The organism is Fibrobacter sp. (assembly GCA_012523595.1).
GTDB lineage: Bacteria > Fibrobacterota > Chitinivibrionia > Chitinivibrionales > Chitinispirillaceae > JAAYIG01.
Genome location: JAAYIG010000198.1, coordinates 1 through 57,671, shown reverse-complemented (window position 1 = coordinate 57,671; position 57,671 = coordinate 1). Strand labels below are relative to the sequence as shown.

General features: G+C 44.1%; 51 protein-coding genes and 1 pseudogene. 27 read left to right on the top strand and 25 right to left on the bottom strand.

Features of this window, described 5'->3' with window-relative positions; all coding sequences use genetic code 11:
• Window positions 1-12 precede the first annotated feature (12 nt).
• Window positions 13-1,008 carry a hypothetical protein gene (locus GX089_13685; GenBank protein ID NLP03542.1) on the bottom strand — a complete coding sequence of 332 codons (996 nt, stop codon included), beginning with the start codon at window positions 1,006-1,008 and terminating at the stop codon, window positions 13-15.
• Between the two features lie 208 nt (window positions 1,009-1,216).
• Between GX089_13685 and GX089_13680 the strand changes: the two genes are divergently transcribed.
• Window positions 1,217-1,897 carry a PorT family protein gene (locus tag GX089_13680; protein ID NLP03541.1) on the top strand — a complete coding sequence of 227 codons (681 nt, stop codon included), beginning with the start codon at window positions 1,217-1,219 and terminating at the stop codon, window positions 1,895-1,897.
• An 84-nt stretch (window positions 1,898-1,981) separates the two neighbouring features.
• On the opposite strand, the gene GX089_13675 is transcribed toward GX089_13680, so the two are convergent.
• The gene (locus tag GX089_13675) at window positions 1,982-2,431 is read right to left on the bottom strand and encodes a helix-turn-helix domain-containing protein (GenBank protein ID NLP03540.1); all 450 of its coding nucleotides are present in this window, start codon (window positions 2,429-2,431) and stop codon (window positions 1,982-1,984) included.
• Window positions 2,432-2,663: 232 nt separating this feature from the next.
• Between GX089_13675 and GX089_13670 the strand changes: the two genes are divergently transcribed.
• Window positions 2,664-2,900 carry a DUF378 domain-containing protein gene (locus tag GX089_13670; protein NLP03539.1) on the top strand — a complete coding sequence of 79 codons (237 nt, stop codon included), beginning with the start codon at window positions 2,664-2,666 and terminating at the stop codon, window positions 2,898-2,900.
• A gap of 5 nt (window positions 2,901-2,905) precedes the next feature.
• The gene (locus tag GX089_13665; protein ID NLP03538.1) at window positions 2,906-3,904 is read left to right on the top strand and encodes a hypothetical protein; all 999 of its coding nucleotides are present in this window, start codon (window positions 2,906-2,908) and stop codon (window positions 3,902-3,904) included.
• Here GX089_13665 and GX089_13660 read toward each other — a convergent pair.
• The 5 genes from GX089_13660 to GX089_13640 form a co-directional block, all read right to left on the bottom strand.
• A complete protein-coding gene (locus GX089_13660; GenBank protein NLP03537.1) occupies window positions 3,884-4,789 on the bottom strand; it encodes a GTPase Era in 906 nt (301 codons plus the stop codon). The genes GX089_13665 and GX089_13660 overlap by 21 nt on opposite strands.
• Before the next feature lie 98 nt (window positions 4,790-4,887).
• On the bottom strand, window positions 4,888-5,448 hold the full coding sequence (gene efp / locus GX089_13655) for an elongation factor P (GenBank protein NLP03536.1): 561 nt from the start codon (window positions 5,446-5,448) through the stop codon (window positions 4,888-4,890).
• A gap of 126 nt (window positions 5,449-5,574) precedes the next feature.
• Complete coding sequence (locus GX089_13650; protein ID NLP03535.1) at window positions 5,575-6,759, bottom strand: elongation factor P maturation arginine rhamnosyltransferase EarP; 1,185 nt, start codon at window positions 6,757-6,759, stop codon at window positions 5,575-5,577.
• A gap of 93 nt (window positions 6,760-6,852) precedes the next feature.
• Window positions 6,853-8,277: a hypothetical protein gene (locus tag GX089_13645; protein ID NLP03534.1), complete on the bottom strand. Its 1,425-nt coding sequence runs from the start codon at window positions 8,275-8,277 to the stop codon at window positions 6,853-6,855.
• Window positions 8,278-8,375: 98 nt separating this feature from the next.
• Window positions 8,376-10,673, bottom strand: coding sequence for a hypothetical protein (locus GX089_13640; GenBank protein ID NLP03533.1), 2,298 nt, complete (start codon window positions 10,671-10,673; stop codon window positions 8,376-8,378).
• Between the two features lie 387 nt (window positions 10,674-11,060).
• Here GX089_13640 and GX089_13635 point away from each other — a divergent pair, with 387 nt between their 5' ends.
• Together GX089_13635 and GX089_13630 are read left to right on the top strand one after the other, a co-directional pair.
• Complete coding sequence (locus tag GX089_13635; protein NLP03532.1) at window positions 11,061-11,558, top strand: YbaK/EbsC family protein; 498 nt, start codon at window positions 11,061-11,063, stop codon at window positions 11,556-11,558.
• A gap of 6 nt (window positions 11,559-11,564) precedes the next feature.
• Window positions 11,565-13,220 carry a transglycosylase SLT domain-containing protein gene (locus GX089_13630; protein NLP03531.1) on the top strand — a complete coding sequence of 552 codons (1,656 nt, stop codon included), beginning with the start codon at window positions 11,565-11,567 and terminating at the stop codon, window positions 13,218-13,220.
• Between the two features lie 12 nt (window positions 13,221-13,232).
• Here the strand turns inward: GX089_13630 and GX089_13625 are convergent, their stop codons facing one another.
• Window positions 13,233-14,168 carry a radical SAM protein gene (locus GX089_13625; protein NLP03530.1) on the bottom strand — a complete coding sequence of 312 codons (936 nt, stop codon included), beginning with the start codon at window positions 14,166-14,168 and terminating at the stop codon, window positions 13,233-13,235.
• Window positions 14,169-14,292: 124 nt separating this feature from the next.
• Here GX089_13625 and GX089_13620 point away from each other — a divergent pair, with 124 nt between their 5' ends.
• Window positions 14,293-15,807 (top strand): lipopolysaccharide biosynthesis protein, encoded by a 1,515-nt coding sequence (locus GX089_13620; GenBank protein ID NLP03529.1) that lies wholly within the window; start codon window positions 14,293-14,295, stop codon window positions 15,805-15,807.
• 46 nt (window positions 15,808-15,853) lie between these two features.
• Here GX089_13620 and GX089_13615 read toward each other — a convergent pair whose 3' ends face one another.
• The gene (locus GX089_13615) at window positions 15,854-17,353 is read right to left on the bottom strand and encodes a hypothetical protein (GenBank protein NLP03528.1); all 1,500 of its coding nucleotides are present in this window, start codon (window positions 17,351-17,353) and stop codon (window positions 15,854-15,856) included.
• A 187-nt stretch (window positions 17,354-17,540) separates the two neighbouring features.
• Between GX089_13615 and GX089_13610 the strand changes: the two genes are divergently transcribed.
• Both GX089_13610 and GX089_13605 read left to right on the top strand, forming a co-directional pair.
• Window positions 17,541-19,286, top strand: a complete 1,746-nt coding sequence (locus GX089_13610; protein ID NLP03527.1) for a hypothetical protein — start codon at window positions 17,541-17,543, stop codon at window positions 19,284-19,286.
• 3 nt (window positions 19,287-19,289) lie between these two features.
• Window positions 19,290-20,147: a carbohydrate kinase gene (locus GX089_13605; protein NLP03526.1), complete on the top strand. Its 858-nt coding sequence runs from the start codon at window positions 19,290-19,292 to the stop codon at window positions 20,145-20,147.
• 152 nt (window positions 20,148-20,299) lie between these two features.
• Here GX089_13605 and GX089_13600 read toward each other — a convergent pair whose 3' ends face one another.
• On the bottom strand, window positions 20,300-21,838 hold the full coding sequence (locus tag GX089_13600) for a YifB family Mg chelatase-like AAA ATPase (GenBank protein ID NLP03525.1): 1,539 nt from the start codon (window positions 21,836-21,838) through the stop codon (window positions 20,300-20,302).
• 242 nt (window positions 21,839-22,080) lie between these two features.
• On the opposite strand from GX089_13600, the gene GX089_13595 reads away from it, so the two are divergent.
• The 6 genes from GX089_13595 (at window position 22,081) to GX089_13570 (ending at window position 28,504) form a co-directional block, all read left to right on the top strand.
• Window positions 22,081-23,295, top strand: coding sequence for a SpoIIE family protein phosphatase (locus GX089_13595; GenBank protein NLP03524.1), 1,215 nt, complete (start codon window positions 22,081-22,083; stop codon window positions 23,293-23,295).
• 5 nt (window positions 23,296-23,300) lie between these two features.
• Window positions 23,301-23,885 (top strand): dephospho-CoA kinase, encoded by a 585-nt coding sequence (coaE, locus tag GX089_13590; protein NLP03523.1) that lies wholly within the window; start codon window positions 23,301-23,303, stop codon window positions 23,883-23,885.
• On the top strand, window positions 23,886-24,884 hold the full coding sequence (locus GX089_13585; GenBank protein NLP03522.1) for an energy transducer TonB: 999 nt from the start codon (window positions 23,886-23,888) through the stop codon (window positions 24,882-24,884). It abuts the gene before it with no gap.
• A 2-nt stretch (window positions 24,885-24,886) separates the two neighbouring features.
• Window positions 24,887-26,263, top strand: coding sequence for a sugar transferase (locus tag GX089_13580; protein ID NLP03521.1), 1,377 nt, complete (start codon window positions 24,887-24,889; stop codon window positions 26,261-26,263).
• A gap of 1 nt (window position 26,264) precedes the next feature.
• Window positions 26,265-27,764, top strand: coding sequence for a hypothetical protein (locus GX089_13575; protein NLP03520.1), 1,500 nt, complete (start codon window positions 26,265-26,267; stop codon window positions 27,762-27,764).
• Between the two features lie 86 nt (window positions 27,765-27,850).
• Entirely contained in the window at window positions 27,851-28,504 is a 654-nt protein-coding gene (locus tag GX089_13570) for a hypothetical protein (GenBank protein ID NLP03519.1), read from the top strand.
• An 11-nt stretch (window positions 28,505-28,515) separates the two neighbouring features.
• Here GX089_13570 and GX089_13565 read toward each other — a convergent pair whose 3' ends face one another.
• Window positions 28,516-30,030 (bottom strand): helix-turn-helix domain-containing protein, encoded by a 1,515-nt coding sequence (locus GX089_13565; GenBank protein ID NLP03518.1) that lies wholly within the window; start codon window positions 30,028-30,030, stop codon window positions 28,516-28,518.
• Between the two features lie 166 nt (window positions 30,031-30,196).
• On the opposite strand from GX089_13565, the gene GX089_13560 reads away from it, so the two are divergent.
• Genes GX089_13560 through nadA form a run of 3 tightly spaced genes read left to right on the top strand, consistent with a single transcriptional unit; the run spans window position 30,197 to window position 32,507 of the window.
• On the top strand, window positions 30,197-30,421 hold the full coding sequence (locus tag GX089_13560) for a hypothetical protein (protein NLP03517.1): 225 nt from the start codon (window positions 30,197-30,199) through the stop codon (window positions 30,419-30,421).
• Window positions 30,422-30,436: 15 nt separating this feature from the next.
• A complete protein-coding gene (gene nifS, locus GX089_13555; GenBank protein NLP03516.1) occupies window positions 30,437-31,603 on the top strand; it encodes a cysteine desulfurase NifS in 1,167 nt (388 codons plus the stop codon).
• Window positions 31,596-32,507, top strand: a complete 912-nt coding sequence (nadA, locus tag GX089_13550; protein ID NLP03515.1) for a quinolinate synthase NadA — start codon at window positions 31,596-31,598, stop codon at window positions 32,505-32,507. Before nifS ends, nadA begins: the two co-directional genes overlap by 8 nt.
• Window positions 32,508-32,555: 48 nt before the next feature.
• Here the strand turns inward: nadA and GX089_13545 are convergent.
• From GX089_13545 to GX089_13535, 3 genes and pseudogenes are all read right to left on the bottom strand, one after another.
• A pseudogene (locus GX089_13545) lies at window positions 32,556-32,735 on the bottom strand (hypothetical protein).
• A gap of 262 nt (window positions 32,736-32,997) precedes the next feature.
• Window positions 32,998-33,741 (bottom strand): winged helix-turn-helix domain-containing protein, encoded by a 744-nt coding sequence (locus GX089_13540; GenBank protein NLP03514.1) that lies wholly within the window; start codon window positions 33,739-33,741, stop codon window positions 32,998-33,000.
• Between the two features lie 335 nt (window positions 33,742-34,076).
• A complete protein-coding gene (locus tag GX089_13535) occupies window positions 34,077-34,454 on the bottom strand; it encodes a hypothetical protein (protein ID NLP03513.1) in 378 nt (125 codons plus the stop codon).
• A 618-nt stretch (window positions 34,455-35,072) separates the two neighbouring features.
• On the opposite strand from GX089_13535, the gene GX089_13530 reads away from it, so the two are divergent.
• Window positions 35,073-38,837, top strand: a complete 3,765-nt coding sequence (locus tag GX089_13530) for a phosphoribosylformylglycinamidine synthase (GenBank protein NLP03512.1) — start codon at window positions 35,073-35,075, stop codon at window positions 38,835-38,837.
• A 224-nt stretch (window positions 38,838-39,061) separates the two neighbouring features.
• Window positions 39,062-40,399 carry a YihY/virulence factor BrkB family protein gene (locus GX089_13525; protein ID NLP03511.1) on the top strand — a complete coding sequence of 446 codons (1,338 nt, stop codon included), beginning with the start codon at window positions 39,062-39,064 and terminating at the stop codon, window positions 40,397-40,399.
• 165 nt (window positions 40,400-40,564) lie between these two features.
• Here the strand turns inward: GX089_13525 and GX089_13520 are convergent, their stop codons facing one another.
• Window positions 40,565-40,813: a hypothetical protein gene (locus GX089_13520; protein ID NLP03510.1), complete on the bottom strand. Its 249-nt coding sequence runs from the start codon at window positions 40,811-40,813 to the stop codon at window positions 40,565-40,567.
• 8 nt (window positions 40,814-40,821) lie between these two features.
• The gene (locus GX089_13515) at window positions 40,822-41,658 is read right to left on the bottom strand and encodes an RNA polymerase sigma factor RpoD/SigA (protein ID NLP03509.1); all 837 of its coding nucleotides are present in this window, start codon (window positions 41,656-41,658) and stop codon (window positions 40,822-40,824) included.
• A 220-nt stretch (window positions 41,659-41,878) separates the two neighbouring features.
• Here GX089_13515 and GX089_13510 point away from each other — a divergent pair, with 220 nt between their 5' ends.
• The 5 genes from GX089_13510 to GX089_13490 all read left to right on the top strand — a co-directional run bounded on the left by GX089_13510 (window position 41,879) and on the right by GX089_13490 (window position 46,219).
• Window positions 41,879-42,778 carry an endonuclease/exonuclease/phosphatase family protein gene (locus tag GX089_13510; protein NLP03508.1) on the top strand — a complete coding sequence of 300 codons (900 nt, stop codon included), beginning with the start codon at window positions 41,879-41,881 and terminating at the stop codon, window positions 42,776-42,778.
• Window positions 42,779-43,620: 842 nt separating this feature from the next.
• Window positions 43,621-44,445 (top strand): glycosyltransferase family 2 protein, encoded by an 825-nt coding sequence (locus GX089_13505; GenBank protein NLP03507.1) that lies wholly within the window; start codon window positions 43,621-43,623, stop codon window positions 44,443-44,445.
• Entirely contained in the window at window positions 44,405-45,421 is a 1,017-nt protein-coding gene (locus tag GX089_13500) for a hypothetical protein (GenBank protein NLP03506.1), read from the top strand. Before GX089_13505 ends, GX089_13500 begins: the two co-directional genes overlap by 41 nt.
• A 90-nt stretch (window positions 45,422-45,511) precedes the next feature.
• A complete protein-coding gene (locus tag GX089_13495; GenBank protein ID NLP03505.1) occupies window positions 45,512-45,742 on the top strand; it encodes a hypothetical protein in 231 nt (76 codons plus the stop codon).
• Between the two features lie 9 nt (window positions 45,743-45,751).
• On the top strand, window positions 45,752-46,219 hold the full coding sequence (locus GX089_13490; GenBank protein ID NLP03504.1) for a PTS sugar transporter subunit IIA: 468 nt from the start codon (window positions 45,752-45,754) through the stop codon (window positions 46,217-46,219).
• 762 nt (window positions 46,220-46,981) lie between these two features.
• On the opposite strand, the gene GX089_13485 is transcribed toward GX089_13490, so the two are convergent.
• Genes GX089_13485 through GX089_13470 form a run of 4 tightly spaced genes read right to left on the bottom strand, consistent with a single transcriptional unit; the run spans window position 46,982 to window position 51,002 of the window.
• The gene (locus GX089_13485) at window positions 46,982-48,181 is read right to left on the bottom strand and encodes an amidohydrolase (GenBank protein ID NLP03503.1); all 1,200 of its coding nucleotides are present in this window, start codon (window positions 48,179-48,181) and stop codon (window positions 46,982-46,984) included.
• Window positions 48,178-49,059, bottom strand: a complete 882-nt coding sequence (locus GX089_13480) for a DUF58 domain-containing protein (GenBank protein NLP03502.1) — start codon at window positions 49,057-49,059, stop codon at window positions 48,178-48,180. Before GX089_13480 ends, GX089_13485 begins: the two co-directional genes overlap by 4 nt.
• On the bottom strand, window positions 49,056-50,003 hold the full coding sequence (locus tag GX089_13475) for a tetratricopeptide repeat protein (GenBank protein ID NLP03501.1): 948 nt from the start codon (window positions 50,001-50,003) through the stop codon (window positions 49,056-49,058). Before GX089_13475 ends, GX089_13480 begins: the two co-directional genes overlap by 4 nt.
• Before the next feature lie 9 nt (window positions 50,004-50,012).
• Window positions 50,013-51,002, bottom strand: a complete 990-nt coding sequence (locus GX089_13470; GenBank protein ID NLP03500.1) for an AAA domain-containing protein — start codon at window positions 51,000-51,002, stop codon at window positions 50,013-50,015.
• 339 nt (window positions 51,003-51,341) lie between these two features.
• Between GX089_13470 and GX089_13465 the strand changes: the two genes are divergently transcribed.
• A complete protein-coding gene (locus GX089_13465) occupies window positions 51,342-51,701 on the top strand; it encodes an STAS domain-containing protein (GenBank protein ID NLP03499.1) in 360 nt (119 codons plus the stop codon).
• Window positions 51,702-51,775: 74 nt separating this feature from the next.
• Here GX089_13465 and GX089_13460 read toward each other — a convergent pair whose 3' ends face one another.
• Entirely contained in the window at window positions 51,776-51,979 is a 204-nt protein-coding gene (locus GX089_13460; GenBank protein NLP03498.1) for a DUF1059 domain-containing protein, read from the bottom strand.
• 147 nt (window positions 51,980-52,126) lie between these two features.
• On the opposite strand from GX089_13460, the gene GX089_13455 reads away from it, so the two are divergent.
• Window positions 52,127-52,336, top strand: a complete 210-nt coding sequence (locus GX089_13455) for a hypothetical protein (GenBank protein NLP03497.1) — start codon at window positions 52,127-52,129, stop codon at window positions 52,334-52,336.
• Between the two features lie 262 nt (window positions 52,337-52,598).
• Here GX089_13455 and GX089_13450 read toward each other — a convergent pair whose 3' ends face one another.
• A complete protein-coding gene (locus tag GX089_13450; GenBank protein ID NLP03496.1) occupies window positions 52,599-52,763 on the bottom strand; it encodes a hypothetical protein in 165 nt (54 codons plus the stop codon).
• Window positions 52,764-53,015: 252 nt separating this feature from the next.
• Here GX089_13450 and GX089_13445 point away from each other — a divergent pair, with 252 nt between their 5' ends.
• Window positions 53,016-54,860, top strand: a complete 1,845-nt coding sequence (locus GX089_13445) for an SUMF1/EgtB/PvdO family nonheme iron enzyme (GenBank protein NLP03495.1) — start codon at window positions 53,016-53,018, stop codon at window positions 54,858-54,860.
• Here GX089_13445 and GX089_13440 read toward each other — a convergent pair whose 3' ends face one another.
• The 3 genes from GX089_13440 to GX089_13430 all read right to left on the bottom strand — a co-directional run bounded on the left by GX089_13440 (window position 54,861) and on the right by GX089_13430 (window position 57,495).
• Window positions 54,861-55,049: a hypothetical protein gene (locus GX089_13440; protein NLP03494.1), complete on the bottom strand. Its 189-nt coding sequence runs from the start codon at window positions 55,047-55,049 to the stop codon at window positions 54,861-54,863.
• A 996-nt stretch (window positions 55,050-56,045) separates the two neighbouring features.
• Complete coding sequence (locus tag GX089_13435) at window positions 56,046-56,489, bottom strand: hypothetical protein (GenBank protein NLP03493.1); 444 nt, start codon at window positions 56,487-56,489, stop codon at window positions 56,046-56,048.
• A gap of 157 nt (window positions 56,490-56,646) precedes the next feature.
• Complete coding sequence (locus GX089_13430; protein ID NLP03492.1) at window positions 56,647-57,495, bottom strand: hypothetical protein; 849 nt, start codon at window positions 57,493-57,495, stop codon at window positions 56,647-56,649.
• Window positions 57,496-57,671: the final 176 nt, after the last annotated feature.

The window sequence follows — 57,671 nt, the reverse complement described above, 5'->3', positions numbered from 1 at the left end:
ACAGAACCGGCGCTATTGTATATCCACGATATCGACCAGTCCCTTTTCATCAAAATACAGCTCCTGTGAACTGTAGATCCAGCATTCTCTCTGGATTCCATTGTTTTCTTTCCGGCCTCTTGAAAGAGGTTCTCCCCAGCTCAGAAACACCTGCTTTCTGGTCATCTCTACCACTATTCTGTGGTTATTGATCAGTTCCCACATCTCGGGGGACCATGAGTGTTCGATCGATGGATCATTCTCCAGAATATCATCACCCCAGGCGTCTATGTTTCTGATCTGATCGTTCAATGTGTTTGTCCAACTGTAACGGACCGGAATAAAACCTTTTCTGTTTCCAGAGGCTTCTACTATCAACCATATAGGGTTGACAGGAAGCGGTGTTGTGCCCCATCGGACATCAATTACTTTAAGAGAATCCTGTATCCTTACTTTCATGCTGCTAAAACCATTTCCGTTTTCAAGAATAGTTGAGATGACTCCTTTTCTGGAAAAAACGTATTTCCCCATCCATCGTTTTCTGGCCAGCTCCAGATCGTCCTCCAGTGCGATCTCCTTTATAGCACCCTTACGGGTCCTGGCATAGATCACCATATCTGTCTTTTCATCAATGAAAGTAACCAGCCATTCATCTGAAACCTGTTCCACCTCGGTGACTCTCAGCACATGTCCCTTGAATTTATCATAGCGTAATCTGTGATTTGGGCCGGTCCACACTGTATCAGCCTGACTTGTACAACTGTCCAGTTGCCTGCATGTGTATAGTTCATACCCGTGCTGGGAGAAAAGCTTCTGCTTGTCGAGCAGGACAAAACGGTTTCCAGGCCAGTTCTGAACAGGAAGGGCATTGGGTGACTGGGGGAGAGGCTTCTCAACGGATACCAAAGTGTCTTTAATGAGTGTCAGAGTATCGGAAACTGCTCTGTTCTGAGGTTCCAGATAGTTTCTGACAGGGGCCGTGCAGTACATGCTTCCGGTCAGCAGCATAAGAACAGCAAGTTTTCTCATCGAGTCCTCCAGAAAAAAGCAAGTATACACAAATACCTTATGTGCAGAGGTGGTGTCAATGCTATAGGTGAAGAGTTGACAGGGAGGGGAAAGGGGAATTATTATGGCCGGTTCTCTTTGATAGAGTAATTCGGCATAAATATTGCAAATCTTCTAATTAAATTTATTTTACCTTTTTAACGGAAAAATTACACTCCAGGAGGTATTCATGAAGAAGTATCTGTTAGCTTTTCTTCTTTTGGGGCTTTATTTGCCGGCTTCTCCCCAGGACAGATTTTACGGGATCAAAGGAGGTCTGTCGCTTTCAAATTTCTGGGGCGTGGGTTCAGAGAATATAAACGATGAGTTCCGAAGTGAACTTGGTAGTCTGGATGAACAGAATCTTCCCCGGTTTACGGTTGGCCTCTTCAGTACCCGGGAACTGCTTACAGATCTGATTGCTGTTCAGACAGAGATACTATTTATTCGTCAGGGAAAGAAGTGGGAGAGCGATGGTGAGACTTTTCTGGTTTATGTCGATTATTTACAAATGCCATGGTTTATGAAGCTCACTCTTCCTGTGCTTCTCAAGCCTGGTATATATTTTGGACCTCAATTGTCGCTGATGCTTCAAGCCAGAGTGAAAGATATTCCAGGTGAACTGGAGACAGCGGATTTCTTTTCGGGTAAGAATGCCTCAGGGGAGCTCTTTGAGCGCTTTGTCAATGTCGTTGATGCGGGTATTGCTGCAGGAGTGGATTTTAAGATTGAAATGGGACCCGGCAATCTGGTTTTTGATTTCAGGTATACTATGGGAGCACTGAACGCATTTAACTTTGAATCGGCAGATAAGACAAGAAATTATGCTTTTATGTTTATGGCTGGTTACGCCCTGAACTTCGGGTACTGAAAATGTCTTTACAAGAGGTATGTCGGCCAGCCCTCAGAGCCTCTTATCATAAGAAGCTTGGCCGGCATCCCTGCGGCATTTTTATTATTCTTTTTCGACTGATTCTTCAAGCATGCGCTTTGCTTCTCTTCTTCCGATGTCCTTTATGGAGAGAAGCTTTTTAATTGTGTTCTGACGCAGCCTCAGTTTTCCCCCTTTGTTTTCCATCATATACACAGCCTGACTGCTCACTCCCAGAAGTTTTGCAAAATCACCCTGTGAGATTCCCAGTCTGGTGCGCAGGGCTTTGATGTTTCTGGATGAAAAGCTGGTTTTCTCCACGACTTCTGGAGACACGTTTGCTTTTTCCTGAGCAGGAAGGAGAGACTGGAACTTTTTAATCTGGGATTCAAGTGCCGCGATTCTTTTTTTTAGTTCGGCGATATTTTTCTTCAGGTCGGCATTGGAGTCTTTAACCGGCTTGACAGAAGCTTTTATCTCCTTACGGCTGATTCTGATTATTTCAGCCTTTAAAAGCGAAGAGAGATTAGGCATAATTTGTTTCCTTTCCGATCATCCTTTCTCATGGGACAAGAGAAAGCGATCATAAAACATAATGAATACCGCAGGTGATTATTGTTGCCGCTGTCTTCCGGCATCATGCAGGAATATTCCTGAGGTATAAAATGCTGTAAGTTAATGTAATAATATAATGAAAATAGAATGAAAAGTCCAATTGGCATGCTTTATGCACTGTGTAGCAATTGAACCTTAAATGGGGGGACTCATGAAAAATCTCTCTTTGTTTGATTGGACTTGTGTAGTCCTTCTGATAATTGGAGGAATAAACTGGGGATTGGTCGGATTTTTTGGCTTTGACCTGGTTGCCTTTATATTTGGTGGAGCATCGCGGGTAATATACGCGATAGTGGGATTGGCGGCACTATATGTAGCTGTAATCAGTCCGGCCTTTATGAGGAGAACTCAGCCGAGGCCGCACAGGACAGCTCAACAGCCAGTCTGAAGAGAATGGACAGTTTCGAAATAGTAAATCGGACTCTGGAATTTGAGTGTCCGGAGAGAATCGCCCACACTTTTTTTCCGTCCGATCTGGTCTGGGGAGGTGTGCATGCAGACGCACCTCTCGATGACTGGCACAGGGTAAGTGAGAGAGAGTGGCAGAGGGTTGATCAGTGGGGAAATCTATGGTCAAAAAGCAGCAATTACTCCAGAGGAAAGATTATCAAAGGAGGGCTTCAGGACCTCTCTCATGTAAAAGACTTTCCCTTCCCTGATTATGGACACCCATCCCGCTTTCTCCCCATCCGTAAGGCATTTGCCCTTACACCCGACAAATGGCATATAGGGATGCTTACCGGAAGTACTTTTGAAATCGCCAGTTCTCTTCTTGACCATTACACATTAGCCCTCTTTGACGATCCTTTATCGCTTAAAACTCTTCATGACCACATCGATTCACTCCTGAAAAAAGAGGTAGAAGGGTTTAAGGATGCAGGTGCCCAGGGAATAATGATAATTGAGGATCTCGCTGAGACTCTTCAGGTTCCGATGGGACCATCGATATGGAAAGAGGAATTCAAACCAAGACTCCAATCCCTTTGTTCATTTGCACACAAACTCGGCCTTAAGATGATTATGCACTCCGTTCAGGAAGCCTCAATGGTATCCGAACTGATCGATTCCGGGGTTGATTGCATACAGCTTGACTGTCCCAGGGCGTTAGGAATAGACTCGATGGAACTTCTGCGCGACAGATATCATGTCACCTTCTGGTGCCCCGTTGATATTTCCACTACTCTCAAAATGAGAAATGAGGATATTATCAGGGCTGAGGCGCGGGAACTGGTAGAAAAACTATGGAAAGGTGAAGGTGGTTTTATCGCCGGTTACTACTGGGATAACATCTCTCTGGGACTCGATCCTGAGTATCAGGAGTATGCTGTGGATGAGTTTAAAAAGTGGGGAAGACGAGATCAGTTGCACTCCTCATCGAGGCATTCCGACTGATTTTAAAAACAAGTCATTGTCACGCCATCCAGGACTCACTTTTACATGACAACTGATTTTCACTGGAACACCTGTAAGTTTTTCCATCTCTGATTCAGCGCCTCTCCTGATTTTTTTGATAACTGCCCCACCCTTTCCCACGATTATTCCCCTTTGCCCGGTTGTTTCCACATGGATAGTGGCTGAAATATCATGGCGGGAACTGCTCTCTCTGTAGGACTCAATCTCTACAAAAGATGCATGGGGGACTTCTTCACGGGTGTTAAGGATAATCTGTTTTCGAATGTACTCGGATGCGAAAAATCTCAGATTTGAATCCGTCAACTCATCCGACGGAAAATACATCGGCCCTTCAGGGATAAAAGGTGCTATTGATTGAAGAAAAATCTCTTTCGATTCCGGTCTGATTGCGGATAGTTTTACAAAAGAGGTTTCTTTGAAGCGTGGAAAACGGTCGAAAAAATTTCTGATGATTTTCTCAGGTGTATTAATGGTATCGGCTTTATTGAAGATTATAATGACCGGTGTATCTGCACTTTTAACAAGATCTCCAACGGTTGCTTCTTCTTCACCGAAACTTCGTGAAAGGTCGACGATATAGCAGATCAGATCGACACTTTCTTTGCTTATTGCTTCCACGGTCTCCTTTACCATTGAATCATTGAAAGTATAATCACCTTTATGTACCCCTGGGGTATCGACGAAGATAAGCTGCATATCATCCGTTGTAAGTATTCCCCGCAGGTTTTTGCGTGTTGTCTGGGGGAGTGGTGTGACTACAGAGAGTTGCTCTCCGAGTATTGTGTTCATCAAAGTGGACTTACCGCTGTTTGGTCTTCCCACAAGAGCGATAAACGCTGATTTGAAGTTACTTTTCTGTTCCATGGAACTAAAATAATTGCAAGTGTTCACATCGTGGAATCGAAAGAATAAAAAAGGAGAGTATACTCTCCTTTAAACTTTATTTGGCAATATTTGAATAATCAGTTTGCTCTGGAAACAAATTCGTTTGTCTGAGTGTTGATACGAATCTTGTCTCCGATAACGCAGTAAAGCGGAACCATTACCTCATATCCTGTGTCGATTGTTGCCGCTTTAAGCACTTTCCCGCTTGTGTCACCCTTCACAGCCGGTTCTGTGTAGGTTATAGTTGCATCGACCTGGGGTGGAAGTTCCACTCCGACAGCTTTTGTCCCATGCACTATCACATCAATTACTATCTCTTCTTTCAGATAATTCAAGGCATCACCGAGATCATCCTTGTTGAGATCCATCTGTTCGAATGTTTCCTGATCCATGAAGGTATAAAAGCCGTTTGTCTCATACAGAAACTGCATCTGTCTGCGCTCCAGAATAATCTGTTCAAACTTGTCTGTAGCTCTGTAAACGGTTTCGGAAACGCTGCCTGTAGAGAGGTTTTTCATCTTCATTTTTACAGATGATGCATTTCGGGCGCCTTTGTTGTAGATCGCTTTCAGGATAATAAAAAGATCATTGCCGATCTTGACGGTATTTCCTGATCTCAGGTCTTGTGCTTCTTTCATCGGGAACCCCTATATTATTTGTTAATGGTTTATTTCTTTCGTTGCGGGAAAACGCTGTGAGTTCGTAAGATAATCTGCGGATAAACAACTTCGCTGAAGGATGAATTGCCTGCAGAGAAAACCCTTTCAAGCCCTGAATTTATGAAGAAATTCACCGAAATTCTTTATCAGGTCACAATAACGATCTACAAAATAACTCATTTTTCTCATTGCGTGCTCAATTTTGTTCAGGTCCCGGAAAAAAGCATGATAGCGTTCTGATGTTACCTGCAGGGGACACTCCCTTTCTGCATCATTAAACTGGAGCATAAGATCACTGTAAGAATTCAGCACTTCATGATCCTCGAAAAAGCCGGAAAGTACCTTTAGAAGTGCCTCAACTTTGACATTCTGATACCGGTTATCCTGCAGATAGGCGTTCCAGATGAAAGGTTTTCCGGCACAGACCGCTCGTGCAAGGGAGTCCTCACCACGTACCAGATTGAAGTCGGTACAGCAGAGCAGACTGTCATAGAGATGCTGTTCTATCATGGGTATTAAGATCAGATGGATATTTTCGCAGGTGCAGGTGTTTTTATTAAAACCCTTTATCCCCATCCTTTTCAGGGTTGCATCCATTCCTGACCGGCTTTTATCTCCGAAGATAAAAAGGGTGGTCTCTTTTCCGGTCTCCTGAAGTTCCTTTATAAATGTATCGAATCCCCGCTCATAGGTAAAAACGGATCCCAGAAGCCTCCCTTCAATGTTGCATGGAGTCAGATTGTAAGAGCAAAGAAGTTTTTCCAGAAATGGAATCCGGTTTTTAATCAGCTCCTCTTTCTGAATTCCAAGTCTTGAGTTAAGGATGATCCCTCCGGTTTCGGGGGTGAAACCAGGCATGAAAAAGAACTTTCTTGCATTTCCCTCCGGAAGCAGAGATTCTTTAAGATGATAACCGGCAACCCAGTCCTCAGCCGAAAGATACTCAAGATTGATAATGAGCTTGCTTTGATACAATGCAGCCTTCATAAATGGCTCAGGGATCCGGCATGCAAATGCTTCGATTACGACTTCAGCAACTCCCAGAGTGCCTATGGATTCTGAATCTATTTCAGAAAGGCTGAAGAAAAGAACGGAGTCACACTCCTGGAGTGTTTTACAGGGGTCAATCCGGGGTTCAATTGAATTAAGAACTGTGAGATTATCCAGAAATACTCTTACCCTGCATTCGCTGAAGGCAATCTTAAACTCTCTGGCAAACCGGTATACAACTCCAGCATCACCGAAATTGTCAATTACATTGCAGAAAATATCTACACTGGAAAATTTCATAGATTTGAATTCGTTTATGTCTACCAGATAGTCTTTACCCTGATAATTCAGGTATAATATGGAAAATCTTTTTCAATGTTTAGAATCAAGAAATCATTGTTTGGTATCCAGTGAGCGGATATAGATCCTCATGATTTCAGCTGCGATATAGGCTGAGTGAACAGTCCAGTTTGGCCCATGCACAGTTACAACGCTGATTGCGATTTGCTGCTCCTTTTCCAGGGGGTTCCGTGCAAAGCCGATAAACCAGTCGACCCGCCCGATTCCATCTTTGTCAACTGAGCCGGTTTTCCCTCCGTATTCGATTTCACTGAATCTTCGGGATTGGTGGATGTAGCGGAATGATTTGCGGGCGGTTCCATGTCTTGAGACCCTGCTCATCATTTTCTTCAGTTCTTTTGAGGTGCTCTCCTTTATCGGAATTTTCCATGTTTCTTTAGCTGCTTTATAAATACAGGTATCACCCATGTAAATGCTGTCAATCAGTACCGGTTTCTGCATCCGGCCGTTTTCTGAAATCGCAGCAGCGATCATGGCTCCGTGTACCGGGGAGATGGTTGTCTGCTGGTTAAAGCCGGATGCAAGTTCCGCGAGTGCAAAAGCCGAGTCAGGAGAAATTACTCTGGATATTTCAGTCTCGATTTCAAACGGAATGGGACAGTTGAAGCCGAACCTGTTTCCGTACTCAAGCAGAGTTCCTTTGGAGAGAGAGTAAAGTCCTATACGTGCGAAAACCGGGTTGATTGACAGAGCAAAGGCATCCTCAAGCGGGATCTCGATGTAGTTTTTTAACTCCTTTTCCAGTTGGAATCTGTAAAGTGTGTGATTTCTTCCGGCATGGGGAAGAAGGCTCTCCGGAGAAAGGTTTGCTGTTTCGATAGCTGCCGCTGCTGTGATCGTTTTATAGAGAGAAGCGGCAGGGAAGAGGCTTTTGCAGTAAAGCACGCCCAGGTCCGGGACACTGTCGTTTTTATATGAGAGTAGAACAAGAACTCTTCCTGTTGCAGGATGAACAGCAGCTATGGCGCCGTAAAGCGGATGATACCTCTTCAGTAGTGATTGCCCGAGTTCCTGGAGCTGAGTGTTTACACTGTAATGGACTGTGAGGTCTTTTCCACGGTACTTTATGCTGTCTTTGTCTTTAAAAAGACCGGGCGGGTTTTTCTTTATCAGATCGGAAAGATCTCCAAATGTAAATGGAAGTACCAGACCGGACTGATTCCTTTTATTTTGTTCAACTGGTTTCTGACGCTTGATATTTTTTTTTGCTGCTCTACGTTTTGCTTTGCCGGCGGCGGATTTGTTTGTTTCCTTTTCTGCTTTTCTTTCGGTCAATTCTGAACCGGGTGTTTCCTTTCCCTGGCCTTTATTCTCATTTTTTTTCAGGTTTATGCCTGTGTGAATTGCTGCGGCCAGTATGATAATTGCCAGCAGGAACCGAATTCTGCCTTTTCTTGGTATTTTTGTTTTGAGAAAATCTGCACGCACCCTGCGCATCATGGGTGAATCGGAATTCATCTAAGCTCCACTACCGGTATTTTTTCGGAATTACTCCACGAAACAGAATAAGAGAGGAATGGATACGGTTCCTGAAGGAACCGTATCCGGAACGCAAGTTAAAAAGTAATAGCAGTCTGTACACTTATGAAGTTGTTGGAAACCAGTTTACCTTCTGCATCTCTTTTATACCCGTAACGGGAATCCCAGATCAGAGTGGCTCCCTGGCTGATTTCGAAGCCAGCACGGTAGCCCCAGTACATGAGCTCTGTTTTTTCAAAGAAAGCATCGTTGAAATTTCCGATATCGGTTTTGTAGTAGTAAGCTTCTGCTTTGTTAATCTTGGGAATTTTCTGCAGGATGATGTCACCCAGAGATGCTGTTGCCTCAAACCGCTGGTCTTTATCCCTGTTTCCGATCAGGTACTGGTAAGCACCATCGATGATAAGCACGTTGGCGATATTGAAACCCAGTCTCCCGTAGATTCCGTTCAGGGTATCAGATGGGATTCTTTCTGCTTTGGTGCTGATTTCAGGTGTTCTCAGTATCCTTTCATCGAGGTAATAGGTTCCGAAATAGCCAGGGGTGAACCTGCCCTGTACCCGCCGGTACTCGATATTTGCCCATAATTGCCAGACTTTAAGGGCAAGTCCCGGGGCTCCTATTCCCCACCCCTGCACATCATCGGTTCTGATTCCGGTCTGTCCATATAGATCCAGGTTTACAAGTGAACTCCTGATAAGCGGGATACCGATATCTGCACCGACCAGACTGAAAGGGACATTTTTCCTGGAAGCCCATTGGTCCCGATGCTCGATCAGGGTATCATACAAACTGTCTGCCTCAATGAGCTTTTGGCGGGCATCGTCTGTGAAAGTGTAACCGGCTGTTTCGATAACATGTCTTGTAAAGGAACTGTCCTGGATACCGTCAAGATCTCTGTCGTTACTGGGGCCGGTGAGTGTGAAATCCCAGTCCCGGGCAGGAGCGTACTGATTGATATCCATTGCGTAAGTTCCACCAATTGAGATTCCCTTTATAATAGGAATATTGGACATCTTCAGGGGGGTAAAGGCCAGACGGGCACCAAAAATACCACCATCGTTGCGGAAATCCTTGAAATCTGCCAGAACTGTCTGCAGGGTGACACCAATCGGACCAATGTCGTTAAGGTAGAACTGTAATCCAAGTAGTTTCTGGTCAGGGTAGTGGAGCATGTTTGTAAAGCGGTCAAACAGGAATCCGTATCCCAGAGTAACATTTGACAATCCGCCGAACTTGATAAAAAGCGGATCCTGTTCGTATCCGAAACGGATATAGCGAATTTTTCTGGTGAGTGCTTCTACCCAGTCATCCTTAAAATTCCACCCCTTATCCGAGAACTGCCCCTCATTGTCGATAAAGAGCTCCAGGTCAAAGAAGATTCCAAATTTCCAGATCGGAACATCTACACCCAGCGCAATTCTGGTCCACTGATCACCATCGACAGTTACAGTTCCGGCTCCTATTTCCCATTGTGGTTTCGAGGGGGCTGTGGCAGCGGGAGAAACCGATTTTTTATCTACCGGTTCTTCATTGCTTTTTTCTGCTGATTCAACAGGCTCTTTATCATCTGTGGATTCTTTCTGAGGTTGTTCAGTTTTTGCCTGCTGCTGAGGAGATGTCTCCTGCTTTTTGTCGCTGGTTGCCGGCTGGGGAGGAGGTTGTATCGGGGTGACAGGAGTGCTTTTTACAGTTTCAGTCTGGGGCTCCTTTTCAGGGGCTGGTGGTTCAGATTTCTGCTGAGCGGCTGGTTCACTCGTTGAAGCCTGGGGGGCAGGTTCAGGCTTCGGATCGGCAATTCCGGCCCATTTTTGAAGGTTTTCTACAGCTTTAGGGGACAGCTTGGCGGATGTCAATTTTCCGTCTCCATCAACACTGCCGAAGCTTCCCTCTTCTACTACCAGGGATTCACCACTGGGTGACTGCATCTTCATCTTTCCCTTAAGCACTGCAGTAGAGGGATTTGAAGTCCTGCTGCCCCTGACTGCTGCAGCAGTTCCAACTGGTTCAAAGGTAAATCCCTTATTTGTTATCTGAATGGAGCTGACCATCTGAGGATCATTGCGATCAAGAAAGATCTGACCCTCTTCCAGTGCTACCTTCAGAGAGAAACCATCGCCACCGAGAACAGCATTGAGAGGGCCTCTTAGAAGCAGTCTTGTGCCGGCTTCGATAAGCACTGTCGCTTCGATTTCCTGGCCAATTAAGATTGTATCTCCCAGGGCGATGTTTCCGGAATCCTTGATAGTGGTTTTTCCGGAAGCTTTTGCCAGCACGGCTTCACCGCTTTCCACCTTAATCTTGTAATCGTCTGCATAGATGAAATTCAGACTGACAAGCAAAGCGGCAAGGAAAACAAAAAATCTGCGGTGCATAACGTTAACCCCCTTTTTGTGTTTTTCAATTCTGAAAGGAAAATAATAGGCTCCGCATCGATGCGGTACCTATTATAATACAAAGCCAAAAAGACTTTCGAATCGTCTGGACCGGTTCTGAAAGAAATTTGATTATATCCATAAGTAATCGAATAGACAACCATTTAGTGCTGTATTTTTGAGATGGTTTTTCATTTCAATAACGCTGTATGTTCTCACTGTCTGAATCGGTATCGGTATCGGCATCGGAAAATTATTGTTGTCTGAAATCATTCTGATCATCTGAATCATTTCGATACCGACCTCTATCCGGAATTCTCCAAGGCATATTATTTGCGATCAATAATTAGAGCAGGGATAAAACTATGCTTTAATGGGGATAGATCTATGTATAAGAAGCTGAAGGAACTTTTAGATCAGAATAGAATAAAGTACCAGGTGATAATGCATTCAACTGCCTATACGGCACAGGAGATAGCTGCTCAGGCTCATGTACCGGGTTCAGAGATGGCCAAGGTGGTGATTGTGAAGACTGACAATGGAATGATTATGACCGTGTTGCCGGCCTCCCATATCGTTGACCTGTGCAGGGTAAAGGAGATAACCGGGGCCTCAACAGTGGCGCTTGCCGAAGAGGAAGAGTATGCGGGTATCATGGATGAATGTGAGCCGGGTGGTGAGCCGCCATTCGGGGAGTTTTTTGGAATGAAGGTTTATATGTCTACGGTTCTTTCCGAGAGTTCCCGGATTGTTTTCAATGCCGGTAACCACCGTGAGCTTGTCAGTATGGCAACTGAGGATTATCTGAGGCTTGTTAAGCCGGAAATTTCCTCTTTCAGTATAAAAGAGCAGATCGGTAAAAAGGATCGTCACTCGGAAATCTGAAGCTCTATGCTGAAGATGGTTTCTTTCTGGTGTCTCCTGCCCCCTTTTTTTCTTTTTTATGCATTTGCGTATGGCGACAGCACCCTTTTTCCTGTACCGGAAAACCTGAAAAGTAATGTCAAGTTCTGGATAAAGGTCTACACTGAGATTTCTCAGGATCAGGGATTGCTCCATGATAGTGAATTCCCTCAGATCGTTTACGAAGAGATAAATACCGGAGGACTCCATGGAAGAGAACCGGGACGAAATCTGGAGAGCCTCAGGAAGGAGATTATCTCCGCCATCATAAAAGTACGTACTGGAAAAAGAAGCACCTGGGGTGCAATTGAAAAGAGAATCGATTCTCTTTTCTACAGTAATCCCGGAAGCATGCTTGACAGTGCAGAGTACAGGGTTCGCTTTCAGCGGGGCCAGAAAGATCAGTTTTTAAGAGGCTTGTACCGGTCCGGCGCTTATATCGACACCATAAAAACAATACTGGCCAGATATGGTGTGCCATCAGAGCTGGCTTATCTTCCTCATGTGGAGTCCTCGTTTGATCCTTTTATCACTTCCAAAGTCGGCGCAGTGGGAATCTGGCAGTTCATGCCTGCGACTGCAAAGCAATTCCTGTTGAGGGTCGACAGATCAATTGATGAGCGGAGAGATCCGATATTGTCAACCGATGCTGCTGCAAGAGTACTTTCCAGAAATTACCGGCATCTGAAAAACTGGCCGCTTGCCATTACTGCTTACAATTACGGTTTACCGGGGATGCTCAGGGCTGTTGAGGCTACAGGTTCGAATGATCCCGGAGTGGTGATTGATAAACATAAAAGCCCCTCTTTCAGATTCGCATCCCGGAATTTTTACAGTTGTTTTCTTGCTGCTCTGGAAGTGGTGCAGAATTACCGGAAATATTTCGGAGAGATTGAATTTGAAGGGAGAATGAGTGTCAGGGATATATTTCTTTCTCAGGATCTGAGCCCGGTTCAGATTGCCCGAATCCTTGGTATCACCACAGATGAATTCTTTCTGCTCAACCCTGGAATGAGTAAGGATTTAAGGCAAGTATCAAGAGGTACCACAATAAGAGTATCCGATACTTTTACAACTGAAACCCTTGAACAGAGGGTAGCATACTATTACGATTCAGTTTCAGCAAGTCAGGCTGAACTTGAACCTGTTGCAGCCGTTAATCCTGTCACAGTGGAAACAATCCCGGTTTCCACACCTGTGTTCGATGCGGATATCTACGATTTTGCTTTGCGTCAGACCGGCAGTGAAGGGATTCATGAGATTACAGTCCTTCCCAATGAAACTGTCGGAGCTTATGCGGCATGGCTGGGTATTCCGGAGATAGCTGTGCTGCGCCTTAACAAAATGAATGAATCTATCAAGGTGGGTCAGGCACTGAAAATCCCGGTTCCTTTTGATAAAAAGGAGGGCTTTGTCAATGCACGCCGGGCTTTCCACCAGGGTCATGAGGAGAGATTTTTTGCCAGGTACAGGATTACTACAGTCAAACCCAAAATCATGAAACATGGAGAGAATATCTGGACTCTTTGCAGAGGAAAAACAGAAATTCCGATCTGGCTGCTGCGTAAATTTAACAGAGATCTTGATCTGGAAAAGCTGCGTCCCGGAACTGTGGTCATATTTCCTGTAATAACCCCTTTGTGAGTTTACAGGCCTTTATTTCCTCAGGAACTCTTTTACTACCCTTACATAGTAACCTGCATACCTTCTTAACAAAGGTTTGATTGCAATTTTATCGGCCAGCCCGTTTTTCACCAGCTCCTTTTTGTCTTTATCATCGATAAGGTCCCAGCCAAAACAGGAGCAGAACGGTGCATTACAGGGTGTACTCTCCTTCAAGAGAGTTAGTCCCGAATAGATATTGCCAAGGGGTGTGTGGTCGCTGACGCACCTTGTAACTGTGCCGTCAGAGGTGATCCGGACCAGAGATTTGCCTGCTTCACATTTGATGCCCCCGGGGTAGAACAGGGTGCGTCTGAATGCGTCAGGACTTGACTTTAATATGAGTTCGCGTTGTTTTCTGGTATAAGACTCAGGATAGGGTTTAAATCTGTAAATACCCTTGTAAGGTTTTGCCAGAAGAGTGATTCCTTTTGACCGGAAAAACTCGAAATCCTTCTCGAAGCGATGGAGAAGTCTGGGATCCAGAACGTAGTTCACCTGAAAAGGGAAAGACTTTTCCCGTAGGACATCGATCATTCTGATAAAGCTGTCAACCCCGTTGCGTCGTTCCCGCTCTTCTATATGAAGGGAGATGTACATATCTTCAACCATGGAGGAGGGAATTCTTTCCGCGAACTCCAGAACGTGTTTTTCTATACTGAGGTTGGTATCGATGTAAAGAGTGATATCATTATGTACAAACTTCTCACAGATGTTTACGAATTGGGGATAGGCAAATGGCTCTCCTCCTGTGATACCGATACACCATTTCTGATCAGTCTGGTTGAGAGTCTTTATCATTGCTTCTATATCCCATTTCTCATCCATTTTGCGTGATGAGCCACCGTAGCAGTAGGAACAATGATAGTTGCAGAAATTGGTTATCAGCCAGGAGGCAAAGACTCGGTTGGATTTGAGAAAAGTATTCATAAGATTTTAATCAAAGCTAAATGTAATGAACTAAAAATAACAGTTTATCAGCGAATTACCAATTTCCATGTGTTTTCCAGGCAGTAAGCAGGTAAATGTTGGCTTGAGTGTATATTTAGAGGGTATGATAGAAAACTTACCTGGCGATTCCTTTTCTCCTGAGTTCAAGAACATTACATCCAGAACTGCCAGATCGGGTGCAATGATGCTTATTGCGAAATGCACTCGCCATGGTTTTGCGTTTCTTGTTTACTTCCTTCTTCTCAATCTGCTGGTTCCTTCAGATTTTGGTCTGATGAAGTATATCACAATAGTTCTTGGCACTATCAATATGCTAGTTGAGCTTGGTTTCTCTATTGCAATTGTCCAGAAACCGGTTCTTGAGAATGATGAGGCATCTTCTGCATTCACAATTACTTTTTTGTCGGGATTGGTGATGTATGCTGGTGTATACTTCGGGGCACCTGTTATTTCCGATTGGTTTCATGCTCCTAAGCTTATAAATCTGATAAGGGTTGGATGTTTGTCATTACCGCTGGGAGGTCTGTCTGTTGTGCAGCGGGCAATCATCCAGAGAAAGATGCAGTTCAGGGTAATAGCCTCAATTGAGGTTGTAGCTGCTGTAATAGGATCGTCATTATCAGTTGTTCTGGCATTTCTTGGCTTTGGGGTGTGGTCGCTTGTGTCGAGTGTATTGTGCTTTAATGCGGTTTCTTCACTGCTGTATATCCTGTATGCAAGATTCCCGGATGGTAACTTTTTCAGATTATCTGCTGCAAAGTCGCTGTGTCCTGTTGGTTTCAGTATGGTGTTTCAGAGGGTGGTTGACTATCTGACTAACAATTTTGATGCAATACTTATAGGCAGGTATTTTGGCGAATTTACCCTCGGTATCTACGGAGTTGCTTTTGATATTGTAATGTTGCCGCGGGCAGCTCTGGTAGCGATTCTCTCGCAGGTATTGATTTCCGCTTTTTCCCGTGTTCAGGAGGAAAAAGAAAGGGTGAAGAGTGGTTTCCTTCAGCTCACAGTTTTTATCAGTGCAGTTTCGGTACCGTTTTTCATGATTGTAATTGCTTTACCTAAAGAGATTTTGATTATCCTTGGGGCTTTTCGCAGTGATACAGTCTGGTTGGGAGCAGTTGAGCCGCTTAAAATCCTTTCTCTCTCAGGCATTCTGTATGTTTTATCGAGCTATCCTGGGATGATCTGGATCTCGCTTGGGAAGGTAAAACTTCGTATATTTTGGGCAATTGCGATGGCAGTAACCATGGCAGTTGCTGTGCTTATCGGTGTGAAGTTCGGTCTTTCAGGTGTTTGTTGGGCACTTTTAGTCAGGGGAGCTGTGCTTACGCCAATTATAGTCACTGTAAGTTGTAAATTATTCTCTGTCAGGCTGGGGGAATATCTCAATCTTCTGATGCCATCCTTTGTTTCCGGCACCGCAATGCTGGTAGTGATAATGATAATAGAAAAACTTTTACCTGCAGGCACTCTGAACAGCAGCGTGCTATTGTTATGTGCCGGGGCTTCAGCCGGGCTGTCTGCTTACATTCTGGTATTTTTTCTGTTCTGGAGAGAGCAGTTTGCGCAGGTAATCAGACCTCTTAATCTGCTTATGAATAAATCAGCAAATTAATAGTGCATGTCCTTCTTTGCTGCAAAATATTAGAGATCCCTGTAAGCTAAAAAACAACTTCGAATACTTTGTGCCTGCCGTTATTGTTTATCAGGTTCAGATTGCCATAGCTGTGATAGTTGTCGAATAAATTGCCCAGAGGACCTGAAAGAAGACGACACTGTTCGGTGAGGACCACAAAACGCACCCCTCGCCTCCGGCACTCATCAGTAAATTTATCGAGAGTATTTACGGGAAATTCGGGGTATTCTTCATTGTAAAGGTAAGTGCCCCAGCGTGGAGAACCACCATTGAAATATGGTATGTAAAATGGCATGGAACGGAAATAGAGATTGAAGTCTGTTGTGAAAACCTGATTTACACCACTGCACCCTTTTGAGATGAGCAATGATTCAAGTTCAGATCTGGTTCTGTTTTCTTTATACCGGTTATTCATTTTCTGGTAATCTTTGTAAACAAGAATCATTATTGCGATGGTAAGGACAGGAATGACAAACCTTTTTGCCATATTTACTTTTGCATCAAGCACTGCCTGGATCAGGAACCCTGCGCACAGAAGGGAAAACGGGAGAGCCATAAGTATCTGTCGCCCGCTTGTAAATGCAGAAAAAAAGCCGAAATGAAGCAGTGTCCAGATTGCCAGAGCTCTTGATATCTGCAGTTGTACCGGATTTTTCAGGGTAATTGCTGCTATCAGGGGGAAGATGTATCCCGGAGCATAGGAAAGGAACGAAAGAAGGTATTTTTTCAGGAACAGAAGAGGATTGCTCATGATTATTTCCTGGATCGAATCTGGAATGTCAAATCCAATTGTATGGTACCAGCTCAGATCGTACATAAGATCATAAACGTTCGTCGGTCCAAACTGGGTTTCCCAAAGCCCGTGGCCTGTCAGCAGACTTACAGCGAACTGTGGAGTATAAGCGATTATCAGAAAGACTCCGGAGAGAAGAACAGACTTCCATTTTTTTCTGTAAATGAATAACATAGCTGCAAGAAATAACACACTCCCGGGGAGAACATGGTACCTGGTGATCGCCCCCAGGCCAAGAAAAAAGCCTCCCGCTGCAAAGGGGACTTTTGATTCATTTCCTTCGGAAAGAGCATTTAAAATGAAAATGGCACCGATTGAAAAGAATGCCACTGAACCAGGATCAGGACCACCTACAGTTATGTAGTGAAAAAGGGTTGGAAACAGTGCCAGAATTGTAACTGAAATCAAAGAGACCCTGGTTGATAGAAACTTCTGATACAAAAAGAGAGAAGAACCTGTGATAATTATCCCGAAAAGGGCATTAAGAAAAATTGCCGGTATAACCGGAAACATACTTGCAGAAATCAATTTTACCAATATGTAATATCCTAAGGGATATTGCGTGTTGAACAAGGTTTTCATGTCATTAATATCAAGATGTCTGGCGATGAAAACTGTGTCCCAGAAATCATTATGGGCCTGATAAAAGCCGGTAAGAAAGCTGGCAAGGAAAGTAATAATTCCAAGGAACAGGGGCAGAAGATAGATACTGATTTTTTTATCTGAATTCATTAAAGAGGTCTTGTTCCGTTGATTTTGAATAGACATCACGTGCTCAGGTCAAATGATTTGTTCCATAAAATATATACGAACAAGGCAGGATAAGACTCTGATTTTTTTCTGTTTTTCCGGATTGATCCGTAGTATTATATGTTTTACGCATATTCTCAGGTAAAAAGAGCAGGAAAATAGATTCTTTATGAGATCTCAAAGCTTTCTGAATAATTCCATTAAGGTCCAGAAATCAGTAACCCCTGAATCTCTTGTAAATGTGCTGGGGGTTATTTATGTGCACAGGAAAACAAGTGACGGAGGAGATATCTATCTTACCCGGTTCGGGCTGCCTGTAGCGGAGTTTCTTGAACTTGAAAACTGGTATGAAAAGGAGTGGTTCGAGAAACACAGGGAACGGCTGGAGGGCACCAGTTCAGTTTACCGTGTGCCTACAAAAGAGCTTTACGGGGAGAGTCTTGAACTGGTAGTGAAGAACAGCAGGGTAGGTGAGGATGTGCCGCTGGAGACAAAAACGCTTCTTGAGTATCTAAACGCGGAGTTCAACAGCCCCTGGGAGGAGTTCTCGCTGGTTTTTGAGATGCTCGAAGGAAAGTTTGGACCGCCTGATATAAAGGTCAATACTCAGGAACCACTTGCTATTTATGTACCACCTGAAAAGATGCAGATATGGCAGAGCGGCCGCTCTCAGGTAAAAATCAATCGGATCAGGGCCAGACAACCCGGAATAGACATCGATATACTTCGTCAATATAAGCTGATTTACCGCTGGATAAAAGGGAAAAATGTTCTGGAAGCCTTTCAGGATATTGGTTTTAATAACGAGGAACTCAGGGAGATCCTGGGGTTGGTTACCAGAAAGTCCATATATGACATGGAGAAAAAAGGTTATGTCGTTGCTGACATGAAACCTGTACATATAATTATCGGTGAGAAGGAGATCGGGAAGGTAGAGAGTCTTGTTGCTTCTACCGAACCAGATACCAGACGTCTCCGCTCAGAGATGCTTCAGGCGTTGATCAGACAGGGTAATTATTCAATAATAGATTATGAACTGCTTCTGAGAACCGATCCCCATGAAGAGCAAGTGAGCAGTCAGAGACGACATTCTTATCTTGACGATCAAAGGGACAGGTTTACAGCCACAGAACTGCCTTCACACTTGACCAGTGTGGAGATCCTGGGTGTTCCTTATGTACATGGTCATGTGGAAAGTACAAATGGTCAGTTATGGGTGGTGGGGAAGAATGGACGTCTTTTTGATTATTTCCTTCCGGAGAGGTGGCGAAAAACTCATGCCTGGAAACTCTCGGCTATCAACGACGTTTATTACACGGTTACTAAAGATCATATCCATATCGTCTGGAAAACATCAAATGTGGGAGAACGCCCATCGCTTGATTTCCCGGGTCCTCATGCAGGGGAAATGGATGAATTCGGGTATAACAGCCCTTTTGAGGAGTTCTCGATTGCTCATCATCTGAACCTTAACGGTGTTCCCACAGTTTACATGAGAGCTATTTACATGACGGGAAGTGCGAAGCTGGAGATAACCGATGATATGAGCAGGTATATCTCCCACAGTTTAATTCTGGGCCCTGATGGTTATCCTGTACTTCGTCCGGATCGTAATTATATAACCCTGCGGGGCTACTACAATGGCCCTGATGAGTGGGTTGCGAAACAGAACGGACCTCTCTGCCGGCCGCTTGACCTGCTGCAGGCAACGGGCAAGGGGATCGTGGATGAATCCCTCTTCAATAAATTATTCGACAAGGTTAAATCACAGTTGAAAAATGTCGGTTATGATGGAACCTTTCTGAGGAAGAACGATCTTCTCCTTGCTGTCGATCCAAATAAGGAGTTTATCCTTGATAAGGACGGGCTCCCCGAGGTCAGAATCTGCAATTGCGAATTGATAAGGAAAATCTGACAAATGCCGTTCACTGTCGCAGGAGCAGGGGAAATACTGTGGGATCTGTTTCCCACCGGCAGGAGGCCGGGTGGAGCGCCCGCCAACTTCTGTTATCATGCCCGGATGCTCGGTGCGGAGAGTTTTGTGGTTTCCAGAGTCGGGACAGATCAACCGGGAGAGGAATTACTGGAAAGACTCGCTGAACTGGGACTCTCTTCCTGCTATATTTCTCTCGACAGAGTACATCCTACAGGTTCAGTATCGGTTACACTTGACAGTAAGGGGAATCCGGACTACATAATCCACGAGAATGTCGCCTGGGATCATATCCCCTTCGATGAACAGACAGATGGTCTGGCGAAGTCGGTTGATGCTGTATGTTTTGGCACTCTCGCACAGCGGTCACCTGAATCCCGGGAGTCGATACGAAGATTTCTGAAGAGTGTACCTGAAAGCAGGCTCAAAGTATTTGATATTAATCTGCGCATGCAGTATTACAGTCCTGAACTTATAAATGATTCACTTCTCCTTTGCAATGTCCTGAAGGTCAACAGTGAAGAACTCAGCAAAATCGGGTCGATGTTTTCCTTATCAGGAGAACCGGAAGAAACGCTCTCAATTCTCTGTGAAAAGTACAATTTACGACTGATTGCTCTTACAAAGGGCAGTGAAGGAAGTGTTCTTTATACTCCTGAGGAGATATTGTATCATCCGGGGTTTAAAGTAGATGTTTGTGATACGGTTGGGGCGGGTGATGCATTTACAGCGGCATTGACAATTGGAGTTTTGGAAGGGAAACCACTCGCTGAGATTAATGATTTTGCAAACACGGTGGCTTCTTTAGTGTGCCATTACAATGGTGCCACTGCCACTGATTAACCAGAATAGGTAGTTAATCAGATTTTTAGCACCTGGTCGGGATGGGATCTATTCATTCGTATAATGCTTTCGCACATAGATAATTTGTTGTCGATACCGATTCCGATACGACCCCGATGCCGGGGAGGAAAATCTACCGGACACTGCCGAAGCTATCCCATCCATAACTTCCTGTCAAGACTGCGGTACTGGATCGCCTCAGCAACATGCTGACCCTTTATCCCTTCTGAATTGTCCAGATCAGCTATTGTTCTGGATACTTTCAGTATCCGGTCGTACGCTCTTGCTGACAAACCCAGTTTTTCTATGGCATTTTTCAGCAGGTTCTGACTATCCTGGTCCAGATCACAGTACTTTCTTATATGCCGGGATTCCATGTGAGCATTGCAGAAAACCCGCTTCTCTTTTTTATATCTTTCCAGTTGCAGAGAACGTGCCTTTTTTACATCTGCCCTCATTACAGAAGAATCCTGACCCGGTGCTTTACGTGAAAGTTCCTCATAAGAGAGCGCCGGCACTTCCACATGAATATCGATTCTATCAAGCAACGGACCGGAAATCCTGGACATGTATTTTTGAATCTGCTGTGGTGAGCAGGTGCATTTATGCCTTGTATCTGTGTAATATCCGCACGGGCAGGGATTGAGGGCGACTGCAAGCATGAATCGCGCGGGATACGAAAGGGACATCAGTGCCCGGGAAATGGTCACCTTACCGTCTTCAAGGGGCTGGCGAAGATTCTCCAGGACATTTTTGTTGAATTCCGGTAGTTCATCCAGAAATAAAACTCCATGATGGCTCAGGCTTACCTCGCCCGGACGAGGGTAGGAACCTCCACCGATAAGGCCTGCATCGGAGATAGTATGGTGGGGAGAACGGAAGGGGCGGGTTGCAAGGAGCGGGGTATTGGTGTCCAGAAGTCCTGCTACAGAGTGGATTTTCGTGGTCTCCAGCGCTTCATCCAGAGAAAGATCCGGAAGAATGGTCGGGAGCCGTCGTGCCAGCATGGTTTTTCCTGAGCCAGGTGGCCCGATCATCAGGATATTATGCCCGCCTGCAGCGGCAACCAGAAGAGCTCTTTTGATATGCTCCTGTCCTTTTACATCCCTGAAATCGATAGTATATGATTTTGCCTGGTTAAAGATGGAATCGAGATCAGTGGTAAAGGGATCGATGTTTTTGATTCCGGTTAGAAAATCCAGCGCCTCAGAAAGGTTTTTGACGGGAAAAATCTTTACCCCTTCTGCTACTGCCGCCTCCAGGGCATTTTCCTGTGGTACCAGCATCCCCTCCACACCAAGCTCCCTGGCTTTAATAGCCATAGAGAGCACCCCTTTGATGGGTTTAACTGTACCATCAAGGGACAGTTCACCTGCAATACAGAATCTCTCGGGATTAATGATATCGATCTGAGATGAGGCTATAAGGAGGCCTATAGCGATAGGCAGATCAAATCCGGATCCCTCTTTTTTCATATCCGCAGGTGCCATATTGATGGTGATTTTGCGGTTTGGGAACTGGAAACCGCAGTTTTTGATCGCGGACATGACTCTTTCACGTGATTCCCGCACTGCACTGTCCGGGAGCCCGACAATGGTCAATCCAGGAAGCATCTCACTGGTATCTGCCTCGATACCAATCTCAAATGCATCAATTCCAAGCACTGCCAGAGAACGTAGTTTCGCCAGCATCTTGACTCCTATTTCGTGGACTTTAAACCGGAAAGTAATTTATAATGTATTATAACTCTGAGATCAGCCTTCAGTTTCAGGCTGCATGAGACGAGAAAAGAAAAGCCTGATCATTGCAATTCGGGAAACTGCTATCAGGTTTTTTTATAACACGTAGTATATTTGTAATACCAAAATAGATTTATCTGAGTGAGAAGTGAACAAAAAATATGATACTCCCCGATTCATCACAGAGCATCGAAATGAAACCAATGAATACTTCATCCAGGGGAGATGATTCAGACACCAGAGATGCAGAACTGGTGATAGCGCGTAAGATCCAATCAGCGATGATTCCCCGTAATCTTCCTGTGCTGGAGGGTCTGCAGCTTGATTCGCTTTACCTCCCCTGTGGAGCTATTGGGGGAGATCTTTTCGATGTGGTGAAGCTTTCAGACGATGTGCTGGCATTTGTGATATTTGATGTCACAGGGTTCGGGATACCATCAGCACTTATCTCCGCGCTTGCAAAAGTCTGCTTTTCGAATCATCTCCGTAATGGTTTTTCTCCGCGGGCGGTCATAGAGCGGGTAAACAGTGAAATAATCAGAGATGTTTCAGCCGATTTCTATCTTACTGCCTTTGTTGCCTATCTTGACCTTCATGATAACAAGCTGACCTATTCCAATGCCGGGCACGCCTGCCCGATTGTGTACCGGAAAAAGGAAAATCAGGTACTTCAGTTAAAATCACAGGGTACATTTATCGGGGTGTTTGATAACGGTTTTTTTGATGAGCAGAGTATTTATCTGAATGCGGGGGATTGCCTGGTTCTCCTCACTGACGGGCTTTACAGGGTATTTTCCGATGATTTACAGGAAGGGAAGATGCTTTTTGAGGAGACTGCCTGTGAGTCTTTAAAGGATGGCAGGGCGGAGAAGCTGCTGACTGTTATCAATGAAAAATTCAGGTCAAAGACCAATGTAGATGATGATGTGACTGCGGTCGTAGCGGAAGTTCTGACGCAGTCAAGAAAGAATCTGATTAAAAATAAACTGGGGTTTGCCGATGGTGATCCGGTGTACCTTCAGTCTATCAGCTATTACGAAGAGATGGATCGTGCTGTTTCGGTTATTCTTTCAGGTATGGATAAATTCGGATATGCTGATGACAGTATCAGAAAAATGAAGATCACCCTTACGGAACTGCTTGTGAATGCGATTCTGCATGGAAATGGCAAGGACTTTTCCAAAAAAGTGATCATGGGTCATGTTATAGACAAGAAGAAAACGGTAATATCGATACTGGACGAGGGCGAAGGCTTCGACCCAAACAGTATTCCAGATCCTACGCTTCCGGAAAATCTGGTTAAAGACTGCGGCAGGGGCCTCTTCATTGTGCGGCATTATGTTGATAAGGTCGAGTACAACGAAAAAGGGAACCGGGTCACTATAACAAAATTTCATTCGGTTGCCTGAGAATAATGTCTGCAAAAATCGCCTTGGCTGGCTATATGGGTTCGGGTAAATCGACTGTTGCTGGAATTCTGGCTGAGGCGGGGGCGTACATAGTTGATGCCGACAGGGAAGCCAAGTTACTCATGCAGTCCGATCCGGAAATTAAAATGAAGCTTAATGAGATTTTCGGTGAGCAGGTATTCAAAAACGGATCGATTGCTTTTGACAGGCTGGGAAGCATTGTTTTTGGATCAATTGAGGAATTGAAAAAGTTAAACGCTGTTGTGCATCCGCCGCTTCTGGAGAGGCTTTGTTTTCTGATGAGACACAGAAGAGAGCCGGTAGTTTTGGATGCGGCTCTGATTCCGCTCTGGCATATCGAAGACTGGTTTGATCAGAGGGTCTGGGTTTCTGCATCATTTGATGTGAGGCTGAAACGTTTACTTGCCAAAGCGGGTGGGCTCACGGAAGAGGCTATCAGGGAGAGAATGTTACTGCAGGAAAAGCTTTTTCAATCGCCTCCGGAAGGGATCTGGAGGTACATTCGCAATGAGAGCAGCATTAAAGCATTGAGGTCTGAAGTGCTTGCCTGGACAGGATTAAGCGGGTAAATGATGCGGATCAAGGAAAATTTGTTTTACCGGTTGGCTGTTCTGGGAGCAGTAATTCCCCTGCTTTTATTCTCTTGTGCAAAGAAAAAGGATTCACAGGTCATAATTATTGGTTCTGAGTCCCTTACAGTTGAACAGCTTGTTAAACTCGACCCGGTGGCACCAAGTGACTCCGTGCGTATCAAAAATATCAAGCTGCGCAAGGCAATTGCCTCGGAAACTGATGATTCCGGTGTGGATTCCCTTGCCATAAGGTTTTCTGAGCAGCTTCAGCTTCGAGCGGGTGAGGAATGGACTCCCAGGGGAGCGGGGCTCCTGCTTTCTTCAGGACGGGTTCTTTACCGCAAATTGAATGAATTATCTTCAAGCAACTCGGTTGCTGCCTATGCTGAATCTCTTTTTATGCAGTATAATAAGGGAGACAGTACGGGACCTGGCTTGACAGCAGTTTTCCCGGACAGTGTAAAACTGGAAAAACAAGAAGAAATTGAACGGTTTTTCAGCGGTATTTTCGGTATCTCTGAAACTGCAGGACAGCTTCTTTTTGAATTTGTGAAAGATCAGCAGGATGTGATGAGCAGTGAGGATGCTGAGCGTATCATTAAAGGGTTGGTTTACACCGGAGAGAAAACCGACACCGTCAAAGAAACCAGGAAACCACTTGTTCAGAAAAAAGTAGTGGATAATTCCCTCACTGCGCTAAAATACCGGGGGCAGCAGTCAATCCGGGATTCCATCGAGAAACACATTCCCAACCTGAAATCCATTTACAAAAAGCGGCTAAAGATAAAAGAATATATGAGCGGCACGGTGATGATCACTTTTCTGGTGGATGCCTCCGGAAAAGTAATTGATGCTAAAATCAGCAAATCCAGTGTCAATGATAAGGAATTTTCTGACCTTCTATCAGCATACGTCATGAATATCCGGTTCAAACCAGTACCTGAAGAGGTAGGAAATATGAGTTTCGAATTTCCGTTTGAGTTTAATCCCGAGTAAAAATGCTTAAAGAACATTCCTCTTTTATAAAGCAGGCTATTGCCCTGATTGATTGTGTTCTGCTGGTTGCAGCATTCTACATTGCTTATTCAATAACAGCCATACACCGTAACCTCCATCCTATTCTTAACTACTGGATAATGGTGATCGGATTCATGGGCTTTTACCTTTATTTTGCCTGGACAAGATCGCTTTTCTCCATACTGCACTTCAACTGGATGCGAGGTTTGATGCGCAGGGTGGTGGCGATTTTCATATCCGCTGGTATTCTGGGCGCCTCTATACTTTATCTTCTCCCGGACAGCCACAACAGCAGATACCTTTACCTGACATTTGCCGCTATCTCATTTGTATTTATAGCATCGGAAAAACTATTTGTCAAACGTACAATAGCCCGTATACGCCGTTATAACCGCAATACAACTCCGGTGATTCTGATTGGAAGAGGCAGGATGGCCTCGCAGATCCATCAGGAAATAAGCAATCATCCCGAATGGGGCCTTCGCATGATCCGTAAACTGGATCTGGGAATTCAGCCCTCTGAATTCGAAGAGGTTCTCAAGAACAGCTACGTTGAAGAGGTGTTTTTCTGTATTCCAAGGAAGATGACAAAAGAGGGTTTTTCGGTTGATTCTTACCTGCAGATCTGTGAGGAGATGGGGCGTCCCGCCCGTGTGTTTCTTAATATTTCCGGGGCCACATACTTTGCAAGGTGGGAATATCACCGCTTCATGGGCCGTCCTACACTTCTTTCCCATACTGTGGAACTCGACCCTGATCAGATGCTTTTTAAAAGATTGTTTGATCTTGCCGGGGGAATTGCAGGCCTCTTTGCTCTTATCATTTTATATCCCTTCCTTGCTGTGGCTATCAAGCTTACATCAAAGGGACCGGTTTTTTTCAAACAGGTAAGAGTAGGGAAAAACGGCAAGAGATTTGTCATTTACAAATTCCGCTCAATGGCTGCTGATGCGGAGAAGAGGAAACAGGAGCTTGAAAAGCTTAATGAATGTGATGGGGCGGTGTTCAAGATAAAAGACGATCCAAGGGTTACCAGAATAGGCAAAATCATGCGTAAGTTAAGTCTTGATGAACTGCCGCAGGTTTTTAACGTGCTCAAGGGTGAAATGTCACTCGTAGGTACCAGACCCCCGACCCCGGATGAAGTCTCTAAATACCAGAAATGGCACCATCGCAGAATCAGTATCCGTCCGGGAATCACAGGATTATGGCAGGTTTCAGGAAGAAACAAGATAAGCAACTTCGATGACATTGTAAGGCTCGACCTCAAATATATCGATAACTGGAGCATCTGGCTCGATATTAAGATCATATTTAAAACAGTCATTGTCCTTTTTAAGAGAGATACAGCTTACTGAGATGTTTACAAAATTAAGTTCTTCAGCTTTTATCAGACTTGTTCTGCTCCTGTTATTGACCTTTTCCTTCGTTTACGGGGTACCGCTTGAGAACTGGCGTAAACCATTCTTCAATACAGCAGCGGATATGGAACTTGCCGATAAGTCTCCAAGCGGGATGTTCTGGGACAATATCGGAGAAGCCGATGTATTTGACAGGTCGATATGGTTTCCGGGAGAATCAACGGACAGCATAAATTACCTTTTTCTGGAACCGCAGGTCATGGGCGGTTATGGACCGGTGCTTTCTGATGAAAACAGCAGATCCTACTTTCAGATAAACATTCTTAATCAGATAAGATACAGACATCTGCTGGTCAGGCAGGTGGTAAATGTGGATAAAAGGTATGAATATGATAAACTTTATCCTGCTCACAAAGATCGTGATCTTAGAGGCCGGTTCGATGAGGCCTTTGTTCAGGTCGATTGGAAATACGGTTTTTTCCGTCTGGGCAGACTGAACAGAAACTGGGGACCGTTTGCAGACAGAAGCCTGGTGTTATCTTCAAATCCATACAGCTACGATGCACTGGAGTGGCAGCTCCGCTCATCTCTTTTTGAATTTCGCCATATTTTCGCAGCCTTTCACTATAACCGCTCGGATCATAGAGATTCCGATAATAATGCTGATCTCAACAGGTTTTTAACTGCTCATTCTCTTAATCTGATGCTGGGGAAATGGGTAACCCTGGGGCTGACCGAAACGGTCCTGTTTACCCGCACCAAACATTTTCCCGACCTGCAGTATATAAACCCGTTTTCGGCTTACACTGTAGTAAATACAAATCAGGAGGGAAAAGGGAATCTGGTACTTGCTTTTCAATGGAATATTCATCCTCTAATCGAGGATGTCTGCTTCAGGGGACAGGTTGCTTTTGATGATTTTCAGGTAGATGATGAGAAAATTACAGATAAGGAGCCTGCTCACTGGGGAATTGACATGGGCATTTTCTGGAGAAATCCTTTTAAATTACCCATGAATCATCTGCTGAAAACCACCTGTACTTATGTTTCGCCCTGGATGTACACTGTTCCGGACAACAATGCCAATAATGGAGAACGTTACATTTATTGGGACAAAAGCCTCGGAATGTCGGAGAATGATTTTGACCGGATAAGTGCGGGCTTTGATATTATCGGTAAAAACTACTGGGCCTCGGGCTTTGAAATGGCTTTCTTTAGAAATGGTGGAAATAATGTTCTTACCAAATGGCAGGATAGTGAAGAGGGAAATACGAAGGGCCTTCCGGTTGACAGAGATTCTATCCGTGAAAAAGGATTCGAGATACTGTTGGAAACCAGGTTTTATTACAGGAATTATGCGGACCTTTCTCTTTCCGGGTCCTCAAAATGGGTGAAAAACAAAGACAATATTTCTACTTCCAGTTTCGAATTAGTACCATCAATAAGAGCTGAATTATCCTTTCATTTCAGTAATTTCCGGCTGCGACTTCCCAACTGATGATGGACTATCCAGAAAAAAGAAAACAAACCTCAAGTGTATTGTCTTTGACACCTCAGGCTGTCTCCATTCATAAGGAAATATTGATGCTGCTGAAGTCACTCGAAGAGGGTTCTTTCTCCTCATGCCTTGATGAAGAGTTTGTTTCCACACTCAAAGAGGTTCATCGGCTTTTCGACATATTTCAGAAAGAAGTACTCAATGATACTGAATTTAAGTGCTGCTGCAGGGAGACATGTGCAACGTGCTGTTTTCACTGGGTTGAGGATGTAAATTCGTTCGAGGCTGAAATTATCGCCGGATATATCCATACTGCCATGCCCGGTGAGGTTAAGAGGATAATTGAAACCTGCCGGAGTGACTGCCTGGAACTGGAAAGATTGAATGACCTTGTACAAAAACGGCTTTTGGAGTCCGGTGATGACAGGGAGCAGATAGATGAAATTGATCTGTTGCTGTCCGTTTATTATCAGATGAAAAGGCCTTGCCCTCTGCTTGACAGGAGCAATAGATGCAGTATTTATGCTGTCAGGCCGTTTACATGCAGAATCTATATCAATCTTTCGAACCCTTCCTGTTGCGACCCGGAATGCATAAATGACAGTGGAATGAATACATACCTGCTCGACTTCGAGGAGGATGCCAATCAGATACTGGACAGACTGCATTTTAAATACATGAAATTCGAGGGTGATACGGGACTCAGATCACTGATTCCCAGGTACCTGGAAAAAATGTAAAAGAGCAGCTTCTACTCTTCTTCGCTGTTCTCTTCCTCTTTGATCCTTTCCCGGTATTTTTCCGGGGTGGTGCAGGTAATCTGATTAAAAGTAATTCTCATATTGTCCAAATCTGTAAAACCAGTCTTTGCAGCTATCTCGTCGAAGGGAATGTCTGCATCCCGCAACAATTCTTTGACAGAACGGATTCGCTCAAATGTCAGAAGACTCGTGAAATCGCCGCCGGTTTCAGCCTGGATTTCCGATTCTATTTTCTCCCGGTCAATCCCTGTTTCCTTTGAAAATGCCTCCAGATCCAGTTCAGAATTGCTGATCATCCGGCGCATACTTACAAGAATGGAACTCATCAACTCAGATGTGCCTCTGTTTTCCAGTTCTTCGTATTTGTAGTCATCACGGCACTGCTTTATCAGTATTGATATAACAAAGGTTATAACAACTCCGGTGATTATTGCCGAAAGGGCAAGCAGGAGTTTCAGAAGTGGGAGGGCCTGTTTGAGCCTGATGGTTCCCCACTGACTTGGGTTATACCTGTTTGAGAAAGTCGTTCCGGACCAGCTTGTAAACCTGCGCGTTCCATCATTATCAGAGTTGAATATGGAGACATCAAAGCCGAATTTCATATTCGGGAACTGCAGATCAGATAAGCAGAAAAACGGTATCGAGGCCTCAATTGTGTAACCATCTGTAAAAGATCTGGCCCACTTCATCTCACGGCTGAGCAGGACATTGACGCTGTCACTGAGAATGAAACCATCTTTGGTGAGATCAACTGTGAAACTGTTGCTGCGGGTTTTGGGACCAAAGCGGATGCTGCGATGGTTTATGCCTGAAAAATTGCTTTTATCATTGTGAAGATCAAAATGGAGTTCAAGAAAATCGGAGTATGTTACTGAGCTGTCTTTTACATGGGCAGCAAACAGGATATGTGAATTACTCCACAAAATCCGGAATGTGCCTTCTGAACTAATCCGGATTTCCTTTACATTTTTCCAGTCGGAGAGATCCCCGTCAATTTTGATCTTTTCAGGGGTGGTTGTCTGGCGACAGCTGACTTTTTTGCGGCTGAGATGTTTATCTCTGTCCAGAACCCATCTGTGCGGCATAGGGGGGCAGATTATCTTCCGGTTTTGTTCTTTGTACAGGATGTATCCGAATTGAAGGTGAATCTGATCCTGATCAGGACAGTTTGAGGGGTCCCATTTCAACTTATAGGGTGCCCTGCGGACAACCCCAAGAGAATCGATCCGGTTTTCAGAATGTCTGACCAGAATCATCACAGAATCGACAGTACATCGGGGGACTATCTCTATATCAACGATTTCTCCTGAAAGAACGCTTCTTATCGATGGCGCAGCTATATAGGCGCTGTCAGGGGTGATTAACTCGGAGAGGTTGACTGTGCTGTCCTTCTGTGAAGCTTTTGTCAATGTCTGCAGTACGGGCATTTTTTGTTCAGAATTGACTTTCAGAACCGTAATGCAAAGAAGGAGAATGAAAATGACGGATTTATCAGTCTTTCTCATGAGAAACTATTTACCTCTGGTTAAAAATTAATCAGGATTCATGGGGAGTCAAATGGACCCGGGGAATGGTTCTGAAAAAGCCGCGATGAAAGTGGGCGGATTTTATTTTCAAAGGCAGATGGCTCCTTGGGCCGCTCATTGTCAGGATTAAAAAAGAGGAGAAAAAATGAAATCCAACAGGCTGATTGTGACTATCGGTGCAGCATGGGTTCTCTTTATTGCCCTGGACAGTTTTTCGGGAATTTTAAGAGCCTGGTACCTCCGCAAGATGTCAAATCCGTTCAGATCATTTTACCATGTGGTCAAATATTTAAGGGCTGCGGCCATTTTCTTCATCTCAATTCTTAATCTCTGGCTGATAGCCGGATCACCGGGAAGACGTGTCAGGTAGTCAGAAGGAAATATTATGGAAAGTCAAATATATCTCGATAATAACGCCACAACCCAGGTAGCTCCTGAGGTTTTGGATGCAATGCTTCCCTTTTTCGGGGATCGTTACGGTAATCCATCGAGTATCCACCGGTTCGGAGGATACGTCAAGCGTCATATAGAGAAAGCTCGTGAGCAGGTCGCCTCGCTGCTTGGAGCATCGCCTGAAGAGATCATCTTTACAAGCTGCGGATCAGAGGGCGACAATATGGCACTGAAAGGATTTTCTGCCGCCCGTGAGGGATCTCGGATTGTTACCTCAACGGTTGAGCATCCTGCAGTACGTAATACAGCGCGTTATCTCCAGAGTAAAGGAACATCCCTTGTCGAACTGGATGTTGATTCCTCTGGAAACCTCAGGATGGACCAGTTTGAAAATTTAAATATCGACAACAGAACTCTTGTGAGCCTCATGTGGGCAAACAATGAGACAGGTGTGCTTTTCCCGATCCATGAGTTTGCTGGAAAAGCAAAGGAAAAGGGCGGGTTTTTCCACACCGATGCGGTGCAGGCTGCTGGCAAGGTTCCTATTGATGTCAAAACGGTACCAGTTGACATGCTCGTGATTTCCGGCCATAAGCTCCATGCTCCTAAAGGAATCGGTGCGATTTTCATCAGAAAAGGAGTGGATCTGGAGCCGATTCTGCACGGGGGACATCAGGAAGAGGGAATGCGTGCCGGAACTGAAAATGTTCCGTATATAGTAGGCCTTGGTAAAGCATGTGAACTGGCAATGAAATATATGGATGAAGAAAATTCCAGAGTCAGAGCGATGCGGGACAGGCTGGAGGAGGAGCTGTTGAAAAGATGCCCTGGCGCAAAACTCAATGGTGATAAAAAGATGCGCCTTCCCAATACAACCAACATCAGTTTTGAGTTTATCGAAGGTGAAGCAATACTGCTGCATCTGGATGAAAACGACATAGCCGCATCATCGGGTTCTGCCTGTACCACAGGTTCTCTTGAACCCTCTCATGTGATGATGGCTATGGGAATTCCTTATACCTTCGCACACAGTTCCACCAGGTTTTCTTTAAGCAGATACAACACAGACGAGCAGATCGACAAGGTGATCGAAGTCATGCCCGGAATTGTTGAGAAGCTGCGAGGCCTGTCACCTTTTGTAGGGAAAAAAAATGAATAGTTTGCAAAAAGAAATAAATGAATTGAAAATTGAAAAACGTGCGGTAATTCTGTCGCATACTTATCAGCCTGCTGAAGTTCAGGATATTGCCGATTTTGTGGGAGATTCCTACGGGCTCAGTGTGGAAGCAAGCCGTACAAGTGCGGACATAATAGTTTTCTGCGGAGTGCGTTTCATGGCAGAGACTGCCTCTATTCTCAATCCCGGAAAAAAAGTGATCCTTGCTGAAAAAGATGCCGGCTGCCCGATGGCAGATATGATCGATGCATCCGATCTCAGGGAGCTCAAGACACAGTACCCTGATTATCTGGTCATGTGTTATGTCAACTCTACTGCAGAGGTAAAGGCGGAGAGCGAAGTCTGCTGCACAAGCTCGAATGCGGTCAGGATAGCCGGAAAGCTTCCTGAGGACAGAGGTATAATCTTTGTACCGGATAAGCACCTTGGATCTTTTGTTCAGGAGAAAACAGGAAGGAAAATGGTTTTCTGGGATGGATTCTGCCCGACACATCAGTGGATAACCCGGGAGATGATTCTCCGGGCAAGGGATGAATATCCGGATGCTGTTCTGCTTATCCACCCTGAAGCATCGGCGGAGTGCAGAAATCTCTGTGATCATGTACTGTCGACAGGTGAGATGTGCAGTTTTGTCAAAAGCAGCAGTCACAAGAAGTTTATCATAGCTACCGAGAGCGGGCTTCTGCATACGCTAAGGAAGACAAATCCGGAAAAAGAATTTATGGTGCTCAGTGAAAAACTGATCTGTCCGAACATGAAGAAGGGATCTCTACTTTCGGTGAAAAAAGCACTTGATGGAAGTGGTGGAGAGGTGATTTCTGTTCCGGAGGAGATAGCGGGTAGAGCCTCATTGTCGCTGAAGAGGATGCTTGAGATGAGTGTTTGAGGTTTTTTTCCCTGTCCTAATGGTTTTAAAGGGGCGTGGTGTTCTTTTTTAAGTAATATTATTACTTTGAGACCCATGCCCCTTTCTATTTGGGAGCCTTAACCTTGCAGCAGCTAACACCAATGCTGATTGTCCATCCGGGAAGCACCCTACAACCCGTGTTTTTCTTCGGATCTCCCTCATGAGCCTCTCTAACGGATTATTCGTTCGTATTCTTACCCAGTGCTCACGAGAAAAGTACATGCGACAGACCATTCTTGCCGGCTTATATCATGTACAATTCGAAAGTGCTCTTTTGTGAAAACGCAATGAATCATACACACCATTGAGAATATTGTGTGAAAGATTAATTACAAGATATGAAGGAATAAGTGACTAAATCTGTTTCAATATTGTAAATTGAATAAGAGTTGGTTTAATAACAGCTCCTTTGTTTTAATTTTGGTAGAAACGAAAACATGCTCTATGGCCGACCAGTTCCTTCTCAGTTTTACACTGGTAAACAACTCAAATACCTCGCGAACCCTTTTGATAAAGAAAGCACATTTACCCTGCCAAATTTTTCTATGCTGATAAAACCGCTCGATGCCATAGACATTATTTCTTTGTAAACAGGAGAATACGCATAACCCAGTTGCCTTGAAAGCTCTTTGATATGAATCCTGGCACTGTTTAACAAAGCAAAAAGAATTTCCGATCTTATATTAGGACCAATTAACGCCCGTATCGCAAGCAACGGATTCATTTTCAGAACTCTTTTTTTGTCCAGCATTGCATCATCATAAAAATCAACCATCGTGCAGTATAATCCCCATTTCAGATACTCATCCCGGGCAAATTCCTTCTGGTTCTTATCATAAACCCCGAATTCATCACCGTTTTTAAAGAGAACTTCCGGGAGACCATTCGGTTTGCAATATTTCAGGACTGTTTTAAGCCTTGGATCTGCACCATTTTGAATCGCGATATTGATAACCGCTCCCAATACGGCAGTATCCGCCGCATCTATAAAATGAAGAAGCCTTTGAACGTTGATCAAATCATGAAAGTTTCTGATCCAGGTAAGCATTGCCTTAAGAATCCGTTCTTCATACCTCCCTGCATGCGTTGTTTCAATTATTAGAAGCTCCGGATCGACAAAGCCCTCAAAAGGCTCACCGGTTCCGGCCCAGCCAAGTCTGATCCACTTATCATAACATCCGTCGATCACTCCTCTGTCATATATCAAGGCCATGGGACATCTCTCTTTCCTTCTTTTTCAGAACACGGCTTAGTGCAATGTTATCAATTTCCATAACAGCTTTTTCGTAGGTAGAACTGGAACTGTCTGCTTCAGAATCGATATAATTCTGCTGTTCATACTCAGATAAATTCCATACCTCTTCGATGCATATAGTGCTATTTCCGATGCTATCGAGTACCTGAACCCTTCTTCAGTTTTGATGAATTCAGGCCTGATGGATTTGAACTGAATTTCTATCCTGAGCGACAACTCCGGATCTCTCGTGTACAGATCATCCTGTTTCTGCCTGAGCAACTTAAGATCATCATCATTAAAGGGCGTTTGCCTTATATCCTGAATATCCCAGGAACGGATATTATCATACTTGGCGAATTTGGTAATAACCGAATCTGCTTTAGATATGATATAAGGTTCGAGATATTTAAAATTTCCCTGTATAAGGATAAGATCCGGCTTATAACATAATCGAAAGTGATTTTAGCCCTTTCATTTATCCACTGGTGATCCAGCGAATACTCTCTGGCAATCTTCTCTATGATCTTTGGATACGGGTCTTTATTTATGTCCTCAGATGCCCCAAGGACATCGATATCCTTGGACGGTCTCGTGATAGCCCCGTTTATGATCAGTGCCGAAGCACCCTTTATGATTAATCTTAAAGGACGATTTAATTCCTGATCAAAGGCCTCAAGCATTTTGATCATCTTTTCCTGGTTCATTCTATTTAAGATTTCGCCCAACTTGTATCCTTTATTTAGTTTTGTATATCTCTATATAAGATATCATATAGTATACCATTTTCCAGTAATTTCTTACGAAACTCCTCTGCCCTGGTTTTGGCAGAAGAGCCATACATAAAAATAGATCCTGACTCTTTCAACTTTCAGACTATAGCTTGTGCTGTTTCTTCCTGTTGAAGTGATCAACTGTCAATTAATACTTCCTCTTTCTCCTTTTTCTGACTCAGTCCCCCTTCTTCAAAATAGTCCCGAAAAGGTTGTGATAAAGTTTCCTCTGGGGTAAGGAACCTATGAAAAGAAAAGGAGACTTAGCTGCAAATAAATCACTAATTCATCACCATGAAAAGGATGTCACAAAGTTACCTCTGGGGTGAAAAACTGACTCAAGCGCTTAAATCACAAAATCACCCCTGAGGTGACCTGGTACACCAACCCTTCCCAATGTAATACAACAAAGATCAATTCCGATTCACCCCATGTTTAACATCCTAATACCTCTACAAATACTTATTTTTACTCTTCCCGGATAAACATATCTCTTCTCCCGGGCGTACTATGCTAAAAAAGGATAAGGGCTGATTCATGGGCAGTGTAAAAAGACTCTTCGTAGAAAAGAAAAAAGGATGTGATGTAGCGGCTTCCGGCTTACTGTATGATCTCAGAGAAAATCTCGGCATAAAAGTACTAACCGGTGTCAGAATACTGAATCGTTATGACATAGAAGGAATCTCAGAGCAGGAATATATCGCTGCGCGCAATACCATCTTTGCAGAACCGCCTGTTGATCTCCTCTATGATGAAAACATGCCCCTGGGCAGTGATGAAAAAGCATTTGCAATCGAATACCTTCCCGGACAGTATGATCAGCGTGCCGACAGCGCCTCCCAGTGTATTCAGCTTTTAACACATGGTAATCGGCCATCAGTAGCTACTGCTCAGGTCTTTGTTCTTCAGGGAAATATTTCGGATGATGAATTTTTAAAGATAAAAAATTACTGTATAAACCCTGTTGATTCCCGGGAAGCTGCTTTCGAAAAACCGGAGTCACTGGAAATGAAAACAGAAATTCCTGAGGATGTGAAAGTTCTCGGGGGTTTTATACATTCTGATGAGTCTCGACTGGAACAGTTCCGCATCTCCATGGGCCTTGCCATGCGTCTGGATGACCTGCTTTTCTGTCAGAAATTTTTCCGTGACAGTGAAAAGCGTGATCCTACAATAACCGAAATCCGCATGCTTGATACCTACTGGTCAGATCACTGCCGCCATACTACCTTCCTCACAGCTATCGATGATGTCCATATCGAAGAGGGAGTATTCAGTGAACCTCTGAAAATTGCTTTCTCCCGATACAAAGATGCCCGTCAGTTTGTTTATGGTAATTATGAAAGGGACATCTCTTTGATGGATCTGGCTACCATAGGGGCAAAAGAGCTTAAAAAACGCGGGCTGCTCGATGATCTTGATTCTTCAGAGGAGATCAATGCATGCAGTATAGTTGTGCCTGTTGAAATTGATGGGAAAGAGGAAGAGTGGCTTGTGATGTTTAAAAATGAGACTCACAATCATCCCACAGAGATTGAACCATTCGGTGGTGCAGCTACATGTCTGGGTGGTGCAATCAGGGATCCTCTTTCCGGGCGCTCCTATGTTTATCAGGCGATGAGGGTTACCGGATCGGGTGATCCGCGTCGCAGCGTTGAGGAAACACTCCCGGGAAAGCTGCCTCAAAGAAAGATAACAGTTCTTGCAGCTCAGGGATACAGCTCTTATGGAAACCAGATAGGGCTTGCGACCGGCCATGTCGCGGAAGTTTACGATGAGGGGTTTGTGGCCAAGCGGATGGAGATCGGGGCGGTGATCGGTGCAGCACCAAGGGCTAATGTTGTGCGTGAAAGGCCTGCTGCCGGTGATCTGGTGCTCCTTGTCGGTGGAAGAACCGGTCGGGATGGTTGCGGGGGGGCAACAGGATCATCAAAGGAACACACAGAAGAATCAATACTTACCTGCGGTGCAGAGGTACAGAAGGGAAATCCTCCAACAGAGCGTAAACTTCAGCGCCTGTTCCGGAAGAGGGAAGTCAGCTTAATGATCAAGAGATGCAATGATTTTGGTGCGGGTGGAGTTTCTGTGGCAATTGGAGAGCTTGCCCCAGGTCTTGATATTGATCTTGACGCTGTGCCCAAAAAATACGATGGTCTTGACGGAACGGAACTGGCTATTTCGGAATCGCAGGAAAGAATGGCGTGTGTTATCGCTCCCGACAATCTGGATGCATTTCTTGCTGAGGTGTCAAAAGAGAACCTCGAGGCAGCAGTGGTAGCCAGAGTCACCGATAACCGCAGGTTGAAGATGAAATGGCGGGGGAAAACTATTGTTGACCTCAGCAGGGATTTTATCGATACCAACGGAGTCAAACAGAACGCAACTGTAAAGGTGATTTCTCCGGATTGTTCAGCGGATTATTTCGATCTTTCAACGAAAAGATACGGGAAATTACCATTGGACCAAGCCTGGAAAGAGATGCTTTCTGATCTTAATGTCTGCAGTCAGAAGGGGCTGGTGGAACGTTTTGACAGCACGATTGGAGCTTCAACTGTGCTGCTTCCTTTCGGAGGGAAATACCAGAGTACCCCGGCAGAAAGTATGGTTGCCAAGCTGCCTGTTCTTGAGGGTTCAACAACTGCGGGTACAGCGATGAGCTACGGGTATAGTCCCGCTCTCTCAAAGTGGAGTCCGTTTCATGGCGCTTTCTATGCGGTAATAGAGGCGATCGCCAAAATAGTTGCTATTGGAGGTGATCACCATCGTGTCAGGCTCACTCTTCAGGAGTATTTCGAGAAAATCGGGACGGATCCCTGGAAATGGGGAAAACCGTTTGCCGCGCTGCTGGGTGCTCATTACGCGCAGGTCGGGCTTGGCATTCCGGCAATCGGGGGGAAGGACAGCATGTCTGGAACTTTCAAAGATCTTAACGTTCCACCCACACTGGTTGCTTTTGCAGTGGCTCCAGTCGATATCAGAAAGGTGATTTCGCCTGAATTCAAGAAGACAGACTCGAAAGTCCTGCTGGTGCGAACTGGCCGCGACAGTCATGGAATGTGCGATATCAAAGCAATAGACAGGTGTTTTACTGCTGTTCATAAAGCCATAAGTGAGGGCATGGTGCTCGCCGCTCATACTGTAAGGACGGGTGGAATAGCCGAGGCTGTAAGCAAAATGAGCTTCGGTAACAGGATAGGGATGTGTTTTACAGAGGAAATGCCTGCCGGAGAACTTTTCAGTGCTGATCCTGGAGCGATGGTTCTTGAGATCGCAGCTAACTCTGATGCCTCTAAAATCTTCGAAGGTATAGAGTGCAGAGTGCTTGGCACTACATCGGCGGAACCGGTAATAAAGCTGAATGGAATTGAACTGAGGATTGAAGAGATTCAGTGTCACTGGGAAGAACCTCTTGAAAAAGTATTTCCCAGCCGCACTGATTTCATTAAAACGGAACCGGCTCTGCTTTACAAAGAAAAGTGCAGAATCCGACCTTCAGTGAAAGTTGCCCGTCCCAGGGTGTTTATACCGGTTTTCCCCGGTATCAACTGCGAATATGATTCAGCCCGGGCATTTGAGAGTGCAGGCGCTGTTTGTGATATCTTTGTAACCAGGAATCTCAGTCCGGTTGATATTGAGGAATCAATTGAGGCTGTGGTTAAGAGGGTTAAAAATGCTCAGATTATAATGTTTCCAGGCGGTTTCAGTGCAGGAGATGAGCCCGATGGGTCCGGAAAGTTTATTGCCGCGTTTTTCCGTAACCCTCACATAAAGGATGCTGTCGATGAATTCCTTAACAGGCGTGACGGGCTGATGCTGGGTATATGCAACGGATTTCAGGCGCTTGTCAAACTCGGACTTGTTCCCGGCGGTCAGATAATCGACATGAAGGAGAGCAGCCCGACTTTGACTTTCAACACAATAGGAAGACATATCTCCCGGATTGTCTATACGAAAGTGGTTTCAGTCAAGTCTCCCTGGTTCATGAATGTAGACGCGGGTGATATCCATGCGATTCCAATCTCCCATGGTGAGGGGAGGTTTATTGCTCCCGATCATGCTATTGAGTCTCTCTTCCGAAATGGCCAGGTAGCAACTCAGTATGTTGATTGTGATGGGAACAGCGACAGTTATGACAGTAATCCAAACGGCTCAATTTGTTCGATAGAAGGAATAACCAGTCCTGATGGAAGGATTCTGGGAAAGATGGGACATTCCGAGCGTAAAGGTGACTATATTGGTATAAACATTCAGGGTGAAAAAGATCAGAAGATTTTTGAAGCAGGAGTAGGCTATTTCAGATAGTAATCATAAAAATGGTATATGATTCCTGGAAGTTTGGGTTTCCTGAATCTCCAGGCCACTTTTTGCTCCATATACAATAATCATGACAATCTTACGTGCAAGGCATTAATTTGAAATAACATCTTTATTCCAGTTTTTCACACTAAGCAGATTTTCCAGTTTTTTTCAACGTAGCCCAGAATTATAGCCCTTGCCGCAATTTTAATGATAACATTATAAATGGTATGAAGATACTAAGCCGTAGGTTTCTGAATGAGCTGAAGTATAATCCCGGAGATGCACTGGAGTACCTGAAAAGGTGCAGAAAACGCCATGCTTATGCTGTACTCAATTTCCTGACATTCTGGAGGGTGGTTTTTTCTGAGTATGTGTTGAACCACTGTTTTACCAGGGGATCAGCTATGGCATTCGCGCTCCTCTTTACACTTATTCCATTGGTTGCCTCGGCCGCCTTTATGCTTGCCAGCGTTGTAGAGGTTAGTTCTGATCAGGTTCAGCGATTCTTTTCCTTCCTTCTTCCCTTTGCCCCTGAGACTGTGCTGGATTATCTGGGGACTTTTTTCACTAATGCTCGAAAGTTGCGGGGGTTAGGTGTTGCTACCCTGATAGTAGTGACAGTAGGGCTTTTTGGTACTGTGGAAGAGTCTCTGAACACAATTTGGAAAGTCGCCCGCTCCCGTTCCTTTTTTATCCGTCTGCGTACCTATACCATGGCTATGGTGTACTGCCCGGTACTTATTTTTGCCTCATTCCAGCTTCGCAGAACTTTGCGTTTAGAACTGGTTCAGTCTGGTTTTTTTCCACTGGATATTGCTCCATTTCTGCTGATGGTTCTGGCATTTACGTCAATATTCTGGTTCGTTCCAAACACAAGAGTGTGCTTTAAGTCTGCAATAATTGGAGGATTGATTGCCGGTATCCTTTTTGAACTCGAAAGGAAGCTTTTTGGCGGCTATGTGCGATTGTCAATACAGACACAAACTATTTATGGAGCTTTTGGAATTCTGCCTCTTTTTCTGATCTCTCTTTTCTTTGTTGCTTTGATAACCTTGTTCGGGGCACAGATCGCTTTTGTTCATCAGAACTATCGTCCTTTGCTCAGAGCAAAAAGACGCTGGGACAGGAGGGTTGGAGATTACAAGACTTACATTACATTCAGGATATTTTTCGATTGCGTAGCCGCTTTCATAAAGAAGAAAAAGCCTCCGGAACTTAGCTATTTTACATCTGCTTATGAGTTGACCGATGCTCAGGCGCTTGGAATGCTCAAATGGCTGATTCATGAGGGTTTTCTTCATAGTGTAGGGAACAGGGGTGTTGCCTTTGTTCCGGCAAAGGATTTTTCCCGGATACCTGTAAAAGAGGTCCTTGATGCCATAGAGGATCAGGGGAGGCGAATCCCGACTGTCCCCGATGATTTCACAAGAGACTATGTGGCGTCATTGATGAAAAAGCAGAGGGGAAACAACATGTTTGATCCGGAAGAGATTACATTTGAAATGATGGTGTCTGATGTCGAAGAGGGTGAATTCAGGACAGCCCGTGTGGAAGCTGTTGTTTGATTTTCAGCTTAACGTGCAAACACTACTGTCTGTTTCCTGCTCGGGGTCGGTATCGGCATCGGAATCGGTATCAACTTGATTGCAATTAAGAAGAAACCTGCTACTCTGGTAAAAAACCAATGCTCGTTTTAACTTCGCTCAGTGAACACCTGAAATATTCGCTGGCTACTTATTAGATTTCTGACACTCCTCAAGAGCATCATTGCACTGGTTACGGTAGGTTTGGAGAACAGTTTTGAACTCTTCCTGCTCCTCTTTGCTCATCCTTGAATACCGGGATTCAAATTCCCTGGCTTCCTTGCAAACATCTTTCATGTAATTACACTGATAATTATCGGGTAGTTTCGAAGTGTCTACAAAGGTGGACCCGCCGCAGGAGATCAGTAACAAAGAAAAGAGAAGTAAGTATTTCATAATTTACCTCAGTCGCGAAAAGCCTGGAGTGTCTTAATACTGGTCGAACTTTTCAGTCTCTCAAGTGCTTTGGATTTTATCTGACGGACCCTTTCACGGGTAATATTGAATCTTCTTCCTATTTCATCCAGAGTAAAAGCAGCTTCATTATCTATGCCAAAATATAATTTCAAAATCTCCTTTTCACGTTCAGTCAGTGTATCAAGCAGCTTGCCTATCTCTTCATGAAGCGAGATGGCGTGCATTCCCTCGTCAGTTCCGTGCCCTTCGTTCTGCTGAATCATATCAAGCAGCGTGGAACCATCAGTGTCCTTAAGCGGCGCATCAAGTGAAACATGGCTGTTTGAAATGTTGATTGTTTCCTGCACTGCATTCTCTGAAAGTTTCAGCTCTTGAGCTATTTCACTTATATCGGGAGCACGACTGTAGCGCTGTTCCAGTTCGATCTGTGTCTTGCTGATTTTATGAATCGCTCCTGCGCGATTGAGTGGAAGTCTCATTATTCTGGACTGCTCCGCAAGGGACTGCAGAATAGCCTGACGTATCCACCAGACCGCATAGGAAATGAACCGGAAATTCTTCTTTTCATCGAAGCGGTGAGCGGCTCTGACCAGGCCTACGTTTCCCTCATTAATCAGGTCGCACAGGGATAATCCCTGGTTCTGATAGTTACGTGCTACGCTGACCACAAAACGGAGATTTGCTTTAACCAGAGTCTCAAGAGCATTCTGGTCGCCTTTATGAATACGGGCAGCAAGGAGGGCTTCCTTTTCGGAACTCAGTGGTTGAAGCTTTCCTATTTCTTTAAGATAAAGGGCAAGGCTTCCCTCTTCCACAACCGGCATTATTGGCTTATTCACTTTGTTTCTTTCGAAAATGACCTTATAAAATAGGTATCATAGCCCTGTTTTCCAACATAAATCGTAAATACCAGATGACCGAATTTCAGTAATAAGAAATGGAGCCGGAATAATAGACTTATTCTGCCATAAAAACCTCTCATTCTCAAGAAAAAACTGATTTTTCAGAGACAATTTTTTCCTTTTCAGGACGGAATAATTAACTATGAGTCAGAGGGGCTCAGGGCTAAGATCTATAATAGTGGTAATCGTCATCTCTGTAATGACTCCAAACCATATCTACTCAGAGGATCCCATTCTGGATCTCCAAATAATGAGCTTCAATATCCGTTATGGTACTGCCAGAGATGGCAGGAACAGTTGGAAAAACAGACGCGAACTGGTCTGTGACATTTTTCGCTCTCACAAACCGGATATTGCAGGAACACAGGAAGCACTCAGGTTTCAGCTTGATGAGATCAGGGCTGATCTGGGTCACTTCGGAGAGGTCGGAGTAGGGCGGGAAGATGGTAAAGAGTCTGGTGAGTATGCTGCAATTCTATACAATTCCAGGAAGTTTAAGATTTGTGATTCCGGAACATTCTGGTTTTCTGAAAAACCACACAAACCAGGAAGCAAAACCTGGGGCAGCAATCATCCCCGAATCTGCACCTGGGCTTTGTTCAAGGAAAAGAAGACCGGGTTGCGGTTTTATGTATACAATGTTCATCTGGATCACAAATCTCAGAAATCCCGTCAAAAAAGCATAGAAATGCTTCTGGAGCGAATAATGAATCGTAAATACAAATTTCCTGTTCTGGTGACGGGTGATTTTAATGTGAATGAAAAAAATCCGCTGATCCGTTATTTAAAAGGTCAGATCCCGGGTGATGAGGGTCAGGTGTGTCTTTTTCCAATGAGAGACACTTTCCGACATCTTTACCCGAAAGCTTCCGGTGGCACATTTAACCTTTTTCTGGGATATCAGTATGGTCCCAAAATTGATTTCATTTTTGCCGATACAATCACACAAGTAACTTCTGCCCAGATAATCCGTTCCTCGTATAAAGGGCGATACCCATCGGATCATTTTCCTGTAACAGCCAGTGTGAAGATCAGGAATTGATGCTGTTTTTATACTTCACCTGGGGAGTGAACTTTTACCTCAGAGATGAATTTGTGATTTAATAGCTTAAGTCACAGATTCACCTTCGAGGTAATTCGGTGATTTAATGAATTAAGTCGATGATTAATTCCCGGGTGAAGGCCGGAAAATTATAGGATTTACATGCAGCAGGGTGGATTAGATAAATAACAGTAATATTTTTCTGGGACTTTTTGCAGGAAACAAAGGTTCGTTTTTATCGTTACTTTAACTTCAGAGGTCAAACAGCGATTTAGCCTGAAAAATGAGGATCTTGGGAGCTCATACTTTCACCCCAGAGGAGAATTTAGGACATTACTACTCTCACCCAGGGCTTTTTCCGTTTCTTGATATCATCATTAATAACAGAAACATGATTAACAAATGATCCGCAGGTGAGTACTGAAAAAATGACTGTCGAAAAAATCCTTATCACACTTTGATGAGTGGGTAAAATAAATAATGGTAATATTTTTCTGGGATGTTTTGCAGGAAACAGTGTCGTTGCTTCACCTCAGAGGTGAAACTGTGATTTAGCCTGAAAAATGAGGGCCTCGGGAGCTCGTACTTTCACCCCGGAGGAGAATTTTGGACGTTGCTACTCTTGCCCCAGAGCGTTTCCCGTTTCCTGTATTATCATTTATGCAGAAAACATGATTAACAAATTTACCCTCCAGGGTGATCACCGAAAAAGTGACCATCGGAAAAATCCTTATCTCACCTCAAAGGTGACGCATAAACCCTAAGTCCTTAAATCACCCCAGAGGTAACTCAGTGACTCAAGACTAAACCATAACCCCTCCTCTTGATTTATCTTTTCTACCATGCTGATCTCCGTCATTATTCCTGTCCATAACAGAAAAGATCTCCTCCCCAGAGCGATCAACTCAGTTCTCAATCAAACTTTCAAAGACTTTGAACTGATAGTTGTTGATGATGGTTCTACCGATGGGGTGGAAAAACTGGACCTGCTCAGTTCTGGAAAGATCAAGTTCCTGCGTTTGCCTATTAATTCCGGAGTAGCCATTGCCCGGAACTGCGGAGTGGATATTTCTGAGGGTGAATGGGTCGCTTTCCTGGACTCGGATGATGTCTGGATGCCCAGGAAGCTCGAAAAACAGGTAAAATGGATAGAGATGAATCCGGGGATAAGGATTTTGCAGTCGAAGGAAATCTGGATCAGAAATGGAAAAAGGGTGAACCCGCCTGCTACTCATGAAAAATCCGGGGGTGACCTGTTCAGGGAGAGTCTTGAGAGGTGCATGATTACTCCATCCTCGGTTATGATGGAGAGGGCGCTTTTCGAGGAGGTCGGCAGGTTTGATGGGTCTCTTCCGGCCTGTGAGGATTATGATTTGTGGCTGCGGATTACCTGCAGGTATCCTGTAGGCCTGGTAAATGAGTATCTTCTATACAGGTATGGAGGGCACCCGGACCAGCTTTCCTCAAGTATTATGGCTCTGGATAGGTTCAGAGTGCGGAGTCTTTTGCGGCTGCTTTCTCTGGATTGCCTCAACAGCGAGCAGCGGGGACTGGTCCGAACTACACTTGTTAAAAAAGCTGCTATAGTGGCAAATGGTTATCGTAAGAGAGGAAATGTGCAATTATATGAGCGATTCCAGGCTGTCGTGGATAAATACAAAAGGTAATTTCCTGCCTTCAGAAGTGAATTTTTCTTTCGGTGTTCTGGAAAGATCTCAGATCTCTTTTCCGGAGGATCTGTTTGATCATCGATGCTCACGTCTTGAAACCGGGGTTGAACAATTGACTCCGTTGATTGTGTTCGAGAACGGTGAGGGATTTACTATCATCGATGGGTGCAAGCGTTTTCTGACCATGGCAGAGCAGGGCAGGGACAAGTTTGCCTGCTGCATTGCTGCCCCTATAAAAGATCCTGTTTCTGCAGGTCTGCTCAGGATAGCGATGAACTGTGGACAGGCACTTCAGTTCAGGGAAAAACTGCTCTTCTCCATGTGGCTGAAGAAAAATCTGGATGATAAAGAGTATTTAGCAGTGATGGATTCACTTGGGTTGGACAGCCGGGTGCGTTACTGCCTGGAAACGATCTCCTGTGCATCGTCACGTTTGATCGATCTGGTTGATAGAGGACAAGTTGATCTCTCTTCTGCCGCTGAGATAGCCTCTTTGGAGAATTCCGACCAGGAAGTAATACTTGATCTCTTTTCTTTATTGTCCTTTTCCCGGCAGGCTCAGCGTGAGATTCTCCAGTGGCTCCCGGAACTTTCTTTCCGGTTGAGGAAAACGATAAGTGAAATATTGCTGATGGATGAGTTACGTCAGATTCTGGATAGTCATTTGAACGAGCCTCAGAAAATTCAGAAAATCAGAAATGTTATTTTTAATCTGCGTTTTCCCAAGTTTGCCGCAGCAACAAAGGTTTGGGATAGTGTTGCGGCAGGGATTAATCCTGACCCTGCCAGGGTTAGTTTTCAGCCGTCAGAGGCTTTTGAAAAGAATCGTCTGGAGATTAAGCTTACTCTAACTGATGCAAGAGAGGCTTGTTCGATTTTTAAAAAGCTCTGTTCTGTTCCTGAAGAATCATGGGAGCGGCTTATCAATCCGGCTTTATTGTGGAGTGTTGGACCTGAATCGGGTACAGGATGAGGCTGAGAGTTGAATCTGGTACGGTCAGAAATCATTTTATTGGTTCTGCGCCAATGCAGGAAGATTTCCTGAAAGCAGGAGTGCTTTAAATTGAAAAAGATCTTCGAATATCTTTCTGAGCATGGTACTGTGCTGATGATGGCTGGGTTTGGTCTGGCTGTGGTGGGGGTATTTGTATACTGGAGGACCAGGTTTTATGGGAATTATATTCCCCAGGTTGCCTTCGGTGTAACGATTGCGGGGTTTGTGATATATGTGACAGGCAGGATATTTGTCGCAATCCGCAGAACCCCCCCCAGGAAGAATTCTATAACTGAATAAAGGATTATTGTGAAAGTTCAGGATCTTCTTCAGAAAAACGCCATACTTATTGATTTGAAAGATACTGATAAAAGTATGGTGCTCTCATCGATGGCTCACTTTCTGGCCTCTCTCAATAACCTTCCTGATGGAGATCTCATTGCTCAGAAAATTCTCGAAAGAGAATCGGATATGTCAACCGGGATCGGCTACGGAATCGCCATCCCTCATTCTCGCTTGACAAATATAGATCGTCTCTACATGGTTGCGGCACGTTCAAAGGAAGGGATAGAATTCGACGCTATCGATGAACAGCCGGTTCATCTGATCTTCCTGATGATCTCTCCTACAAGCACCTCAACAGAACATACTCAGATACTTTCCTCTCTCTCCAGAATAATGTCATACGAGGATGTCCGGGAGAAACTTCTGGAAGCGGAAGAACCGGGACAGTTTATCGATGTGATAATCAAGAGTGAGAATAAATACGTAGAGTGATAAATTAAGCCGCACTTGCCTCAGTTATTCCGGATTATAATCTGGTTCTAATAGTGAAGGTATGGACTGAATCAGATTTCTCCATGGCTCACGGCATTCATAAGGTACTGAGAATTCAATGTTCCCGATTTTCCACTTAAATCAGTGGTAGTGGATATTTTTTTGAATTCTTTTATGGTAACCATCTTAACCATGTACTCATCCATTGCATTGCCCGCATTTACACCTTCTATAATATCAATATTTCCCAGGTCAATTGTCTCGTCTCCGGCTTTGAAATGAATAGCATATTTTTTTGATTCATGATCATAAAAGCGACAAAACGGAAAATCAACACGAACTCATTCCTGATATTTCTGTATACCTTCAGTGTTTTGGCATTGAAGCTGGCCCATGTATTAAGTCGTACCATCGGCGTCCTTTGAGCGCCCTCTTGAATTAATTCTTTTTCTTCTTTTAATACTATCATTTCAAGAGTTCTGTTATTGGGAATATTGCACTCGTAACTGTATTCTCCATGTAAGAGATTGGTTTGACAGTAACACATGAAAAAAAAGTCAGGACAAGTGATAAGAGATATTGGATTTTGATGGATTTCATTTTTAATGAATTGTTAGGAATTGGCGGAGTGGTATTTGTAAAGGAAAATATAGCTTAAAAATTGGAAAAACACAAAGGTTGTGTTTCACTTTTCACTTTCCTGGTAATCACATCATACGGGCACGTACCCTGGTGGAAGTAAAGTCAGCTAACTACAGTATTCTATTTCAGTAGTTCACAAGCAAATGCTACGTGTGATGCAATCCCGGTTTTTATCGCGGTCTCATCGGGAGCAAATCCTGAGGAGTGAATACTGCAGCCATTGAACTTTCTGCCGACGGGTTTAACACCAAGGTGAATGTAGAGACCTGGAGTTTTCTGTTGATAGTATGAGAAATCTTCTGCATACATCGTGGGGTTTTCCCTTTGAACCAGGGCTGAGCTGCCGAAAAGAGAGGAGAAGGAATTCCTGAAACGGGTTGTTATTTCCGGGTCGTTAAAGCTTGGTGGATAAGATTCCTGGAAACTGACTTCTGCTGTAGTTCTGTACGATGATGCTATCTGGCGGCACATCTCTTTAATGCGCTTCACAAAGTAATGAAGACACTCTTTTGAATGGCTCCTGAGAGTTCCCTGGAACAGTGCCTGATCAGGGATTATGTTTCTGAGGGTTCCGGCATGAATAGTTCCGATGCTCAGTATCGCTGGGGTAAAAGTGCTTGTTTCACGGCTGACAAGTGTCTGGAGTGCGGTTACCATCGATGCTGCACAGACAATCGGATCGACAGATTTCTCCGGGGTTGCCCCATGTGCACCCTTTCCTTTGACTTTTACATCAAAGTTAACTATCCCGGCGTAATCTGCACCCTCTTTCAATCCTATCTCACCGCTGAAATGATCAGTGCTCACGTGCAATCCGAATACTGCGTTTGTGTTGCCGGGAAAAGCACCTGACTTAATCAGACCGATAGCTCCACCTGGCTCAACCTCCTCAGAGGGCTGGAAAATAAGTAAAACCGTACCGTTAAAACTGTCTTTTATCCTGTTAAGAACGCTGGCGGCACCGAGCAGTGTTGCTGTGTGCATGTCATGACCGCAGGCATGCATCACGCCAGCTTTGCATGATGAGAATTTAAGACCGGTTTCTTCGGTTATTGGGAGAGCGTCCATGTCTGCTCTGAGTGCTACTGTTTTCCCCCGGCCATTGCGGATCACAGATGTCACTGCTGTTTTATTGAGGTGATAGTCGGGTTTGAGCCCGATTTCACGGAGGTATTTATAAACAAGTTTGGCAGTTTCATACTCCTGTCCGGACAGTTCAGGATTCTGATGTATGATTCTGCGGAGACGGACTGCTTCTGGATAGATCTGTTCTATAAGGTCGTTGATCTTGACAGATAAAGGATCGGGAGAAATTTTCATGTGCGAAGCAGCCTTTCACGTTTTTTAAAGAAGCGGACAAGCGGCTCTACGTATTCTGTTTCCGTAGATACTTTGATTTCATCGATACCGGTTGTTCTGAAAAGTGAACTGATTTCCTCTGTCTTTTTCTGCATCTCTCTGTTGTAAAACTCACGGAATTTTCTGCTTCCCGAATCTACCAGTATGGTATTTCCGCTCTCTGCATCCTCAAGTTCGATCAGGCCGACATCGGGAAAGATATTTTCTCTGGGATCGGTAATCTTTACCGCGATAAGATCGTGTTTCCTTGCCGCGATTCTTACAGCAGCATCGAAAGGCGGTGAGAAGAAATCGGATACCAGGAATACAACAGCACGTTTTGTCTGAACCCTGTTGAGAAACTTTACTGCCTCACTGATATTGGTTCCCCTTTGAGATGGCTTGAAATACAAAAGCTGTCTGATCACATGGAGAACGTGGTTTTTACCTTTCTTGGGGGGGATGAAAAGCTCTACACCGGAAGTGAAAATAATCAGCCCCACCCTGTCATTGTTTTTGATAGCGGAGAAGGCAAGGAGAGCACAGAGTTCGACCGCTGTTTCTCCTTTGAACTTGTTTACAGTTCCAAAGCTTCCCGATGCTGATGCATCTACCATCAGCATCACTGTAAGCTCCCGCTCCTCAACATGTTTTTTAACGTAGGGCTCACCCATCCGGGCTGTGACATTCCAGTCAATATTCCTGATATCATCACCCTCTGTATAGCACCTTACCTCCGAGAATTCCATTCCTTTGCCCTTAAAGGCACTGTGGTATTCTCCCGAAAGAATGGAATCAACGACTCTCTTGGTTTTGATCTCGATTCGACGGATCTTCTGTAAAACTTCTTTGGGTATCATAGTTTTCTCGTATCGAGGTCTTTAAGCATCGCACTAAGATCCTCAAGACGGCGTTTGCCTGCTTTGATTTTGATCAGCAGTGAAAACAACAGGGTAATATTGACGAGTGTAAATAATGCTATTGCTGTATTCCACTTTGAAAATCGAAGAGCCATAGCCTTGTTTTTTGCTCTTTTTTCTTCTTTGTTAAGGAGGTCTTTATGCAGTTTCCTGATGGTCGAAACAGTTTCTCTGTTGGGAGTTCCGGTAATCTCAAGATTGTTTGCTTTCTGGAACTTTTTACAGGAGACAGTAAAATCATTGTCTGTGTATCCTAAAGAAGCCAGCAGAGTCGTAATTTCCGCTCTCATTACCCTGCGCTGTTCGCGGGCGATTTCCCGGAGCTCTTCACCATTGGAAAATGATGTTCCGAATGGGAACTGCTCAATAAGACGGGTGTAGATCTGTGCAGCTTTCTCATAATCATCATTACTTTGATAGTAAAGCGCCGTCTCAAGCAGTGCATCATCAGCAACATCGCTTTCTGAGTATTTTTCGACTATCTGCTCCATGATTGAAAGCATCTGTCTGGAATCTCCAAGCTGCCGCAGTGTCTTCCCTTTCCAGAGCAGGTAATGAGGTTTTCGGGCAACAGAGTCTGCGTAAGAGAAATTCTTCAGTGCGTTTTTGTAATCGCGATTCTTGAAGTATTCCAGCCCGGAGCGGAAATAAAGCTCAGGCGGATCTTTTTTGCGGTTCAAATGGAGATCATTCGAGTCTCTCTTCTGTTTTGGAACAGCCTTTTGTTCAGAAGAGGGGCTCTGTTTCTCTGTAGTGATCCTCTTCGGTTCATCTTCAAAGACAATACCTCTTTCCGGATCATAAATAAGCTGCCTTTGCGCATAAAGATCCGCGCTCAAGGATGCAATAAGAGAGATGAAGAGTAGTCGTCTTACAAAAAACATGATCTCAGCCTACGGCACTTCCACGCTGTCAAAAATCTTCTGAAGGATATCCTCTGAGGTGATATTCTCTGCTTCAGCTTCATAGGTTGTGATTACTCTGTGACGCATAATATCCATGCCGACAGATTTTACATCTTCGGGTGTCACATAACCGCGTCCGCGAATAAAAGCATGAGCACGGGCGGCCCGTGTGAGAAAAAGGGTAGCACGCGGCGATGCTCCGTAAGAGATCAGTCCTTTGAGATCATTGAGTCCCGCGTTCTGTGGTTCGCGGGTAGCAAAAACTATGTTGATGATGTAATCTTCGACTTTGGGATCCATGTAGATCTCATTTACCGCTTCCCGTGCCGATAGAATCTTGTCAACTGTAATTACCTTTGAAACTGACGGGACCTCTCCCTTTGCCATCCGGCCAAGAATCTGTTTCTCCTCCTCGCGGGTCGGGTAAACGATCTTGAGCTTCAGCATAAATCTGTCAACCTGGGCCTCAGGAAGAGGGTAAGTCCCTTCCTGCTCGATCGGGTTCTGGGTTGCCAGCACAAGGAAAGGCTCCTCAAGCGGATAAGTCTTGTCTCCGATTGTCACCTGCCGCTCCTGCATCGCTTCGAGCAGCGCACTCTGCACTTTGGCCGGAGCACGGTTTATCTCATCAGCCAGTATGATATTTGAAAACAGAGGGCCTTTTTTGGGGACAAACTCTCCTGTCTTCTGATTGTAAATCATAGTACCCACCAGGTCCGCCGGAAGAAGATCGGGGGTGAACTGGATTCTCTGGAAATTGGTGTCGATAATTTTGGCTAAAGTGGAGATCGCAAGAGTTTTTGCCAGCCCCGGCACACCTTCCAGAAGAATATGTCCTCTTGTAAGCAGGCCTATCAATAGTCTGTCAACCATCTTTGACTGACCGACAATTACTTTCCCGATTTCACTTTTAAGAAGTGAGATAAAAGTACTCTCTTCTTTGATTCTTTCATTTATCTGAGCTATGTCTGCTGCCACTGCTCCTCCCCGTTACAAAAGAAAAGTAGTGTATCTTTGAATGTTATATGATATTATTTTTATAATCGGATCAGGCACACTCCCTGTTTGGGAGAATAAAAAATATACCATTTTACCTGTGATTTTTCAAAACTGGATTGTAACATTGTTGATCAGAATTATTGAATTCATACTCATTTTTATGATCGTCATAAGTATCGCCCTGCTGATCTTTAACCCCGGAAACAAAAAGGTTAAGTCTGGATATCCGGAAGATCAGAAACGATTTGATCCTGCAGACTATGATATTAGCGATGGGGAGTACGAGGAAATCCGGTAATTTCATGAAAGGGGAACATTGTGGAACTCTCTGTTACTCAAATCGGAAAGTTCAAAGTAATAAAACCCTCCGGCAGAATCGACTGGGAGAGTGCCAGGCTGCTCGATAAAGAGGTGCAGCAGATAATTTCCGAGGGAGTGTGCCATATTGTATTTAACCTCGATGAGGTTACGTTTATCTGCAGCGGAGGAATAGGTGCACTGGTTTACAACCTGAACAAGGTACGCAAAATGGGTGGTGCCATCTACATCATCTCCTCCAGTGAATATATCAACTACATATTCGAAACCCTCAAATTTGACATAGTATTTGAGGGCTTCCTTTACAACTCCTATGACAGCTTCGCTCGTGAGGTTCTGGAAAGAGAGGCTGTAGGATGATAGAGTAGAGAACCTGAATTTACTCTTTAACCGGGATCACTCTGGTTGACAGAGATGATACTTGTCCGTAAGGCTCATGTGACCTCTTCATCCTCAGTCATTGCTTCCATCTGTTCCAGAAAATGTTCCCGCTCATTGTAATCCAGGCTTTCAAGAAACATGTGATGCTTATTTGCGGTATGATCAAACATTTTCCGTCCCACCTCTTCATACCTGTCCCCAAAGGCGACATAATTACATGTGCGCTCTCCAAGATCTCTGCAACGTAATGCTTTCATAATAAATCCCTCCCTATCTATTATTTCGATTACCTCCCGATGAAATGTATTTGCAAATGGCAAAAATTCACCGTGGTTTTTAAGCTTGTACAGCCGTAATATGTATGAGGAGTGTCAGGCCATTAGATAAAGGCAGGAAATCAGAATTTGTCTGGAATGGGGGATAATATGGAACTTAGCGGCAGTCAGAGAAAAAGAACTGCTTTCATCTCTCTGGAACTGCTGGAAAGCCCGCAGTTTGAGGCCAGACCGGTAGAAAAGGGCAGGAAAAGTGTTCCGGAAGCAGAACTGATGCATGTGGTTCCACCGGAAAAAGAAAGAGAAAAAAGTCCTGATGAAAAATCAAAAAGCAGGTGATCCGGATGATGGACTGGGGTCTAAATTGGTTCAGAGTATGAAAGGGGTCGTGTACTGCGGCCCCTAAAGGTCAATCAAATTTGATGCCGGTCTTGGATGGTAATTATCGTTAAACTCACAAATTTATCTCTGGAGTGAATTAATGAAGCGATTTAATTGCCAAATCTCAACCAAGTTGCCTTTTTTCAGAAACAAAGCAAAAAGGCCCTAAGTAAATGTAAATTCCCCATCCGGAAATTACATCGCTTTGAGCCTTTCAGCTTCAAGATCTGTCATCTGTTAACATGAAATATTTATCGTAGAGCCGCTCGATAGTCATCGTCTCCAGATCAATTATAAGGCTGATTATTTCATCTTTTTCTATGACGGTATCCCTGTCGGGGCGGTCGTCGAGCGTAACAAATGGTTCCACTCTTTGATGCATCATAATTTACCCCCTGGTGCAGGATTTTCCAGTCTCTTTCTCTCAACCCTTTATTAAATATTTCGGCCTTTAATAAGAGAAACTTTAAATCTGACACTATAGCATCTATTAATTACTTCGAAACGATTCCTCAATTATTGCCTCCCCCGGTATTTGCACATAAAAACAATAGTATCTATTTTAATTATACACTGGGTTTTTTATCTCAAAACAGACATTTAGTTTACCTTATCCTTTTCAGGAGAGATGCAGGTTATGAGCAGGTTTTTTCCCCTCTTTTTAATAATGATGGCTCAACTCTTTGCACAGGATCAACTCTCACTCCTTTTGGGTGATATCCAGAGTGGTCCCACTGTCTATTACTCCCCTGAAGCCTACTCGTATTTTACCCGCAAGGGACAGGTTATTCCGCCTCAGACTTCCAAAGAAAATGCGACACGATGCTACCTGGCTGCCATCAAACTTGGAAACATGGGAAGTGGCGCCATGATAGCCGTTCCGGCTCTGATTCAGAATTTTCCCAGGGCCATACACGTTTCAGAAATCATGAATGCACAATATTCCGGTGAGGGGAATTTTGAGGACTGGGTGCAGACCTATGTCATGAGTGAAAAAAATAAGTTTCTCCTTTCATCTCCATTTCTCGATTACAACTCGATCTCCATCTGTGAACAGTACATCGAGACTGTACATGAAGTACAATTCCCTTACTCAACTCCTTCTCCGAGCCGTGTGCCTGCCGGTACGGTAGTGAACATCCATGTTACTTTTACATTCCAGGTAGCATCCTGTGCTCTGGAGAGAATCACCGGAATTTCGCTTGGAAATGATCAGAGCGCCTGGAGTAACTGGTGGGAGCAGGGTGGAAAAGCCGCTCTGCCGTCTTCTACAGAGGAGGTTAAAGCAGTCGTAACATCACCAGCCCTCTCATCAGGGCAGTCCTTTTCCGAAATTGTCGTGAAGGGGAAATACAGGATGAGCCTTACGACCGGTGATGAACTGGTTGGGATAGTGGAATCAAAGGATGACACATCGCTTATTTTCGAAACCGTAGATGGAAAACCATATGCATTCCGCCACTCACTTATCCAGAGGTTTGAGCTTCTTGAACTACCTAAAAGTAAAAAAGTGAAACAGGCAAATGAGCCCATTACAAAGCCACAGGAGATTTCCTATGAGGCTTTGCAAAAGAGGGCATCGATAGGTGCGTTGATTGAGGTACAGATAAAGAACGGATCTGTTTTCAAGGGAAAACTGCAATCGATTACTGCCGATATGATTCAGATCGACATTGATGGTTCAAGGATCCCGGTTACCAGAGATGCAATCACCCGTATTACCCTGCTTCCGGAGCAGGCAAAGGCAACGGAGCAGAAGAAAAAAATGGAGCCGCCCTTTGATACTATTCTGGTTAAGAATGCAAAAACCGATGATTGGGGTAATCCCAGTCCTAATATTGTACACTATGGGAAAATCAGGAAAGAGGATGCATTGTCGGTCACAATTGAACTTGTGGATGGCAAGCAGGAGAAGGTTGCACGATCAGAAATATTGAGAATCACCAGACACTCTTCAACAGGTTTTGATGAACCGATAAAGAGATATGCTAAACCTCTATTTTGTCCAGATGATATGTTTCTGGTGGACATGCCTCCGGGAAAGCAGGGCAGGCCTTATTTCAAGGTGTGTGTTGACAGGTATGAATATCCGAATGTCAAGGGTACTAAACCGACGGGAAATATCTCCTATAAGCAGGCAAAAAATTACTGTGAGCAGAAAGGCAAACGACTTTGTACTGCTCAGGAATGGCAATGGGCCTGCAGTGGTATCGAAGGTTATACCTATCCCTATGGATGGAATGTCGAGGAGCAGAAGTGTAATTCCGACACCAGAACTGTCGAGCCGTCCGGATCACGTCATAACTGCGTTAGTAAATTCGGCGGTTATGACATGACAGGAAATATCTTCGAATGGGTAACCGGTGACAATGCGCAGCCGATGCTTATGGGCGGGCCTTACTCCAAATGCCAGACCGTCTCTCCTGGTGTTGGCGGATCGGCAAAGCCCCAGACTGGTCTGAGGTGTTGTAAAAGCAACTGATCATTCATCCATAACATCGGCCATCACACTTGCCAGTTCATCTGCTACTCTGCTGAGAATTAAGTCAGAGTAGTAGTAGCCATCGGATATTCTGGCCTTGAGATTTTTCAGATAGGATTCCTGTTCGGCCTCTTCCATCCATAGGAATTGGCCTTTACGGATGTTGAGTGAATCGCTTTGTTTGTTCATTTTGCACCCATCCCTGGATTGTGTATACTTCCCTGCAAATCAAACCACATTTTAAATATCGACATGAGGAAAAAAAATCTTTAGAACATTGTGCCTGCCGGCTCAATTGATATGGGATTCTTCTATTTATTCCTATAGAGTACAATTTCACCCCACGTTATTCTGTGAAAGCAGGAATCCAGTTCAGGCAAATGACAGTGAGAGACAATTATCAGATTATGGGGAGCACTCGGCAGCGTTCAGTGAGCACTAAAAACTTCCTTTGAAGGTGGCGAATCATTATGCATTAAAGAGGCTGCAGGGGTAGCGGTGTGCCTGCTGCAGGGATGATGCAAAATTGAATTGATTCGCAGCAGGATGGATAAAGCAGGAAACGGTGTAACTTTTCTGGGTTGTTTTGCAGGAAACGATATCCGTTTTGTTTCTGGGTCATTATTTCATCTCAGAGGTGAAATATTGAATTAACTGATAGAAAGGAGGCCTCGATTAGTTCATAAATTCACACCGGAGATGAATTAAGGACATTACAGCTCTCATCCCAGGATACTTTCAGTTTCCTGATATATTCATTAAAAACTAAAAAAACTGATTAATAATGGATCAGACTGTGACTAAAGCTGTTTCCTGAATCTGAATCGTTTGCCATTTGTGGTGAAGCTTTATTTATGCTGGGCTTCTGCTTTCGAGGTGGTTCATGATCTACTCATGCTATAGTGGAAGGATTATTGATACAGCCTCCGGCGCGATACTGATGAAAAAACAATCATTTTTTCCGAATGCGAGAGAAATCCATGTGGAGTATCATCACATGGATTCCTCCGGAATATTATAAAAGCATACCCAAAGATATAACATTGTGAAAATTAACAAAGTGGATTTTTATATCGTCACCCTGTTTTTTATAGATATCGGTTAAAGTTCTTGAAATACTGCTTTTTAATCCGATTTTGTATTTGTCTTTTATTACATAACCTAGTCCTATACCTCCAACAAAGCTCAATTATCGGAAAAATCAGATTTTTCATTTATATAAAACTCACCACAGAGACCAGATCTGCCTTCCAAAAGAAAATTGCTTAGTTTGAAAGAGAGAATTGGAGATATTTCCAATGAACCATAATTGAATTCTTCTTCAAATGTGACTACACCATCAGGTACAGGATCAAAAGTCTCAATAGTTTGTTGAATTTGTATAGAAGTAGCTTTCTTGGAAAACTGCAGTCCGGAGTGTAATCCCAGAATACCGATCAAATCCTTTTTGAAGGTTATTTCGATCGGGCTGGGAATGTTATACTTCTGATATTTTGCTCTATTATCGTCAAATGATTTGTAAGCTGAAGTATTAATGCCGAAGCCAATTCCAATCTCATCTGCAGAGATATTCATTGTAAAGCAAGTCATCGCTATAGCAATAATACCGGATATACTCCGTTTTTTCATGGTATTTTCCTTCTTTGCTGGAACTGTTTTGTAAAGTATAAGGGTGTTTTTCGGGTAAAGATCTGATTGTAAATTAGTTCATTCCATACTATATGTCAAAGAATAGATCAGACATCTGCAGCAAAATAATACATGACCTTTTTTTAGAAACCCGACCTTATCGAATAAGAATCGTGCCATATTTACTGTCTTGCTTAAAAATAATAAGACTGTTCACCATGCTGTTATATCCGGGCAAACGTTTACCGCTGATATCAAATAGTGAAGAATGGCTGTTGTTAATTCCGTCCTGATTTAACACGGCATGTCTATTATGAAATGCAATGATTTTATTAGTGCTTACAGGTGTCATAAACCTGCCGTTTCCAAGTGAATCTACTGACCACGAAATCTCCATTGAATCCAATATGTCATCATAAGTCGGAGGTTGGGGATAACTGTTCATAAACATGCGGGAAATCCGCAGCTTCATTTTATTCTTTACTGTAGAAACATAGATTATGATATTATGATTATCGATTGGGGTTTCCTCAGTATGTGCTGGAAAATTAATCGTAGAATGCGTTACAAGAAAATATCTGCCTTTTCTTACAGTGCCTTCCCCGGTACTTTCATCAGTATCGATGATATTGTCAAGCGGAACCAGTGAATCAGGGAAAATGGTGGCATTAATCCATGATGTATCAGTGCTTATATACATACTGTCTTGATAGTCGTTTGGATTCATTGAAAAAACAGATCCATAATCTGCAGATTGAACATATTTGTATCCGGCATTCTCAAAGCCATCAAAAGCAATACCGATCATTCTTTCTTTTGATTCGGCAGTTCCAGTCATTTTATAAGGGAAATCTACTCTTAACCCATTAGAGAAATTTTTTGTATTAAATTGATACCTTCTGACAATTATTCCCCCGCTGGAATATGGAACATCCACATTTACTGGTTCTGAAAAGCAGGAGGAAAAAGTAAGGAGAAAAAGAAATTTGCTGATGGGGTTTATCATTTCTACCTCTAATAAAGATCATAACAGGAATTTACACTGTTGTAATGTTTTAATAAACAGGTACGAAAATGTCGGCGGGCACTTTAAAACAGGCCACATATGGGCACTTCAAAACCAGCCACTTTATGAAAATAATCTGGGTTTACTCCTCCTTTCTTGATTTATTATTTAAACGG

Bases quoted from the DNA above. Each gene is read 5' to 3' on its own strand.
- GX089_13685 (NLP03542.1), bottom strand. From the start codon at position 1,008: ATGAGAAAACTTGCTGTTCTTATGCTGCTGACCGGAAGCATGTACTGC.
- GX089_13680 (NLP03541.1), top strand. From the start codon at position 1,217: ATGAAGAAGTATCTGTTAGCTTTTCTTCTTTTGGGGCTTTATTTGCCG.
- GX089_13675 (NLP03540.1), bottom strand. From the start codon at position 2,431: ATGCCTAATCTCTCTTCGCTTTTAAAGGCTGAAATAATCAGAATCAGC.
- GX089_13670 (NLP03539.1), top strand. From the start codon at position 2,664: ATGAAAAATCTCTCTTTGTTTGATTGGACTTGTGTAGTCCTTCTGATA.
- GX089_13665 (NLP03538.1), top strand. From the start codon at position 2,906: ATGGACAGTTTCGAAATAGTAAATCGGACTCTGGAATTTGAGTGTCCG.
- GX089_13660 (NLP03537.1), bottom strand. From the start codon at position 4,789: ATGGAACAGAAAAGTAACTTCAAATCAGCGTTTATCGCTCTTGTGGGA.
- efp (NLP03536.1), bottom strand. From the start codon at position 5,448: ATGAAAGAAGCACAAGACCTGAGATCAGGAAATACCGTCAAGATCGGC.
- GX089_13650 (NLP03535.1), bottom strand. From the start codon at position 6,759: ATGAAATTTTCCAGTGTAGATATTTTCTGCAATGTAATTGACAATTTC.
- GX089_13645 (NLP03534.1), bottom strand. From the start codon at position 8,277: ATGAATTCCGATTCACCCATGATGCGCAGGGTGCGTGCAGATTTTCTC.
- GX089_13640 (NLP03533.1), bottom strand. From the start codon at position 10,673: ATGCACCGCAGATTTTTTGTTTTCCTTGCCGCTTTGCTTGTCAGTCTG.
- GX089_13635 (NLP03532.1), top strand. From the start codon at position 11,061: ATGTATAAGAAGCTGAAGGAACTTTTAGATCAGAATAGAATAAAGTAC.
- GX089_13630 (NLP03531.1), top strand. From the start codon at position 11,565: ATGCTGAAGATGGTTTCTTTCTGGTGTCTCCTGCCCCCTTTTTTTCTT.
- GX089_13625 (NLP03530.1), bottom strand. From the start codon at position 14,168: ATGAATACTTTTCTCAAATCCAACCGAGTCTTTGCCTCCTGGCTGATA.
- GX089_13620 (NLP03529.1), top strand. From the start codon at position 14,293: ATGATAGAAAACTTACCTGGCGATTCCTTTTCTCCTGAGTTCAAGAAC.
- GX089_13615 (NLP03528.1), bottom strand. From the start codon at position 17,353: ATGAATTCAGATAAAAAAATCAGTATCTATCTTCTGCCCCTGTTCCTT.
- GX089_13610 (NLP03527.1), top strand. From the start codon at position 17,541: ATGAGATCTCAAAGCTTTCTGAATAATTCCATTAAGGTCCAGAAATCA.
- GX089_13605 (NLP03526.1), top strand. From the start codon at position 19,290: ATGCCGTTCACTGTCGCAGGAGCAGGGGAAATACTGTGGGATCTGTTT.
- GX089_13600 (NLP03525.1), bottom strand. From the start codon at position 21,838: ATGCTGGCGAAACTACGTTCTCTGGCAGTGCTTGGAATTGATGCATTT.
- GX089_13595 (NLP03524.1), top strand. From the start codon at position 22,081: ATGAAACCAATGAATACTTCATCCAGGGGAGATGATTCAGACACCAGA.
- coaE (NLP03523.1), top strand. From the start codon at position 23,301: ATGTCTGCAAAAATCGCCTTGGCTGGCTATATGGGTTCGGGTAAATCG.
- GX089_13585 (NLP03522.1), top strand. From the start codon at position 23,886: ATGATGCGGATCAAGGAAAATTTGTTTTACCGGTTGGCTGTTCTGGGA.
- GX089_13580 (NLP03521.1), top strand. From the start codon at position 24,887: ATGCTTAAAGAACATTCCTCTTTTATAAAGCAGGCTATTGCCCTGATT.
- GX089_13575 (NLP03520.1), top strand. From the start codon at position 26,265: ATGTTTACAAAATTAAGTTCTTCAGCTTTTATCAGACTTGTTCTGCTC.
- GX089_13570 (NLP03519.1), top strand. From the start codon at position 27,851: ATGCTGCTGAAGTCACTCGAAGAGGGTTCTTTCTCCTCATGCCTTGAT.
- GX089_13565 (NLP03518.1), bottom strand. From the start codon at position 30,030: ATGAGAAAGACTGATAAATCCGTCATTTTCATTCTCCTTCTTTGCATT.
- GX089_13560 (NLP03517.1), top strand. From the start codon at position 30,197: ATGAAATCCAACAGGCTGATTGTGACTATCGGTGCAGCATGGGTTCTC.
- nifS (NLP03516.1), top strand. From the start codon at position 30,437: ATGGAAAGTCAAATATATCTCGATAATAACGCCACAACCCAGGTAGCT.
- nadA (NLP03515.1), top strand. From the start codon at position 31,596: ATGAATAGTTTGCAAAAAGAAATAAATGAATTGAAAATTGAAAAACGT.
- GX089_13540 (NLP03514.1), bottom strand. From the start codon at position 33,741: ATGGCCTTGATATATGACAGAGGAGTGATCGACGGATGTTATGATAAG.
- GX089_13535 (NLP03513.1), bottom strand. From the start codon at position 34,454: ATGATCAAAATGCTTGAGGCCTTTGATCAGGAATTAAATCGTCCTTTA.
- GX089_13530 (NLP03512.1), top strand. From the start codon at position 35,073: ATGGGCAGTGTAAAAAGACTCTTCGTAGAAAAGAAAAAAGGATGTGAT.
- GX089_13525 (NLP03511.1), top strand. From the start codon at position 39,062: ATGAAGATACTAAGCCGTAGGTTTCTGAATGAGCTGAAGTATAATCCC.
- GX089_13520 (NLP03510.1), bottom strand. From the start codon at position 40,813: ATGAAATACTTACTTCTCTTTTCTTTGTTACTGATCTCCTGCGGCGGG.
- GX089_13515 (NLP03509.1), bottom strand. From the start codon at position 41,658: ATGCCGGTTGTGGAAGAGGGAAGCCTTGCCCTTTATCTTAAAGAAATA.
- GX089_13510 (NLP03508.1), top strand. From the start codon at position 41,879: ATGAGTCAGAGGGGCTCAGGGCTAAGATCTATAATAGTGGTAATCGTC.
- GX089_13505 (NLP03507.1), top strand. From the start codon at position 43,621: ATGCTGATCTCCGTCATTATTCCTGTCCATAACAGAAAAGATCTCCTC.
- GX089_13500 (NLP03506.1), top strand. From the start codon at position 44,405: ATGAGCGATTCCAGGCTGTCGTGGATAAATACAAAAGGTAATTTCCTG.
- GX089_13485 (NLP03503.1), bottom strand. From the start codon at position 48,181: ATGAAAATTTCTCCCGATCCTTTATCTGTCAAGATCAACGACCTTATA.
- GX089_13480 (NLP03502.1), bottom strand. From the start codon at position 49,059: ATGATACCCAAAGAAGTTTTACAGAAGATCCGTCGAATCGAGATCAAA.
- GX089_13475 (NLP03501.1), bottom strand. From the start codon at position 50,003: ATGTTTTTTGTAAGACGACTACTCTTCATCTCTCTTATTGCATCCTTG.
- GX089_13460 (NLP03498.1), bottom strand. From the start codon at position 51,979: ATGAAAGCATTACGTTGCAGAGATCTTGGAGAGCGCACATGTAATTAT.
- GX089_13450 (NLP03496.1), bottom strand. From the start codon at position 52,763: ATGATGCATCAAAGAGTGGAACCATTTGTTACGCTCGACGACCGCCCC.
- GX089_13445 (NLP03495.1), top strand. From the start codon at position 53,016: ATGAGCAGGTTTTTTCCCCTCTTTTTAATAATGATGGCTCAACTCTTT.
- GX089_13440 (NLP03494.1), bottom strand. From the start codon at position 55,049: ATGAACAAACAAAGCGATTCACTCAACATCCGTAAAGGCCAATTCCTA.
- GX089_13435 (NLP03493.1), bottom strand. From the start codon at position 56,489: ATGAAAAAACGGAGTATATCCGGTATTATTGCTATAGCGATGACTTGC.
- GX089_13430 (NLP03492.1), bottom strand. From the start codon at position 57,495: ATGATAAACCCCATCAGCAAATTTCTTTTTCTCCTTACTTTTTCCTCC.